The sequence below is a fragment of the Dickeya dadantii NCPPB 898 genome, from assembly GCF_000406145.1.
GTDB classification, from domain to species: domain Bacteria; phylum Pseudomonadota; class Gammaproteobacteria; order Enterobacterales; family Enterobacteriaceae; genus Dickeya; species Dickeya dadantii.
Genome location: NZ_CM001976.1, coordinates 184596 through 240024, shown reverse-complemented (window position 1 = coordinate 240024; position 55429 = coordinate 184596). Strand labels below are relative to the sequence as shown.

Below are 55429 nucleotides of genomic sequence, written 5' to 3'. Positions count from 1 at the left end.
TCGCCTCCGGCGCGTTCCAGGTCGCCAGCCCGTCGGACCTGATCCCCGAGCTGCAGGGCCGTCTGCCGATTCGCGTGGAGTTGCAGGCGCTGACCACCGAAGATTTCGAGCGTATTCTGACCGAACCCAGCGCGTCGCTGACCCGTCAGTATCAGGCGTTGATGGAAACCGAAGGCGTCAACATCACGTTCCTGCCGGACGGCATCCGCCGCATCGCGGAGGCGGCCTGGCAGGTCAACGAGCGTACGGAGAACATCGGCGCCCGTCGTCTGCACACGGTGCTGGAACGACTGATCGAAGACGTTTCCTACGGCGCCAGCGAAATGCACGGCCAAACCGTGACGATCGATGCAGATTACGTACGCAGTCACCTTGATGAGTTGGTAGCAGATGAAGATCTGAGCCGATTTATCTTATAATCCGTGTTCACGGATCGCACTGATGACTGACCAGTGGGAGGCCGATGCCTCCCACTGTTGTTTTTATCACCGTCACCAGGCTTTATTTTTTCAGAACTGAACGCGCCACAATCTGGCTGATACCATGGCCCATTAACACCATGACCCAATTGACACCATGACCCAATTGACACATAGCAGCAAAACCCAAGCCTGGCTGGACAGCCTGCGTCCCAAGACGCTGCCGCTGGCTTTTGCCTCCATCGTTACCGGCACCGTCATCGCCTGCTGGCACAGCAACTTCAAGCCCGGCGTGGCGCTGCTGACGCTGATTACCGCCGGCCTGTTGCAAATCCTCTCCAATCTGGCTAATGACTATGGCGATGCCGTGAAAGGCAGCGACAAGGAAGACCGCATCGGCCCGCTACGCGGCATCCAGACCGGTGCCATCAGCCTGCCGGAGCTGCGTAAGGCGCTGCTCATTACCGTGACGCTGACGGCAATCTCCGGCAGCGCGTTGGTAGCGCTGGCCTGCGAAAAGCCGGTGGATATCGTGGTGTTTCTGGCGCTCGGCCTGTTGGCGATTCTGGCCGCCATTACCTATACCGTCGGCAATAAACCGTATGGCTATATCGGGCTTGGCGACATCTCGGTGCTGATCTTTTTCGGCTGGCTAAGCGTGGCCGGCTCGTACTACCTGCAAACCGGTCACTTCGACAGCAGCGTGATTCTGCCCGCGACCGCCTGCGGCCTGCTGGCCGTCGCGGTGCTCAACATCAACAACCTGCGCGATATCGACAGCGACCGGGAAAACGGCAAGAACACGCTGGCGGTGCGGCTCGGCGCTCACAAAGCCCGGCGCTACCACATGGTGTTGCTGATGACGGCGCCGGTCTGTCTGGCGCTGTTCGCCATGCTTTATCTGCATACGCTGGCCGGCTGGTTGTTTATTCTGGCGCTGCCGCTATTGGTGAAACAAGGGCGCTACGTGATGCGGGAAACCACCGCGTTCAGTATGCGTCCGATGCTGGAAAAAACCGTGAAGGGCGCGTTGCTCACCAATCTGCTGTTCGCGGTGGGCGTGCTGCTGAGCTAGGCGATCGCCCGCCAGAGCTGAGTAACAGGTTGTCCGGGCTGGCAAAATCACTACCGATTACTGATGCGGGTCAAAGCCGCGGTTGATGATTTTGCCAACAACAAACAGAAAGGGATATACTCAGTCTCACACTTCCAGCGGCAACAGACATTACTCCTATGAAATACGATACTTCCGAACTGTGTGATATCTATCATGAAGAGGTCAATGTGGTTGAGCCTCTTTTCTCCAACTTTGGCGGGCGTAGTTCATTCGGCGGCAAAATCATCACGGTGAAATGCTTTGAGGATAATGGCCTGCTGTTCGACGTGCTGGAAGAAAACGGCAGCGGACGCGTGCTGCTGGTCGACGGCGGCGGCTCCGTTCGCCGGGCGCTGGTTAATGCTGAACTGGCGCGTCTGGCTACGCAGAACGAGTGGGAAGGCATCGTGGTGTACGGTGCGGTGCGTCAGGTCGACGACCTGTCGGAACTGGACATCGGCATTCAGGCGATGGCGGCGACCCCAGCGGGGGCGGCCAGTGAAGGCATCGGCGAAACCGATATCCGGGTGAATTTCGGCGGCGTGACCTTCTTCTCTGGTGACCATCTGTACGCCGACAATACCGGCATCATCCTGTCCGAAGATCCGCTCGATCTGGAATAACGGGCTAAATACCCAAGGGCGTCAACGGACGCCCTGTGCGCCTCCCGTCAGTCTGACTTCGGCGATTACTGAACGTCTTCCATTTTACCCAGCAGCGCACGCAGGCGCTCTTGCCATACCAGCTGTTCCTGCTTTAGCTGCTCGTTCTCGCGCATCAGCGCATCACGGTTGCCCGCCATACTCTCCACTTCCTGCGACAACGTATTGTTCTTCTCTTTCAGCTCTTCGATTTCCATCTGCAACAGCGTGATCGTGTCAATCGCCTGCTGAACTTTCGCTTCCAGCTTCTCAAACACTTCAAATGACATAACTTCTAACCCCTTTTGATCGCACGGCATAAGCCGGTTAACGCAGATGTACCACGAACGGGCGTGTCACGGACGGCATCTCGCAAACAGATGTCTCGCGGCCCTTCACACCCCGGCGCTGGCGCGCCCGACGTAAACGCCAGCCAAATTGTATGTAGCCGGATCAGGCGTGTCCAGCACACCGCCGGTAAAACAGCGACTCTGCCTGCTTTTTCGCTCATGCGCTATCAGCACAGACTGAAAATCACCCGGATCATTATTAAACAGCACTAATGTTAATGCATTTAACACCCCTGTTAACACCGGCCCGGAAGGGCAGAGGGGCATTTTTTCGCTAATTACGCGAATGCGCGCATTTTCTTGACGTGTCACACACATTTTGATTTCGATATTTCTCGTTTTCGAACATTAACGATAAATTCACATCCGAAATACAAAAAAGAGTCTGGCCGTGAATCTTCTCAGGAGTGACGAGACAGACCAAAAACGCGCAGGTTATTCCATCGACCTGCGTCAACCATCCATGCTGTAGCCTATAAGCAGGAACAAGCATTATGAGTCAATCTGAACTTTCTACCCTTAAAGGCCAGTGCATTGCCGAGTTTCTCGGTACTGGCCTGTTGATTTTCTTTGGCGTTGGCTGTGTCGCGGCTCTGAAACTGGCAGGCGCCAGTCTGGGGCTATGGGAAATCAGCATTATTTGGGGGTTGGGTGTCGCGATGGCGATCTACCTGACCGCCGCGATTTCCGGCGCCCACCTCAATCCGGCGGTGACCATTGCCCTGTGGCTGTTTGCCTGCTTCGATGGCCGCAAGGTGCTACCTTACATCGTCTCACAGGTGGCCGGCGCGTTCTGCTCGGCCGCGCTGGTCTACGGCCTCTACCACAACCTGTTCGACAACATCGAGCAGACGCACAACATGGTGCGCGGCAGTGTGGAAAGCCTCGATCTGGCAGGCATCTTCTCCACCTACCCCAACCCGCACATTTCGGTGCTGCAGGCGTTTCTGGTGGAAACGGTCATCACCGCCATTCTGATGTGCCTGATTCTGGCGTTGACCGACGACGGCAACGGCATCCCGCGCGGGCCGCTGGCACCGCTGTTGATCGGTATTTTGATCGCGGTCATTGGCGCCTCCATGGGGCCGTTGACCGGATTTGCCATGAACCCGGCGCGTGATGCCGGTCCGAAGCTGTTTGCCTATTTCGCCGGCTGGGGCAAGATCGCGCTGACCGGCGGACGCGATATCCCTTATATACTGATACCGATTTTCGGCCCGATTGTCGGCGCCTGTCTGGGCGCATTTGGCTATCGCTCCCTGATTGGCCGCAACCTGCCCTGCGATGTCTGCGCCACAGACACAGATACCGACACGGCAGCGTCAGCTCAAACCCGTAAGGTCTAACCCTACTCCGCTAACAGGATTACGTTTATGAACCAGGAAAAAAAATACATCGTCGCGCTCGACCAGGGAACCACCAGCTCACGGGCTGTCGTGCTGGACCATGACGCCAACATCGTCAGCGTATCCCAGCGGGAATTTACCCAGATCTACCCCAAAGCGGGCTGGGTAGAACACGACCCAATGGAAATCTGGGCCTCGCAAAGCTCTACGCTGGTGGAAGCGCTGGCGAAAGCCGGCATCAGCAGCGACGAAGTCGCAGGCATCGGCATCACCAACCAGCGTGAAACCGCCGTAGTATGGGAAAAAGACACCGGCAAACCCATCTACAACGCGATTGTGTGGCAATGCCGCCGCTCCGCCGACATCTGCGAAAAGCTGAAAAAAGACGGGCTGGAAGAGTACATCCGCGCTAACACCGGTCTGGTGGTCGACCCGTATTTCTCCGGTACCAAGGTCAAATGGATCCTCGACCATGTCGAAGGGTCGCGTGAACGCGCCCGCCGCGGCGAGCTGCTGTTCGGCACGATCGACACCTGGCTTATCTGGAAAATGACTCAGGGCCGCGTCCACGTCACTGATTACACCAACGCCTCCCGCACCATGCTGTTCAACATCCATAAGCTCGACTGGGACGAACGCATGCTGGAAGTGCTGGATATCCCGCGCGCCATGCTGCCGCAGGTGCGCCCGTCTTCCGAGATTTACGGCCAGACCAACATCGGCGGCAAAGGCGGCACCCGCATTCCCATCGCCGGTATCGCCGGCGACCAGCAGGCGGCGCTGTACGGCCAACTGTGCGTCCATCCCGGCATGGCGAAAAACACCTACGGCACCGGCTGTTTCCTGCTGATGAACACCGGCACCGAAGCGGTACGCTCCAGACACGGCCTGCTGACCACCATCGCCTGCGGCCCGCGCGGCGAAGTGAACTATGCGCTGGAAGGCGCGGTGTTTATCGGCGGCGCGTCGATCCAGTGGCTGCGTGACGAACTGAAACTGATTGGCGACGCGATGGACTCCGAATACTTCGCCACCAAGGTGAAAGACAGCAACGGCGTCTATGTGGTACCGGCGTTCACCGGCCTGGGCGCACCGTACTGGGACCCGTACGCCCGCGGCGCGATTTTCGGCCTGACCCGCGGCGTTAACGCCAACCACATCATCCGCGCCACGCTGGAGTCCATCGCCTACCAGACCCGCGACGTACTGGACGCGATGCAGGCCGACGCCGATACGCGTCTGCAATCGCTGCGGGTGGACGGCGGCGCGGTCGCCAACAACTTCCTGATGCAGTTCCAGTCCGACATTCTGGGTACTCGCGTCGAGCGTCCGCAGGTGCGTGAATCCACCGCGCTGGGCGCGGCATTCCTGGCTGGCCTGGCGACCGGTTTCTGGAATGATCTGGATGAAGTGAAGAGCAAGACCGCCATCGAACGGGAGTTCCGTCCCAGCATCGAAACCGTGGAGCGCAACTTCCGTTACCGTGGCTGGCAAAAAGCGGTGGAACGCGCCCGCGCGTGGGAAGAACACGACGAGTAAAATCATCGCTATCCTTGATCGGGCGCGGCTATCGCGCCCTTTTTCCTTTCCCTCTCCCCCCCGTCCGCCATTACGCCTGTGCTACCATAATGCCCCGACTACTCCTTTACTCCCCGTTCAAGACAGGTATCCATGAAACGTGAATTAGCCATCGAATTCTCCCGCGTTACCGAAGCGGCCGCGCTGGCCGGCTACAAATGGCTGGGCCGTGGCGATAAGAACGCCGCCGACAACGCCGCGGTGCAGGCGATGCGCATCATGCTCAATCAGGTCGACATCAACGGTCAAATCGTCATCGGCGAAGGTGAAATCGATGAAGCGCCGATGCTCTACATCGGCGAGCAGGTAGGCACTGGGCGCGGCGACGCGGTGGACATCGCCGTCGATCCGATCGAAGGCACTCGCATGACGGCGATGGGGCAGGCGAACGCGCTGGCGGTGCTGGCGGTAGGCGAACAGGGAACTTTCCTGCACGCGCCCGACATGTACATGGAAAAGCTGATTGTCGGCCCGCAGGCCAAAGGCGCTATCGACCTTGACCGCCCGCTGGAAGACAACCTGAAACGGGTAGCGGAACGATTGGGCAAGCCGCTCAGCGAACTGACCGTGATCACGCTGGCCAAACCGCGCCACGATCGGGTGATCGCCGACATGCAGCGACTGGGCGTAAAAGTGTTCGCCATTCCTGATGGAGACGTGGCCGCCTCAATTCTGACCTGCATGCCGGAAAGCGAGGTCGATGTGCTCTACGGCATCGGCGGCGCGCCGGAAGGTGTGATCTCGGCGGCGGTGATCCGCGCGCTGGATGGCGACATGCAGGGGCGTTTGCTGGCCCGTCATCAGGTGAAGGAAGACAATGCGGAAAACCGCCGGCTGGGCGAACAAGAGCTGGCGCGCTGCCGTGAAATGGGCATCGAAGCCGGCAAGGTGCTGATGCTGGACGACATGGCGCGCAACGACAACGTGATCTTTTCCGCCACCGGCATCACCAAGGGCGACCTGCTCAACGGCATTTCCCGCCGCGGCAACATCGCCACCACCGAAACGCTGCTGATCCGCGGCAAGTCGCGCACCATCCGCCGCATCAGTTCCACTCATTATCTGGACCGTAAAGATCAGGCGCTGCACGCCTTTCTGCTGTAGCCGCGGCAAGGCACGAATTGTTTCACTGTTGTTAACAGATCGCGTATCGTAAGGTCTGGCTGCGTGCAGCCCTGCGACACCCGAGAGATCAAAACAGGAGCATAGAACCATGGCAGAGTGGGTGACCGGCAAGGTTATTCAGGTTGAACACTGGACGGAAAACTTATTCAGTCTGCGGCTGGAAGCGCCGGTGGCGCCGTTTACCGCCGGGCAGTTCGCCAAGCTGGCGCTGGAACTGGGCGGCGAGCGGGTACAGCGTGCCTATTCATACGTCAACGCCCCCAGCGACACGCTGCTGGAGTTTTATCTGGTCAACGTACCGGACGGCAAGCTCAGCCCGCATCTGCACCGTTGCCAGCCGGGCGATGAGGTCTTGGTGACGCAGGAGGCCGCCGGCTTCTTCGTGCTCGACGAAATCCCGGATTGCGACACCCTGTGGATGCTGGCGACCGGCACCGCCATCGGCCCGTATCTGTCGATTCTGCAGGAAGGACGCGGTCTGGAACGCTTTAAACATATCGTGCTGGTGCACGCCGCCCGCTTCGCCCGTGACCTGAGTTTTCTGCCGCTGATGCAACAGTTGGAACAACGCTATGACGGCAAGCTGCGCATCCAGACCGTGGTCAGCCGCGAGGAGCAGCCCGGTTCGCTCACCGGCCGTGTGCCGGCGTTGATTGAAAGCGGTGCGCTGGAAGCGGCGGTCGGCCTGCCGATGGACGCGGCGACCAGCCACGTGATGCTGTGCGGCAACCCGCAGATGGTGCGGGACACCCAGCAGTTGCTCAAAGACACGCGGCAGATGAGCAAACACCTGCGCCGTCGTCCCGGCCATATGACCAGCGAGCACTACTGGTAACCACGGACGAGATTCAGGAAGCGCGGAGCCGCAACGGCTCCGCTGCCGGTCCGAAACGGTTCGCGCCACTCGTACCGACAAACGCGCCGCAATCCAGCAGCATCATCACGGCAATCAACGTCGGCAGAAAACGCCCCAGCCCCCACTGACCGAGCGGCGGCAGCATCGCCCAGTTGCCGTTGCCCAGCATCCAGGCCACCACCAGCAGTAATGCCCACCAGCCGCTTTTGTTGCGGTCATGCAGCCGTTTGACCAGTATCGCCGCCAGCGGCCACATCAACACCACCAGCACGAACGCCGCGTTCTGGGTTTCCAGCCAGCCGGTCCCGGCCAACATGAACAACCCCACCATCAGCGCCAGCACGATCGCCATTCCTAACCAGAAATCCCGGCGGCCAACGCGGCCGCGAAACGAAAAACACCATTGTTGTATCGTCATCACCTTCCATCCCCGAATGCGGTTCTACGGCATGAGTTTACCTTAAGTCAGGCGGCCTTTTTTACCGCACGTTTTGACAATCGATCCCGAATCCCGTTTTAATCACACAGCATGCCAACGATAAGTGACGATACTAATGAATTGATGATGAAAAATGCCCTGTTGATTGTTTGTTGCCTGTCTGCCGGCCTACTCTGTACCCCGTTTGCCCGGAGTGACGGCCTGTTCCAGCAAAAACCCCCGACCGCCGCGCCCTATCTGCTGTCAGGCTCTCCCACGTTCGATATGAACATCATACAGTTTCGCACCCGCTATAACCTGAGCAACCCATCGTTGCCGATTAACGAATACCGGGTGATCGATACCGGCGATGACTCGCCCAACCTGACGCGCGCCGCCAGCCGCATCAACGATCACCTGTATTCTTCCACCGCGCTGGAAAAAGGCACCGGCAAGATAAAAACCATGCAGATTACCTGGCTGCCCAAACCGAAAGACACCGACCAAAGCGGGCGACGCAAGCAGGCTATCGGCTACATGGCGGCGCTGGTGCGCACTTTTATGCCGTCGTTAACCAACGAGCAAAGCCTGAAAAAGATCGAAATGCTGCTGGAAAAAGGCAAAGGTCAGCGCTTTTACCAGCAAACGGAGGGAGCGCTGCGCTACGTCGTGGCGGATCACGGCGAAAAGGGGCTAACTTTCGCTGTTGAACCGATTAAGCTAGCGCTATCTGATTCGTGATCACATCGAGAATTAGGCACGAAAAACAGAGCCACCGTGCCATTTCGACTCTATACTATCGTCAGTTCTGTATCATCGTCAGATTGGCTGCCTGACGCAGCCATGTATTGATTAACTGGCAATTCGCCTGGAGGAAACAAGATGCGACATCCCTTAGTCATGGGCAACTGGAAGCTGAACGGCAGCACCAGCATGGTTCACGAACTGATTGCCGGCCTGCGCAACGAATTGAGCGCCGTCACCGGTTGCGGCGTGGCCATCGCGCCGCCGGCTATTTATCTGGATCAAGCTAAACACCTGCTGGCAGGCAGCCGCATTGCTCTGGGTGCCCAGAACGTGGACGTCAACCTTGCCGGCGCCTTCACCGGTGAAACCTCCGCCGCCATGCTGAAAGACATCGGCGCCCAATACATCATCATCGGCCACTCCGAACGCCGCACTTATCATCACGAAAGCGACGAGTTCATCGCTAAAAAATTCGCCGTGCTGAAAGAAACCGGCCTGATTCCGGTACTGTGCATCGGTGAAACCGAAGCCGAAAACGAAGCCGGCCAGACCGAAGCCGTCTGCGCGCGTCAACTGGATGCCGTGCTGAACACGCTGGGCGCGAAAGCGTTCGAAAACACCGTGATTGCCTACGAGCCGGTCTGGGCCATCGGCACCGGCAAATCCGCTACCCCGGCGCAGGCGCAGGCGGTGCACAAATTTATCCGTAACCACATCGCTAAGCAGGATGCCGCGGTAGCCGAGCAGGTAATCATTCAGTACGGCGGGTCGGTCAATGCCGCCAACGCCGCTGAACTCTTCACCCAGCCGGACATCGACGGCGCGCTGGTTGGCGGCGCGTCGCTGAAAGCCGACGCCTTCGCCGTCATCGTCAAAGCGGCCGCCGAAGCCAAAAGCCAGGCCTGATCAGCCCCGCTGATACCGCACAACGGCTCCCGTCTGGAGCCGTTTTTTTATGTCTTTTTTCACCCATTCCCGCCACGTTCATCATTCTGTCATTTTCTCTGTCTAGGTTTTACCGCACATGTTTATTTGTTACTTAATTTAACCGCGAGTGAATGACCATGACCCGTAAGGCTTTGATCCGCAAGACTCTGATCTGCAAACCCCTGCTCTCTTCTCTGATGATGACGCTTATCGCCGGCAGCGCACTGGCCGCCAGCGCCGATTACCACCGTCAGGCTCAGGGCGACATCACTCAGCCCGGCGGCGCGCGTCGCCTGAGCGCCGATCAGACCGAGATGCTGAAAGCCTCGCTCAACGCGAAAACCGCCAAAAACGTGATTCTGCTGATTGGCGACGGCATGGGCGACTCGGAAATCACCGCCGCACGTAACTACGCGCTGGGCGCGGGCGGCTTCTTCAAAGGCATCGACGCCTTGCCGCTGACCGGTCAGTACACCCATTACTCGCTGGACAAAAAAACCCGCAAACCGGACTACGTCACCGACTCCGCCGCATCGGCCACCGCCTGGTCCAGCGGCGTCAAAACCTACAACGGCGCGCTGGGCGTGGACGTGGACGGCAAAGACCATAAGACGCTGATTGAAATCGCCAAAGCGGCGGGCAAAGCCACCGGTAACGTCTCCACCGCCGAACTGGAAGACGCCACGCCGGCGGCGATGGTGTCTCACGTGACATCGCGCAAATGCTACGGCCCGGAAAAAACCAGCCAGCAGTGCCCGACCAACGCGCTGGAAAACGGCGGTCGCGGCTCCATCGCCGAACAGTTGCTGGTTACCCGCGCCGATGTCACGCTGGGCGGCGGCGCAGCCACCTTCAAAGAAATCGCCAAAGCCGGTAAATATCAGGGTAAGAGCCTGAAAGAACAGGCGGACGCGCTGGGCTACCACCTCGTAACCGATCTGGACGGCATGAATGCCGTTACCGCCGCCAGCCAGAGCAAGCCAGTGCTGGGCCTGTTCGCCGACGGCAACATGCCGGTGCGCTGGCAGGGGCCGAAAGCCAGCTACCACGGCAACCTCGATAAACCAGTAGTAACCTGTGAACCCAACGCCCAACGCGGCGCCAGCGTACCGACACTGGCGCAGATGACCGATAAAGCCATCCAGCTGTTGAGCAAGAACAAAAACGGTTTCTTCCTGCAGGTGGAAGGCGCGTCTATCGACAAGCAGGACCACGCCGCCAACCCGTGCGGTCAGTTCGGTGAAACGGTGGATCTGGACGAAGCGGTGCAGAAAGCATTGGAATTCGCCCGCCGCGACGGTAACACGCTGGTGATCGTCACCGCCGACCACGCCCACTCCAGCCAGATCGTCGAAAACGGCTCCAAAGCACCGGGCCTGACGCAGGCGCTGAACACCAAAGATGACGCAGTGATGACCATCAGCTACGGCAACTCGGAAGAAGAGTCGCAGGGCCATACCGGCACCCAGCTGCGCATCGCCGCCTACGGTCCGCACGCCGCCAACGTGGTGGGTCTGACCGACCAGACCGACCTGTTCTACACCATGAAAAACGCGATGGGACTGAAATAATCCCGACATTCGACAGCGTATCCGTCGATCCGCAATCATAAAAAAGGCAGGTACGAAACCTGCCTTTTTATCTGATAAATAACAACGTGTTACATTACACCGATTTCGCCGCCGGAATTTGCTGCGTGATGCAGTGGATGTTGCCGCCGCCCAGCAGGATCTCGCGGGCTGGCACGCCGCTTACCAGATAGCCTGGGAACATCTGTTGCAACAGCGCATGGGCCTCGGCGTCGGTGCGTTCATCCAGCAGCGGGTAAATGATCTGCTGGTTGCTGATCAGGAAATTGACGTACGACCCCGCCAGCCGCGACCCGGCGTTACGTTCAATGGCGTTACCGTCGGTCACCCCTGCCGCCTCTTCCGGCGTGGCGTACAGCGGGCCAGGCGCCGGCAGTTTCCAGATTTTCAGCGACCGGCCTTGCGCATCTTTCGCCTGCGACAGCACCTGATACGCCGCCTGAGAGCGGGCGTACTGCGGGTCGGTTTCATCGTCGGTCCAATGCAGCGCCACTTCGCCGGGGCGCACAAAACAGCACATGTTGTCGATGTGACCGTCGGTTTCGTCGTTATACACGCCCTCTTCCAGCCAGATAAAGGCGGAGACGCCGAGATAATCCCGCAGCAGCTGTTCAATCTGCGCCTTGTTCAGGTGCGGATTGCGGTTCGGGTTCAGCAGGCATTCGGCGGTGGTCAGCAACGTGCCTTCGCCATCGGTGTGGATGGAGCCGCCTTCCAGAATCAGCGGGGCGGCGTAACGCGCATCGCCGTGATACGCCAGCACCTGCGCCGCGACCTTTTCGTCACGACGCCAGTCTTCGTACAGCCCGCCCAAGGCGCCGCCCCAGGCGTTGAACTGCCAGTCGACGCCACGGCGCTCGCCGGCGTCGTTCAGCACCACGGTTGGCCCGGTGTCGCGCATCCAGGCGTCGTCGCTTTCCATCTCCACCAGCGTGACGCCGGCCGGCATGACGCTTTTGGCCAGCGCCATCTGGTCGCGCGGCACGCCCATGATAACCGGCGTGGTCTGCGCAATAGCGGCGGCGACGGCGGCAAAGGTTCGCTGAGCCGGAATGGCATCCCCTTGCGAACGCCAGTTGTCGCGGCGATACGGCCACAACATCCACACGGCGTCGTGCGGCGCCCATTCCGCCGGCATGGAGAAACCGTCCTGCAACGGCGTGGTCAGTTCAGACATCACTTATCTCCAGGTCTTGCCGTCAGACGTGCCGATTACGCCGTACATGTCCGGACGGCGATCGCGGAACAGTCCCCAGGAAGCGCGCTGCGCGGCAATGGCATCCAGATCGAACTCGTGCACCAGCACCGCTTCATCCGTCTTGTTGGCCTGCGCCACCAGCGCACCGGTTTGATCGGCGATGAACGACGAGCCGTAGAAGGTCATTTCCAGACCGTCGATGTATTTGCTGGCTTCGGTACCGATACGGTTGGAGGCGATCACCGGAACCAGGTTGGCGGCGGCATGGCCCTGCTGTACGCGGGTCCAGTGCGGCTGGCTGTCGATGTCCGGGTACGCCGGTTCGGAACCGATGGCGGTCGGGTAGAAAATCAGCTCAGCGCCTTTGAGCGCCAGGCAACGGGCGGTTTCCGGGAACCATTGATCCCAGCAGATGCCCACGCCTATTTTGGCGTAGCGGGTCTGCCACACTTTGAAACCGGTGTCGCCCGGAATAAAGAACTGTTTTTCCTGATAGGCCGGGCCGTTCGGAATATGGGTTTTGCGATACACATCCAGCACGCTGCCGTCGGCGTCGATCATCACCAGCGAATTGTAGTAGGCGTTATTGGCGCGCTCGAAGAGGCTCAGCGGCAGCACCACTTCCAGCTCGGCCGCCAGCGCGGAGAAGTGTTTGATTAACGGGCTGGTTGCCAGCTCCTGCGCCAGCGCATAATGCTCCGGGCTCTGGTCGATGCAGAAATAAGGCGCGGCAAACAGTTCCTGAATCAGAATGATTTGTGCCCCCTGAGCATGCGCCTGACGCACCAGCCTTTCGGCGTTTTCGATATTTTTTGGCAAATCCCAGGTGCAGGCCATCTGCGTGGCGGCAACGGTAACTTTTGTCATGCGAAAACCTCAATAATTTCTGTATGGGTGCTCATGCCTGCGCCACCAGCGGTGTGGGTAATAGCAAGAGTCTGGTAAAAAGTTTAGGTCAACAACTCACCCGGCGCCCGGCGAACGCCGTTATGCGTGACGCGGCACTGCGGCGGCGCCATTATGCCAGCGAATCATGACGGTGAGGATGCACGGTTCAGCCCGTCACCGACCGCCGGCACGCGTATCGTTCGCCAATGGTTTGGCCGTTTGCTGTTTCCCAATAAGAAATCCCGCCCTGAAGAGCGGGATTTGCTTTTTCGTCCCGGCCGTCGCCGGGCACACATCAGAACAGCTTCTTGGCGGTGTTGAGCCAATCGCCTTTGAACGGGCGCTTCATGTTCTCGATGGCGTCGATAATATCATGATGGACCAGTTTTTCATTCTGGATCCCGACGCAGCGGCCACCGTAGCCCTGTTGCAGCAGTTCGATGGAGTACGCGCCCATGCGGGAGGCGAGGATACGGTCGTACGCCACCGGCGATCCGCCGCGCTGGATGTGGCCCAGTACGGTGGCGCGGGTTTCGCGTTCGGTTTCCTGTTCAATGTAGCGCGCCAGTTCGTCCACATCGCACACCAGTTCGGTAATCGCCACGATGGCGTGCTTTTTACCTTTGGCGATGCCGGCTTTGATCTCTTCAACCAAATCTTCCGGTTTGAAATCCACTTCCGGCAAGACGATGAATTCACAGCCGCCGGCAATCGCCGCCGCCAGCGTCAGATCGCCGCAATGGCGGCCCATCACTTCCACGATGGAAATGCGCTGGTGCGAAGACGAGGTGTCACGCAGGCGGTCAATCGCTTCCACCACGGTTTCCAGCGCGGTGAAATAACCGATGGTGTAGTCGGTGCCGGCAACGTCGTTATCAATGGTGCCCGGCAGGCCGATGCAGGGGAAACCCATTTCCGTCAGGCGTTTGGCCCCCATGTAGGAACCGTCGCCGCCGATCACCACCAGCGCGTCCAGGCCACGTTTTTTCATGTTTTCCACGCACACCTGACGCACCGCTTCTTCGCGGAACGCCGGAAAACGGGCGGACCCGAGGAACGTGCCGCCGCGGTTGATCACGTCCGACACGCTATAGCGGTCCAACTGCACCATGCGATCTTCGTACAAACCCAGATAGCCATCATAGATGCCGTATACGTCCAGGTTTTCCGCTAACCCTGCTCGCACCACGCCACGAATGGCCGCATTCATTCCCGGCGCATCGCCACCGCTCGTCAGTACTCCGATTTTTTTAATCATGACAACCTCTGGATTTGTAGATGTAAATTCGCAGATTCTTCTATCTCAAGGCTCACAGGACAAAGCCTAACCGTTTATCAGCATATTATAACAAATACCCACAGCTGAATTGATTCAGGTCAGGCCTGATACCCCATAAAGATCTATCGCATATCACATTTTTACAACACTTTCGGATATCGGCGGTGTTCTCCCGCCTGTTCGCTCACCCTGAAAGGCGCAACCTCACAGTCATGCGCCGTGGACTTAAAGCACCCAACGACCACGCTGTTCCTGTGGCACCACCGAGACGGGATCCTGATGAATGATAACGTCTGAACCGGGAAAACGCTTGAGCAACGCCTGCTCCAGTTCGTCCGCAATCTGATGTGATTCCACCAGCGGCAGGTTATCCGCCATTTCGAGATGCAGTTGGATAAAGCGGGTCGGGCCTGAACGGCGAGTCCGCAGCTGATGCGCGCCGCTTACGCCCGGCCATGAGGACACAATATTGATGATTTCCTGCCGCTCCTCGTCCGGCAAGGCTCGATCCAACAGCGCCTGAATAGCCTCATACGCCATTCGCAACGCGCTGCCTAAAATATAGACGCCGATCCCCAGCGCGAACACCGCATCGGCCCAATTAATTCCCTTCCAGCTCAACGCCAGCGACAGCAAAATCGCGCCATTCATCAGGACGTCCGACTGGTAATGCAGCATATCCGCCCGCACCGCCTGACTATGAGTCTTACGGATCACCCAACGCTGGAAACTGACCAGCAGCCCTGTCGCCACCAGCGCAATGATCGTAATCCACATCCCCAGTTCAGGCCCTTGCAACGGCTGCGGGGTAATCAGATGCTGGGCGCCGGTCAATAACAAAAATAGCGCCGAACCAGAAATGAACATGCTCTGCGCCAGCGCGGCCAGCGACTCGGCTTTGCCATGCCCGAACGTATGTTCCGTATCGGCGGGTTGCAACGAATACCGCACCACCAGCAGATTGACCAGCGACGCCGCGATATCCACCAGCGAATCAACCAGCGACGCCAGCAAACTGACTGAACCGGTGTACCACCAGGCGTACACCTTCAGACCAAATAACGATAACGCCGTGGCGGTAGCCAAAAAAGCGGCTGTCGTCACCAGACGTGCGTAATGAGAATTCATACACTATTCCATCCAAACGAGGGGGCCAGTATACCGAATTCTGACGCGGGAAAACCGTGACACTTTACTTCCGGTTTCCCGATAAATTCCGGTTTCCCAACATAAGCACAGCGTTCAATGATGACAGGTTTATGGCTTGCGTAGAATTTTCTGCAACCGCTCCTGTTCCCAGCGCGACCAGCGATCGCGCAGCCAGAAAACCCGCGCCGCCCGAATCGCCAGCACACCGCCCCAAATCAACAACGGCCATAAGAACCAGTGCGTTTGCGGGTTGACCAACAGATTGACGGCAAACAACAGCGCATTCACCAGCACAAACAGCAGCAGGCTGCGCCAGAAACGGCTCTCCTGCCCGACCTGCGTTCTGGCCAGCTCAATACGCTGCGCCAGCGATTCGCCGCTCACCGCCTGCTCGCTGTCTTCCTCCATCAGCGCCGTCACGTTAACGCCAAACGCGGCGGCAATGGCGCTGAGCGTTTCCAGACTGGCGCGTTCCCCATTTTCGATCCGCTGGATGGTTCTGACGCTCAATGCAGACAGTTCAGCCAGTTGTTCCTGAGACCAGGCGCGGGCAAGACGCTGTGATTTGATCGTATTCATGATGTACTCCTGTTGTATTAAACCCTGCTAACAGCCTGCGCCAGCCCCCGCCAATACACCACGACAGTAACCGGACAGCAACCCGACAGTTGCCCGACATACACCGGCAACCGCGCCATCATGCGGATTTCGCCTGCCGGCATGGACATCACTTCAGATGACGGGGAAAATACTGACGACCAGATATACGCCAGGAAACCTTATGAAACGCCGACCTGCCTCACGCCTGCTGATCCTCAATCCTGAACAACGGGTGTTGCTATTCCTGTTTCACCATACTCGTGATGCCCTTGCCGGGAAACGTTATTGGGCCACGCCGGGCGGCGCAGTGGAAAGCGGAGAAAGCTTTGAGCAAGCGGCGCTGCGGGAGCTGTGGGAAGAAACCGGCATCCGCCGCCAGGACCCCGGCCCCTGCCTCGCTGCCCAAACCTTTAACATGGCGATGCCCAACGGGGACACCGTGATTGCCGATGAACGGTTTTTTGTCATCCACGTTGCAGACAGCGCCATCCACACTGACGCATGGACAGCACATGAACGGGAAGTGATGCGGGACCACCACTGGTGGAGCCGCGATGAACTGCTGGCCACGCAGGACCAAGTCTATCCAGAGCAGTTGGTTGAGATGCTGTGGCCGGCTGCGGGCAAGGCATCTACATCCAGTTAGGAGACTGGGGGAATTGGCCAGTTGATAGCTGGGGCGGTCTGCACATCAATAGCGTCAATTTGTTTCATGTACTCGCGCCAACGGGCCAACCGGTTTTTATCATCGTCAGAAATAATTCCCAGCAGTAGGTCGGTCTGCCAGTTTGCTATCGCTTTTTGCGCTTCTGACAATAGCTGCGTTTTTTGTAGCGTGGCGTCCGCAATATATTCATCGCGGCGTTTCTCGGGTGGAGTAAACACGCCGTCAGAATACAAATAACCGACACCGACACGCTCTGATGAAATATCGATTAACGCGCCATTCTGCGGCTTCCAGTCAGCCTCAACATCGCTATCCCAGACCACGGTATTAATCACCACGCCGTTCTCGATTACCGCGTATATTTTACTCATGCTGAATACTCCACAATCATGATAACGCCATTACCGCCATTGCCGCCTTTAGCACTGGCTCCTGCGGGTACCGTATATCCGCCACTACCGCCAGCACCATCTACGCCATCAAATCCGCCTATAGGCGCATTTGATGCAATCGGCGGTACACCAAATGAAAAAACAGAATCACCGCCCGCACCGGATTCATAGCCACTATTGAAAAACATCGCAGGCGTACCTGAGCCGCCAAAACCCGCGACAAGATTCCCACCAGACGCATTACCCCCACCGCCGTTACCAATCAAGACGGACATACCGATTGCAATCGCAATACCGTTAGCACCTCTTGACCCCCCGTTCGCCGTCATTAACGTTCCAAATTTCGTCGCGCCACCCAACCCCGGTTCATATGTCGCGTCTACACCGCCTATACCGCCTGCTCCGACCTCCAGATAGATCAACGCAGGAATGTCACCTTTACGATAAAAAGATCGTGCACAGCCACCCGCGCCACCGCCAGACCCAGCCGAGTGATAATTCTGTGCGGATGCCGCCGCCGCACCACCACCACCGCCCGCACCGCAAATGGTGACATCGATAGCAGACACATCATCAGGCCATTGATAGTTCTGGCTTGAGGTGATTTTTTTTATGCGCAGGATGCGGCCTGCAAAGCGACTTTCTAAACCAAGGTTTTTGACAAACTGGGCAGGATCCTGGATATCAGCACCGTTCTGATTTTTATCCATTTTCCCTGATAGCCCGACAGCGACGAATTCCGTTGTTGCCAGCTTTTTACTGTTATCGCCTGCCGTTGGTGTCGGTGCCGTAGGACTACCGGTAAAAACCGGGCTTTCAATCGGTGCATACTGCTTGTGCGGATTCATTGCTGCCACATGATCGGCCAGCAACGTATCCGCATAACGCCGTGTCGCCAGCGCCACCGTCGGGTCAAACTTCAGCGTCACCGCATCGGTGCGACTGACAATCAGAATCATGCGTACCGTCTGTACCCGACCGGAACCTTCCTTCAATTCTGGCTTATAGGTTTCCGGGCAGTTGCCGACCGCGATCAGATCGCCATCCACATCGTACAGACCGATTTCACGCAGCCAGAACCCGCCTTCATTTTCCGGGATCACCTGTTCGGCAATCATTTGGCTGGCATTATCCGGATCGACCGTTAGTGAATTGATGGCCCCACGCCGTCTTTCATTAACCAGTCTGGTCTGTACCGAATCCGGGGCGGGGAGTACACCGTTGCCATCCCCCACCCCCATTTGTACCAGCTCCAGCGGTTTTCCTGCGGCTATCGCAGCCGCCAGTTTTTTCTCACCCATCTGGGTGAGCAAGGTGAAATATTTGGTCCCCATCGATTCTCTCATCAGCATGATTTTAAAGAAAAAGGTCAGGCAGCTGCAGGGGAGGATCAAAGCACGGCAAGTGCTGATTGTCCTGTCTGCCTTCTGACAACCATTATGCTGATAGCCAGTAAAATCACCCGTTCACAAGGGTGTGACGACGATGGCACAACAAAGCTATTGATGCCTGCCAGCAAGATGAAGATCTCATTAAGAAGCAAGGGGATAAACAGCCGGTCAGAGAGGCCAATAAAAAACAACCCGTTCGGAATAACAGAGCGTTGTTATTCCGAACGGGTATCACGACAGATTCAAATCAGTTTGTTGGTATGGTCGGCCAGTCAATATCCGGCGCATGGGTCGGGTCGATGTGGCTTAACTGCACCAGATAGATTTTCCAGTCCTTAAGCGCCCGGATTTCCTGTTCGGTGGCCATCTCCAGTTCCTGCGCATAGGTCAGTTCCCGGATACGGTCATGCGCAACCTGACGCCGGGTATCGCGCTCCTGCCGCGCCGACTGCGCCAGACTTGCCTGATGAGCGGCGATATCGGTCACCCATTGCACACCATTCCAGCAGTCAAACTCGCTGGCAGGCAGCAGCAGGGTCAGACTGATGGGCAACGGCCCCAGCTCACTCACCACCTGCGGCTGGCGCGTCTGTGTATCGTAGACAGTCCGCCCGCGAAGATCTGGTATCAGTTCCCACCGTAGACCATCGGACGAACGGCGCAGCGTTTGCCCTTCCGCCACAGATTGCGGCGGCCCATCAGCATAACTGTGCGCCGGAATCCCTGTTCCCAACATCAGATATTCCTCGCTGTAGCCATCATATTCACGGGTTACCGTATCCGCATGATACACCCGTAACCAGCCTGCACGGGACGCCAGCCCCTCGGCCGTCAGCATAGCGCATGCTTCCTGTGTCGGGACCGTCATCACGCCGCCCTCACGATGTAGTTAAAGGCGAGGTTGCGGGGGCGGGCGACACCACAATATGGATAGGGATCAGTCGCCGTTTGACCAGACACAACGTTAACCCGGATGGACGGATATTTGGCTGAGGTCAATTCAGCGGTATCCCAGCCTACATTGGCTTTTGTCGCTGCTTCGCCAACATTATTCAGCGTCGCCATGTTAATATTGTTGGCAATATCGCCAACGATGAGTGATCCCGTTTGTGCTGACAAAATAGCGCGCCCGGTATCTACTCCTCGCCCATCATCCCAACCACGAATAAATTCGCCGCGTAAATCCGGCAATACACCTGACGGATAAACCTGCGCCAGCCGCGGGTAGCGATTTTTATCAAACGCTTGACCGTTACATTTAAGCCAGCCCGCCGGGGCGGTAGCCTGCGGCCACGGCAATGGAATACCAACGATGTCGTTAATATCCAGTTTTAGTTTGACGTTGTTGTCTGTTTTACCTGATAGCAAATCAATAGCGCCAGCAACAAACGCAGTGGTTGCCAGTTGTGTCGTATTGGTTCCTGCCACCGCTGTCGGCGCGGTGGGAATACCGGTTAACGCCGGGCTGACAATCGGCGCATATTGCTTGTGCGGATTGGTCGCAGCAATATGCTCCGCCAACAAGTTGTCAGCATACGATTTAACTTCGATCACGTTCGTGTCGGTATACGCCAGCGCGGATAATGTCTTGTCATCGACATATTGCCGGCTTGCCAGCGCCACCGCTGGGTCAAACTTCAACGCCACCGCATCGGTATGGCTAACAATCAGAATCATGCGCACCGTCTGTACCCGGCCAGACCCTTCCTTCAGTTCCGGCTTATAGGTTTCCGGGCAGTTGGCCACCGCAATCAGATCGCCATCCGCGTCATACAAACCGATCTCACGCAGCCAGAATCCGCCTTCATTTTCCGGAATCACCTGTTCGGCAATAATCTGGTTGGGATTAGCCGGATCCACACTCAGATAATTTAGTGGAGCACGACGTTTTTCATTAACCAATGCCGTTTGAGCAGGATCTGGCGTTGTCGGATTTCCACCTCCATCACCTACCCCCATATGTGTAATATCCAGCGTTTTTCCCAACGCAGTGGCATTCGCCAATTTCGTCGTTCCCACATGAGTAAGCAATGCCATATATTTCACTGCCATAATCAGTATCCCCTTATGTCGCCTAAAAGTGTCACTGACGTTGCAATAATTGCCTGAAAAAATAGCCACCAGTATTTGCAACGCATTCCATTCTATTGCTGTTTCAGACAACATTATCCAAAGGGGATAGCATCGTGTCGTATGGCTGGCGTTGTGTCGGCCATGACACAACATGTAATTAAAAATAAACCCGCCGTAAAGGCGGGAAAAAATGAAACAAAGCGGAGAGCGTGAATAAAGTGCGCTTTTATTTATTTTCCAGGCGACACCGGCCACTCTACATTGTGAGGAAAACCTGTTTGTTCCGGCACCTGACGCAATACTGCACGATAAGAACGCCAGGCTTGCTGATCAACCGGCGCATCCGGCACCTGGGTCCAATCGCTGGCGATCAATAAATTGTCACGCTGCCGCCGTGCTGCTTCAGCCAACTGAGTTTCTGATACGGGGGCCGGGGTAACGGCGATAGGTTTTTTCGCCAATTCATCAAAAATAATCGTGTTGCCAAGCGCCTGCTCATTCAATAAATGTTGATAATAATCATCACTAATTTCAACAGCATCATCGGGAATGTTAGCGCCATTAACGTCTTTACTATAAAAACCACTATTTGACTTGGAATAAAACATATTACACCTCAGTTCCCTATCGCAATAAATTGATAAGAGATATCAGAAGAAAATTCGACAGAACCACCATTACGGACAAAAGCACCATACCCTTTTAACATTTCCTTGGTACTATTGCTTTGCCCATAGACAGTCACACCAGTGTAATTCCACCCAACGGAATTATTTTCTGTAATGACTACTGAGAAAAAATTATTGGGATATACAATAGGGAATGTTTGATTAATAACACCTGCTGCTAACGTTTTTCCAACACCCCATTGAATAATAATACCAGATGGCAACACCTGATAACCATTCAATCCTGCACCAGCAATCCCTACTCCACCTATCGCTCTCCATTGCGGCCCAGTGGAAAGAAATTTTACATTTACGCCACTTTGAATTTTCAACATCTTCGAACCAGATGGATTATTCGGTCCGAGAATATCTACACTCGCGCCAGAAACAGTAACTGCGCCATTGGAAATATTATTAAACTCAATGACTCCGCCAGGACAAAGTGATGCATCAGGCAACGTAATCGTGATACCGGCTATTTGCGACTCGATGAAACAGCCAAAGGCATCACTGGTAAGTACCTTATTTTCCCTGACGCCAAACGCTGATTTCATATTTCCCAACGCACGTTGTACAAACGCGGTGGTGGCGATACTGGTGTCGGCATCAAAGAAAGGCGGTGTCGGCGCAGTGGGGTTACCAACAAATACCGGGCTATCAATCGGCGCATATTGTTTGTGCGGATCGGCCGCAGCAATATGCTCCGCTAACAAGTTGTCAGTATACGATTTAACTTCGATCACGTTCGTGTCGGTATACGCTAGCGAGGATAATGTCTTGTCATCGACATATTGCCGGCTTGCCAGCGCCACCGTTGGGTCAAACGTCATCATCACCGCATCAGTATGGCTCACAATCAGAATCATGCGTACCGTCTGTACCCGACCGGAGCCTTCCTTCAATTCCGGCTTATAGGTTTCCGGGCAATTACCGACTGCAATCAGATCACCATCCACATCATACAGGCCGATTTCGCGTAACCAAAACCCACCTTCATTTTCCGGGATCACCTGTTCGGCAATAATCTGGTTGGTGTTGTTGGGATCAATCGTCAGTGAATTGATGGCACCACGCCGTTTCTCATTAACCAGTTTGGTCTGTGTCGCATCCGGCGTCGGCAGAGTACCGCCGCCATCTCCCACCCCCATTTGGGCAATTTGCAGTGGTTTTCCGGTCAAGATCGATGCTGCCAGTTTGACCTCGCCGACCCGGGTAAGCAATGTAACGTATTTAATACCCATATTTGCTCTCTGCAGGATTATTTATAAAGGAAAAGGTCATATAACACCGGTATGAAATGCTTATGAAAGAAAATGGATCGTCATAATTTTCAAGTAATTCATGCCCATTGTTATCGTTAAAAACATTATGCTGCTCGCTTAATGAAATAATTCGATATGGGAGGTGTGATATTTATGGCACAACAGATAAAACACTTAGAATTAACAATATTTTCTCTTACAAAAAAATGGCCTCGATTATTAATGAGATCAATGAATAAAAACCAAAAAAAATAATATTAAAAAACAGGATAATACAGTAAAAATCTCATAAACTCATCATCAACCAGAATTTCATATAGCATATTTAGATATGCCAATAATAACCGTCGCATTTCCTGATGTTGCGTTACTCGCAGCAGCCACAATATGTCCCTCATCAACAATCAGAATATCAGCATAATTATTTGACACCTCCATATTTGCAAACACATAATTTGTCATCTGCTGACCAGAAACAGGACTCAGATTACTAGATACTGTTATGGATACAAGGCCATCTCCCGTACTACTCTGCCGTAATACCCCACTAATAGTTCTTGTATTCAATGGAATGAATTTACTAACGGGAATATCAACACCTGATGTATTTGGTAATCCAGAATAGACTCGTACTCCAGGAATATGCACTTGCCTTCCAAAGACAGATAATACGGTAAACTTACCCGCCTTGACCGGCACAACCGTCAATAATGCCGATGCTGTATATCCATCCGGCATATTGGTTCCGTTATAGATTTCCGGCAATTTAACTGAGGTGGCGTTAACCGTGAGCAAGCCTGACGCCATCGTCGCCGGATTATAAATGGCATAAATCCCGACAAACCCCTCATCAGGGACCGTTCCGGTATCCATTCCCCCAACGCCATTTTTTGTCAGATCGATCGTCTTCTTGAATAAACCAATCCGATATTGGTTTCCCCCCAGAGCAGTTCCAACAATTATCTCATCGGCAGTAAATGTGGCGCTGGAAGAAGCGGAGGGAATATTCATCGTGGCATTTCGCGTCATGCCAATTACACCGGAGAATGAGTTCCTCACACCCAAATTCTCTATAAACTGAGCTTTATTCGTAATATCCGCACCATTTTGAGCTTTAGCCAGTTTTCCGTCAGCCATGTTATCTACATACTGCCGGCTAGCCAGCACCACCGCCGGGTCGATTTTCAGCGATACCGCATCAGTCTGGCCGACCGCCAGAATCATGCGTACCGTCTGCACGCGGCTGGAGCCTTCCTGCATCTGCGGTTTATAGGTTTCGGGGCAGTTGGCCACCGCCACCAGATTGTCATCGGCGTCATACAAACCGATTTCACGCAGCCAGAATCCACCTTCGTGATCCGGAATCACCTGCTCGGCAATAATCTGATTGGCGTTGGCCGGGTCGACGTTCAGTGAATTGAGCGGCGCGCGTCGTTTTTCGTTAATCAGTTTGGTCTGTGTCGCATCCGGCGTCGGCAGCGTGCCACCAGCGTCTCCCACCCCCATTTGGGTAATTTCCAGCTGTTTTCCCAGCGCAATCGCATTCGCCAGCCTGGCTGCACCCACCTGGGTAAGCAGAGCGGTATATTTTGTGCTCATAACGTGTCTCATCAGAATTAGCGACAAAGGGACCCATGCAAGGGTATGGAACAGATACCGCCACGCCTGTCGATACACGCTTTTCCAAGCGATTTCAGCCCGTTGTGGCAGTGGAGGACATTATGCTGACGGGCCAGCAAAAACGCGCGTCGTGGGGGTTCGCACAGTCATGGCACAACAGTACTAAGAAAAGGCGGCACAGAGTATGGACAAAAAAACCCGCCATCAAAGATGGGCGAAAGATGGGGATGGTGTCTATGGCAAGGAAAACAGGTTACTGATCCTACCCACCTAATGTGGACACGGCCCTAAGCGGGGTCAGTCCAGATTTTATCTCTGTATGCCAAAGGCATGACCACGCGGGAAATCGTTGCCACCTTCAAAGAGATGTATGATGCAGATGTTTCCCCACGCTGATATCCAAAGTAACTGATGCGGTTAAAGAACAGGTGACAGAATGGCAAAATCGGCCACTGAACTCGCTGTATCCGATTGTTTATCTTGATTGTATCGTGGTAAAAGTTCGTTACAGCGGCAGCGTAATCAACAAAGCCGTGCTCCTCGCATTGGGCATCAGTACAGAAGGCCAGAAAGAGTTATTGGGTATGTGGCTGGCCGAAATTGGGTATGTGGCTGGCCGAAAATGAAGGCGCGAAGTTCTGGCTCAATGTACTGACGGAGCTGAAAAACCGGGGGCTTCAGGACATCCTGATTGCCTGCGTGGACGGTCTGAAGGGCTTCCCGGATGCGATAAACAGCGTTTATCCTCAAACACATACCCAGCTCTGCATCATCCACATGGTGCGTAGCAGCCTGAAATACGTGTCGTGGAAGGATTACAAAGAGGTCACCAGCGGGTTGAAGGCGGTGTATCAGGCCCCCACAGAGGAGGCGGCGCTGATGGCACTGGACACGCTCTTTGGCTACCCGCCCGACATCCGTAAGGCGATATATACCACCAACGCAATAGAATCATTGAACAGCGTTATCCGCTAGGCAATAAAGAAACGCAGCGTGTTCCCAACGGACGACTCGGTGCGCAAGGTTGTTTATCTGGCGATACGGGCGGCGTCGAAAAAATGGAGTATGCCGATCCAAAACTGGCGGCTGGCGATGAGCCGTTTTATTATCTAGTTCGGTGACCGCCTGAGCGATCACCTTTAATACCGTGGCAGTTACACAGAATTACGGACAAGCTCTTAAAAAATGGACAATGTCCGTCCAGAACTGGAATTTGACATTACCCCAGCTAGCCATTCATTTTGACGAGCGGCTGAATAATATGATGGCGCTGTCGTCTTTTTAACGTGACACAGAATTCTGAACGCTTTCTCAATTAGAGAAATAGAATTTTTTGAGGCGGCATACGCCGCCAACTTTACTATTTATGAAGTATACGCTTAAGAAAATAGAGTGGCCCTTTTTGCAAATTCTCTATTTCCTTTTTAAGTTTTTCCTGTACTTCAACGGCTTGATTAAATGCCATCCTTGCATGCTGAAGGTCTTTAGTAAGACAGGCGATCTGGTGATCTGCGGACTCCATTGAACTATAAGGAGAAAAGCGTTGGGGTAGCAATAGCGAAGGGGGCCCCATTTTTTGTAGTTTCACATAAAACTCCTGACCTGCCGGACAAAGCTCAACAACTTTAACATTCATTATGCCAAGTGACGTTAACTCTTCAATGAGCTCAACAAAGCTTTCCGGACTGAACACAGAGCAATGTGCGTCAAGGTATTCGCCAGTTGTCCATGAGTGGATTACAAAGTCAATTGCTTGTTTTTTCGTATAGTGCCTGCCGTCACCTGAAGCGACAGACGTACTTCCTTGAGATATTGTGTTTCTAAGAAAGTCGTATAGTTGAGATGGTCCGGGTAATTCCCTACCATAAAGCCATGACTCTATCAAATCCGAAACTTCTGTTTTTTTTCTTAAATGATCTCCAATTAAATCTGCATTAGGAAGTACGAGAGAAATAATTCCTCGATCATTCAGTGTGTCTAAAATCTCATTCATCCATCCAACAGGGTCAGGGACATGCTCTAAGACATGTGACGCAATTGCCCATTCAAATTTATTCCCAGCAGGAACACACTCAGAAAGTGTTAATTTCTGATCCCATATGAAATCGAGATCTACGATTTCATCGTGTTCATAGTCAGCATGCTTTTTACGTGATTCTTCAGCAGATGTATAATCGGTATAATATACGTTATGTTTTGATTTATCCGTTATTGGATTATAAAGAGGAGAAATCTCAATACCTGGAGTGCTCATATCCATACCAAGTACTATTCTCTCAATTCTCAGCTCTTTAGTCATCTTGAGAATTCTTTGCCTTACAGCCTCTTCAATACAAATATCCATATCATCTACTCTATTAGTTCAACAGCACAGCTTGCAATTTATTACTCTGAATATAACATTAATAAAGACTCAGAAATAGAGAAAAAATGTGCCATAGTGACACTGAACTGATCTGTAAGCATCCCGCCAAACCGGACCATTCACTTTTAGAGATCTCCCGACATACTGATTATGTCCCTGAGACGAGCTCGTCATGCGTAAAGCCCGATTCACCGAACACCAGATCATCGCCGTTCTCAAGTCCGTCGAAGCCGGACGCACAGTCAAAGATGTCTGCCGGGAAGCGGGGATATCCGAGGCCTCGTACTATAACTGGAAAGCAAAGTTTGGCGGTATGGAAACCTCTGATATCAAAAAGATGAAGGATCTTGAGGACGAAAATCGTCGCCTCAAACAAATGTTTGCCGATCTGAGTCTGGAGAACCGGGCGTTAAAAGACGTTATCGAAAAAAAGCTTTAAAACCAGCGATAAAGCGTGAGCTCGTCGGTTACCTGACAACACAATTTTCGATGAGCATCCACCAGGCATGCAGGACATTGTCGCTGAGCAGGACGGTCTATTTTTATCAGCCGGATACGGGCAGGGATGAACCGGTGATCCAGGTACTGACTGAAATGGCGGAACGCTATCCGCGATACGGTTTTAAGAAACTGTTTCAGGTGCTTCGCAGGCAGGGCAGCGCCTGGAATCACAAGCGTGTTCACCGGATTTATTGCCTGCTGAAACTGAATTTTCGTCGTAAGGGAAAGCAGCGTCTGCCGGTGCGTAGCCCGGCACCACTGGCTACGTCGGAAGCGCTCAACCAGAGCTGGTCCATCGATTTCATGCACGATGCGCTGATGTGTGGCAGACGATTCCGGACTTTCAATGTGGTGGATGACTTTAACCGCGAAGCACTGGCCATTGAAATCGACCCGAATATCCCGGCACAACGGGTTATCCGTATACTGGACAAGGTCGTGGCAAATCGCGGCTATCAGCTGAAGATGCGGATGGATAACGGACTACCTTCTTAATCAATCTGATTTACAAAAAAAGGTCTGCCAGAGCACATGCCGGTTTCTGATTGTGATATTGCTGTCCGCCGCTGGCCAGGCGTGCTTACCATGATATACAAGGGTCCATATGGCCCGACAGGACTTAACAAAGCATCAGGAAAAGCCATGGGCATTGAGCATTATCTGGTGGTCGCGATGCGCCTTACGACCCGTTTGAATCACGTCCCATGGCTTATATCGAAATACCTCTGATAATCTACATTTCTTTTCACTACAGAATGCGCTATTCGTGCAAGTTTTGCTGCAACAGCCGTTATGGCCTTACGACGCTGATCAGGTGTATCACCATGTTAAGATAGCGCTCATATTTGTTCCTGAGGGTGTTTTCCTGCATTCTGATGGCGACTGTAGCAGCGAGCCAGAATGCATATCTCAGCCGTGCATTTCCACGTTTTGACAGGCTATAACCACTACACCTTTGTCCACTCTGACTGGCTGAAAGGTTAAATCCGCAGTAATTAATATACTGACGGTAATGAGCAAAACGGTTCAGATCGCCGCTTTCAGCAATGATCATCATTGCAATCACCGGGCCTACGCCGGGTAGCGAGCGCAGATGGCGGTAATCAGCGCGATCCTGCAGATAGCTTTCAGCCATTTTTTCTAACTGGAGTCGTTGAAGAGTCAGTTCAACGTACCGCCGGATTTGTAGCTTAAACGTGGTAACAGCCAGGCAATTTTCCGTCAGCGGCAGGGCTACAGAATTCCCGGCAATGTTATATAACTGTTCAAGAAACTGTTGTTTGTATGTTTGCGGCCAATAATGTCCCAGGCTTCCTCAAAAAACTGGTGTTTTTCCATTGAGGTGATTGTCAGTGGTGTGGGGAATCTCAGCAGAAACTGACAAAACCATTCTGTCCGGGACTGGTGTAAAACTGTTCAGCTTCAGGAAAATATAACGTCAGATAATGATTTACCAGGCTGTTGAGGCTGCGGGTTCTTGCAAGGGAAATCTGATAATAGGTATTTGATACCTCCTGAATATCCATCATTTCATTAGCCAGGGGATCATAAAAAGGTGATGAAACCCCTTGCCCCATAAGATAGAGAATGACACAGGTATCTTTCCGGTCATTTTTATCCCAGGTTTTGAAAAGTATTTCGCGCGCCCTGGCGCAGGCCAGCGAGGAAACAAGATGGCACTCGACGCCCTGCTCCTGAAGCCACTAGGCAATATTACGGTGATAATCGGCGGTCGGTTCGAAACCGGCAACCCTCTTTTCCCCGGCTCCACGGGCAAGATTGATTAACCGGGTATACCCGGAGAGTGAGTTTTCGACGCGCAGATAAACAACCTGACCGTTTGAGCGTTTAATCTTTGCATCGTGATATTTTTTAGCAATATCAATAGTAGCCCATGTTACCGGGGTATCGCAGCAGGTAATGTCAATCATGATATTTCTCCAGACGTTGCACTCATTCCTGGTGTAGAAAATTTATGACATGCTGACCAGTAGCTCATCAGTCAGGTATTACACAGGTACCACGACCCCGAGCTGGTGTCTCTGACGCTGGCGCAGTGGGCGGAGGAGCATGGTGTGATGCTGGACTTTATTAAGTCTGGCAGGCCGACACAAAATGCCTTCATCGAGCGGTTCAACCGGACATACCGGACAGAAATCCTGGATTTTTATCTGTTCAGAACACTGAATGAAGTCAGGGAAATCACAGAGCGCTGGCTGCACGAATACAACAGCGAACGGCCTCATGAATCCCTGAATAACCTGACGCCGGAAGAATACCGGCTGATAGCTGAAAACCCGGAAATCTCAAAAAATGTGTGGAACTAAAACGGGTGAGCTTACAGCATGAGTGCCAAAAGATGTTGTTGTGATAATGCCTGCGTGGAAAGATTTTTCCATTCGCTGAAATTGAATGTATCCACGGCAAGCACATTGCCAGTCGGGAAAAGATGAAAACAACGGTGTTTAATTATATCGAGTGCGATTATAACCGCTGGCATCGACATAGTGCTTGCGGCGGCCTCAACCCGGAACAATTTGAAAACCAGAACCTCGCTTAGGGCTGTATCCACTTTACGTGGGTAAAATCACGGGTATATTCTCTAAAAAATGGTCTCAGTTATTAATGAGACCAATATGTAATTTAAAAATCAAGTGGATTTTTATGAAAAATCGTTCCAATCATATATTATATCGAGTATCTAGAAACATAAACGTCAAATGTTGCATTTCCTAACGTTGCATTACTTGTGGCGATAGAAATATAGCCATCATTAACGATTACAATATCAGCATAATTCTGCGAGATAAGTCCATTTTCCATAATATAGGCTGTCATCTGCTGCCCAGATAAACCATTTTCACTACCAGAAATTGTCATCGATAATGACCCAGAAGCAGTGCTACCTTGTCGAGCATGTCCACTTAAATATTTAGTATTTAATGGAACAATAGCACTAATAGGAATATTAAAATCTACTGAGCCTTTTAAAGTAGAATATATTTTCCTTGATGGTGTAGATACGATCCGCTCTCGAACAGATAATGGAATAAACTTACCCGCCTTGACCGGCACAACCGTCAATAATGCCGATGCTGTATATCCATCCGGCATATTGGTTCCGTTATAGATCTCCGCCAACTTGACCGAAGTGGCGTTAACCGCGAGCAAGCCTGACGCCATCGTCGCCGGATTATAAATGACATAAATCCCGACAAAACCCTCATCAGGGACCGTTCCGGTATCCATCCCCCCAACGCCAGTTTTTGTCAGATCGATCGTCTTTTCGAATAAACCAATTCGATACTGGCGTCCTCCCAAAGACGTTCCAACAATGATTTCATCGGCAAAAAATCTGGCATTAGAAGAAACGGAGGGAATATTCATCGTGGCATTTCGCGTCATGCCAATTACACCGGAGAATGAGCTCCTCACGCCCAAATTCTCTATAAACTGCGCTTTATCCGCAATATCCTCGCCATTTTTAGCTTTAGCCAGGGCCATGTTATCCACATACTGCCGGCTAGCCAGCACCACCGCCGGGTCGATTTTCAGCGACACCGCATCAGTCTGACCGACCGCCAGAATCATGCGTACCGTCTGCACGCGGCCGGAGCCTTCCTGCATCTGCGGTTTATAGGTTTCGGGGCAGTTGGCCACCGCCACCAGATTGTCATCGGCGTCATACAAACCGATTTCACGCAGCCAGAATCCACCTTCGTGATCCGGAATCACCTGCTCGGCAATAATCTGATTGGCGTTGGTCGGGTCGATGTTCAGTGAATTGAGCGGCGCGCGTCGTTTTTCGTTAATCAGTTTGGTCTGTGCCGCATCCGGCGTCGGCAGCGTGCCACCAGCGTCTCCCACCCCCATTTGGGTAATTTCCAGCTGTTTTCCCAGCGCAATCGCATTCGCCAGCCTGGCTGCCCCCACCTGGGTAAGCAGAGCGGTATATTTTGTGCTCATAACGTGTCTCATCAGAATTAGCGATAAAGGGACCCATGCAAGGGTATGGAACAGATACCGCCACGCCTGTCGATACACGCTTTTCCAAGCGATTTCAGCCCGTTGTGGCAGTGGAGGACATTATGCTGACGGGCCAGCAAAAACGCGCGCAGCGAGGGTTGGAACAGCGATAGCACAACAAACCCCGTTCAGTTTTTTATAACTATGGAGATCTGGAAAGTGAATGATGATTAGTAACATCATTGGTATGACAGAAATATCACTCCCCCAGAAAATAACCGGGCTGAAAATAGCAACTAAGCCAGCGATTATTATTATTTTTCAGACACAACATGAAGAAAGGTGAAGGAGATAAGACATGAAAATGAATTTTCCATTTCTCTTCCTGGGGCTTATGGCAATAATCCCCAGTCAGGCAAGCTCATTAACAACGGATAATAATGAAAAAAAACTTGAGGTTGGCTTTGGTAAACCGACCTACAGGCAAACACTGCACTACCGTAAACTCTATGAGAAAAAACCGTTCCCCGATGCAGAAATATTCTATTACGACAACGGTATTTATAAAATAATATCGCAAGGTGAAGAGCATTATGGCGTTTACGTCATGCAGGGAAATTTTCAGGATCAAACCTATACCATCAGATATATCTCATTGCCTTCAGAAGACTGGGGGAAAAAGACTGCATTTCATCAACTCACATTCATTAATGGCGACAAAGAAAAGTATTTTATACAAAATGCGATCGTTGAAACGGGAGAGGCAATAGCGCAACAGAATGGGACCTTTTCCCTGGAAGAGAACAAAATCAGTAATCCCATCACACAAAAATGGCATAAAAATTAGGATATCCGCCATCCTGCAGAAAACGGATGGCTTACGATCAGGGCAGGATAGTCACACAATCCTATAGCTCGCCCCAAAAAAAAGCCCTCCATCAAGGAGGGCGAAAGACAGGGATGGTGTACAAATAATTACACCATCCACATGAAATAAAAGGATTTATTTCTTACAATGTCCACATATCGACCACATCGATACGATGCCCACCATTGGTGGGCATAACATATTCACTTCCTAAATTTGCTCATAATTAAATCAATAAAATTTTCTATCAATTTACTGAGAGGTGATGCAACATCTGAAAGTGGATTTGTTTTTTCTGCTTGATCTTCGCGAAATAATGCTCTCAGTAAAGCGATAGCAAGTGTTAGGCCAACACCTAAAATAAATGCCACCAGTGTTATCATCGGGCTAATAGAAGTCCAGTTAGTCGATTCCAAGAATTTACCCAATAGATCTTGTTGTTGTGTCCTTGTTTGTATCAACACCTCTTTCGCAGCATCATGCGCATGAACAAGGCTTTCAGGTGGATTAGGAGCCAATTGGAGAATAATTTCTTTTGTTTTTTCTGGTGATGTATTAGTAATTATTGTATTAACTCCTTCCCTAATAAATTCATTAGTTGAAAGCATATTTGAAATGATTAGGTAAGACATTATCGCACCAGTCACCAAAAAACCAATGCTCGCTAACAAGCCGACACTGAACAATCCCCAGCGCATTTTTCGTCTGTCTTTATGATTATCAGAAGAGTGCTTGAGATGTTGATCAGAGATCGGTCCATCGTAGTCATTTAGAGGCAATTTTGGATTCGTTGCACCACCAGAAGAATCTGGAGCTACTACACCAGGGTTTATATTAAAAGAATTGGGCTGTACTGCTTGAGACTGTTCTTGTGTTCGGCTCTGTAGATTTTCACTTCTGGAAGATAATGACTGATCATTTTCAATTACAGACTGATGTGCAGATGTGTTTTGACGTGTAGCAGAGGAACCATTAGTATGGGAATTATTGTTTGACATAATAAGCCACCCAAAGATTAGAAGTGGCTTTATATTAATGAATCAGTATTGATACTTACAATTCAAACTTAAACATAATTTAAGTTTTTTAGCCGCCAATACATTGCGTCTCTAGATACGTCAAACGTGCTAGCAAGCGCGTCAATTGAATGAATACCTTCATTATTAATCATAGTATCAATAGCTTCTTCTGGCATTAGCAGTTCAGCAGCAAAACGATTAGCCTCTCGCTCGTCAAGAGAATTACCGGTGTTGTTCAACGTTCCAGGATAATCGCGGAATTTAGCCTGATATTTTGTATGGCCCAGTATGTGATGCCCTAATTCATGAGCAAGCGTGAACCTTATTCGAGAATGAGAATCACTCTTGTTATAGTAGACTGCCATCCTACCATCCCATGTTATCTCAGCCATACCACATGGCTCCGAGCCTGAGTAGCTTACAGGCAAAGGATTTACATCTATTCCCATACGATGGGCAATGATATCGGGTCTGACAGGCAGACGACCATCCCAATGGGAACTAAGTACAGACTTAACTGCCTTCATTTCCATTTTTCAAGTCTCCAAGCTGAAACACCGTTGATCCGAGTCAATGAAATCTGTTCTCATAGTTAAATCTACTACAAAAAATTTATCCAGTAACTGGGATAAATCAAAAAAACATTTTGTTGGTTTACAACCACGCACGATCACTAAAGTACATCCAAAACAGCAGTATCAATCCACCAAAAACCTGCAAAAATGCGGGCTTTTCTCCAAAAAATAAAAAGCCGCCTTGAATATCACATTTAAAATGCTAAATCCAGTCGATTTTAGAGAAGATAAGTATGAGATAAGGGATTGAATGGGGCACATACTCCAACGAGTAGTTTGGCACTACGCAATGTCAGGAAAAATTAAAGAAAAAACAAATCATTACATTAAATGGTGTATGAGGCTAATTCTCTGTGCCACTTTTACCAGTTTCCTGTTGTTTCAAAGCCCCGCACTCATCCTGCGGGGCTTTGGTTTTACAACGCCAGATTCAACTGATCTCGCCCGTAATGCGAAGCCGGAAAGGCGTCTTGCGGGATAAAGTCAGGCGGTAACGGGTCTTCCCGCGTACGCTTTGACACGCGCCGTTCTACCGTGTTGAGGGTGGTAAACGTCTCGCTGCATTCCAGGTTCTGACACTGGTGATACTGCCGGATGGTGATATCGCTCAGGCGGCGACTGGTACGGGTGCGGGCCATTGCTCCGCAGAAAGGACATCTGAACATAATGGCTCCCCTGTGGGAGTTGAACTCGCTGCCATTTTATTCACTTTCCGCTATCCAGTCAGGGATTTTTGCTTCCAGTTCCAGACGGGTGGTAAAGCCGTTGCCATCAATAACGTGTTCCGCCCGGGCGATAATCCAGTCCTGATTGTCGATATCCGGTTTAAAGCCGCTTACTGTCAGGTGCATTTCGGGATACAGCTCAGCACGGCCACGCGCCAGGGTGATCGAGAACTCGGCGGCGCCGCGTTGCAACTGGCGCCATTTAGCCGCGGCGGCCCGTTTGGCGACCTCTTCATTCTGATAGGTTTTGCGCAGCACGAACACGTTACCTTCCGCGCCGGTGATGTAATCGCCTTCACGGCTGCTGCTCTTTTCCTTTTTCGGTTTGGGCTTTGTCCGGCGGCGCTTTACGCTGACCTTCTTCTTTTTACCGAATTTCAGATCCAGCCAGTAGGCGCGCACACCGGTGTAGGCATCCCGATCCGCGATGCGAAAACGGTGACCATCACCACTACTACGGGTGAGGCTGGCCGACGGCAGCGCCTTGCCGGATGCCGTCACACCACCGCCGGGCAGGATAAACAGCAAGGTGCCGTTTTTAATGGTGGCAATCGCCCCCAATTGCTCGGCCATACGGGTCAGGAATGACATATCACTCTCTTCGGTCTGGTCGGCGTGGTCGATTTCGATATTCATCAGCATGTCGCTGATTTGCGCCTTCATCCCGTAACGGTGCGCGATTGCCGACACCACGCGCTCTACAGTCACGTCATGCCAGGAGACTTCCCGTTTCACGTTGAACTCTTCGCGGAAATCCGCACTTCTGGCCGTCACGCCCAGTACATCGGGCGGGCCTTCGTGGGAAATCTCATCCACGGTATACAGCCCTTTGTAAGTCAGCGCCTCACCCTGCCAGCCGATGGATAGCGCAATCTGGGCGCCGCGGGGTGGCAGTTCCACCCGTCCGTCACTGTCGTCTATCGACAGCGTGAGCTGGTCGGCCTCAAAGCCCCGGTTGTCGGTCAGCGACAGCGAGATCAGCCGGTCGCTCAGCTCCTTCAGTGATTTCCCACCCAGCGTAATGCTGAAAGCCGGGCTTTTTACCGCCTCGGTCAGCGCGTCATCGTAGCGTTTCGCAGCATTGATAAGTGTGTCAGTCAGTTCGGTGATAGCCATCGTTTCCCCCTGTTTTCGCCGCATGATTTCACGCGCACGCGTGGGGAAAAATGGCTTTTTGTTGTCGCCGGACGGCCAGACCCGTCAGCGCGTGAGTGCGCGACGGATATCGGGGATTATCGCCATGAACTCAATAACGTAATGGTGGCGAACATGTCCGAGACACGTTTCCACGGTGTGCGTGTTCGTGAAAATACCGACCTGGTAACCGCAATCAATGACATTGATTCCAGTGTGATTGGCGTGGTGGCCGTGGCGGATGATGCGAATGCAGACACCTTTCCCCTGAATACGCCGGTGCTCATCACACGGGTGAATAGCGTGCTGGGCAAGGCGGGTAAAACCGGCTCGCTCTACAAGACGCTGAAAGCGATTGCTGACCAGACCAGCCCAAAAGTGATCGTAGTGCGGGTAGCGGCAGCAGTCGAAGGCGGCGAAAAAACCCAGTCCCAACTGATCATCGGCGGGACGGCGGCAGACGGCAGTTATACCGGCATGTATGCCTTGCTGACGGCAGAGGCGAAGGTCAATTACCGGCCGCGCATTCTGGCGGTACCGGACTATGACACCGCCGAAGTGACGTCAGCGCTGTGTGTTATTGCGCAAAATCTGCGGGCGTTTGTCTACGCCGGTTGTCACGGCTGCACCACGATGGCGGAGGCCATCACCTACCGTGCGCAATTTGCTTATCGTGAGCTGATGGTGATCTGGCCGGATTTCATCGCCTATAACCCACTCTCCGGCAGCAATGAAACCTTCCCGGCGCCGGCGTATGCCTGCGGCCTTCGTGCGGCGATTGATAACGCTCAGGGCTGGCATAAGTCGCTGTCGAACGTGGCGGTAAATAACGTACTGGGCATCTCGCGTGATGTGTTCTGGTCGCTTCAGGCCGAAGACAGCGACGCCAATGAACTCAACAATAAAGAGATCACCACGCTGATTAAGCGCAACGGGTTCCGGTTCTGGGGCAACCGCACCACCGACACCCATGATTACCTGTTTGAGGTGTACACCCGTACCGCGCAAATCCTCGCCGACAGTATCGCGGAAGCGCAGTTTGAAGCCGTTGACGAACCGCTTACCCCGGCCAACGTGAAAGACGTGGTGAACGGCATCAACGGCAAGCTGAGCGCGCTGGTGACCGCAGGCAGGCTGATCGGCGGGGAATGCTGGTTCGATATTCAGGACAACCCCACAACCGGCCTACGACAGGGACAGGTGCGCGTGCGTTACAAGTACACGCCGGTACCGCCGCTGGAAGACCTGACCTTATACCAGACCTTCACCGATGACTATTTTGATTCCGCGTTCTCGTCGCTGGGAGGTGTGTAAATGGCCGTACCGCATAAATTGCGCCTGTTCACCTGCTTTGTGAACGGCAACAACCAGATCGGCAAGGTCACCTCCGTCACGCTGCCAAAGTTGACCCGCAAAACGGAAGACTTTCAGGGCGCCGGCATGATTGGCTCGGTGGCGGTCGATCTCGGCATGGACTCCGGCGCGCTGGAAGCGCAGATGGTCGTCGGCGGCATGGAGAAAAAGCTGTTGCTGGAATACGGCGGCGATATCGATGACGTTCGCCTGCGCTTTGCGGGGGAATACTACACCGACGGCGACAGCCAGCTTGTTGAGGTGGAAATGCGCGGACGTATTACCGAGATTGACGGCGGCGAGTCTAAGCAGGGCGAAGACACATCCGTCACCTATGCGCTGAAAAACACCTATTACAAGCTGTCGATTGACGATCAATCGGTGCTGGAAATTGACCTGCTGAATTTCATCTACAAGAAAAACGGCAAAAACATCTACCCGGATCGCATCACCTCCGCGCTCGGACTCGGTAACTGAACAATCTTAACAATGGCGGCCACACCAGCCGCCCGGAGCCTGTGACCATGAACACACCGAACGACAACACCGTTACCCTGGCAACACCCATCGCGCGTGGCGACAGCACCATCAGCCAGGTGGCAATCACCGACGACATCAAACAGGCTGGCTCGCTGCGCGGCCTGCGGCTGGTCAACGTCCTGAATATGGACGTGGATTCCATCACCACCCTGTTAACGCGCGTCACCTCGCCAAAATTGAAGCTGGCCGAGATCAACGCGATGGATACCCGCGATTTCATGCGGCTGGCGGAGGCCATCACGCCTTTTTTAGTACATGCGGAGCCTGGCGAGCCGAACGCGGAGGCGACGGAGGAAGCATAACCGTCTTGCAGTTCGACCAGATAGACGATCTGGTCGCCGATATCGCCGTTGTTTTTAACTGGCCGCCCTCTGAACTGTTCAGCATGGATCTGGGCGACGTGATAGCCTGGCGCGCGCGGGCGGCTATCCGAAGTGGAGCCAGTGAAGCCGATGAAAAGCCTTGATATCCGCGTAGCCTTCAGCGCTATCGACCGCCTGACCCGCCCGGTCAACACCGCCCGCCAGAGTGCGGGCGGTTTATCTGAATCCCTCAAACGTACCCAGGCCGCCATCAAGGATCTGGATCAACAGTCCAAGTCCTTCAATCGCCTGCGCGACAGCGTACAAAAGACCTCTCGCAAGATTGATGAAGCCAGCCGTAGCCTGGACGGGCTGAAAAAGGCCCAGCAAAGCGGCACGGTGCTGACTGACAAGCAACGGGAGCACATGGCCTCACTGGCCGCCAAACTGGAGCGGTTGAACATCACCCGCGATCAGGAAGTGGTCAAGCTGCGCGCTGCCTCGCAGGCGGTACGCGGTCATGGCGTGTCGCTGGTCGGCAGTAATGCCACCATCCAGAGCGCCATCCGGCGCACCGAACAATATAACCAGACACTGGAGCGAGAGCGGCGGCAACTGGCTGCCGTCACGCAGGCCCGCGCCCGCTATGAGCGGATGCAGCAGACGGCGGGCAAGCTGCGCGGCAGCGGCACAATGGCGGTGGCGGGCGGGGCGGCAGTCGGATACGCGGGTGGGCAATTTCTGGCCCCGGCGGTCGGGTTTGATGAAGAGATGTCGCGCGTTCAGGCGCTGACTCGACTGGATAAAGGCGATCAGCAACTGGCGGCCCTGCGGGCGCAGGCCAAAAAGCTCGGCGCGGAAACCGCATTCACCACCCGCGATGCGGCCAGCGGGCAGGCGTTTCTGGCGATGGCCGGCTTTACGCCTCAAGCTATTCAGGCGGCACTGCCGGGCGTGCTGAATATGGCGCTGGCCGGTGGCATGGAGCTGGGCGAAACCGCCGATATCGGCTCAAATATCCTGTCGCAGTTCAATCTGGATGCGAGCCAGATGGATAGGGTCAGCGATGTGCTGACCGGTGCGTTTACCCGCACCAACACCGACCTGTTCAGCCTCGGCGAAACCATGAAATACGCCGGGCCGGTGGCGGCCAAGCTGGGGATCAGTCTGGAAGATGCGGCCGCGATGGCCGGCATGCTGGCGAATAACGGTATTCGCGGCAGTGATGCCGGTACCGCCATGCGTGCCAGCCTTTCGCGGCTGGCCTCGCCGCCGAAAGCCGCAGCGGCGGCGTTAAAAGAGCTGGGCGTGTCGGTGGCCGATGCCAAAGGCAAGATGCGGCCAATGCAGGACGTGTTACGCGATCTGTACAAGGCGACCCAAAAATACGGCCAGGTCGATCAGGTGTCCTTCTTCAAGGATATCGCCGGGGAGGAAGCCTTTGTCGGCCTGCAAACACTGGTACAGGCGGCCGGTAGCGGCGCGCTGGGAAAACTGTCTGGGGAGTTGAAAAAAGCCAAGGGTGAAGCGGACGCCGTTGCTAAAAAGATGGCGGACAACCTGGGCGGCGACCTGAAAAACCTCGACAGCGCCTGGGAAGGCTTCCGTATTCAGGTTGAAGAGACGACAGATAAGCCGCTGCGTAGCCTGACGCAGGGATTAAGTGATGTGATCACCAACGTGAGCGGTTGGGTGAAAGAAAACCCCAAACTGACGCAGACGCTGTTACTGGCCGGCGGCGGTGCGCTGGCACTCACGGTGGCAATCGGCGGCACCTCGCTGGCAATTGGCCTGTTGATGGGGCCGCTGGCTAAGCTCCAGCTCGGCTTTTCACTGCTGCTGGGTTCGCGGGGCGTCGGTGGCGCGCTGTCGCTGTTTTCGGGGTTAAGTAGCCTGCTCGGCGGGCCGATGGCACGCATGGGCGGCTGGCTACAGCTTTTTTCCGGCAGCGCGGGCCGACTGACGACGACACTGACCCCGCTGCGCGGCATGTTGCTGGCCGTGTTCACCTCGCCGGCGGCGGCGTTAGGTTCACTGGTCAGGGGCGTTGGCGGATTGTTGTTGCGGCTAAGCGGCTTGCCTGCGCTATGGAGCCTGATCACCGGCGCCGTCTCGATGTTAGGCGGCGTGCTGTCATTGCTGTTAAGCCCGATCGGGTTGATTGGTGCGGCGTTTGTGGCGGCAGGGCTGCTTATCTGGCGCTTCTGGGAGCCTATCAAAACGTTTTTCAGCGGGATGTTTACCGGCATTGTTATCAGTCTTGGCCCGATTCGTCAGACATTTACCGGCCTGGCCCCCGTCTTTGATGTGATTGTGTCGGCCGTGTCGCGCCTGTGGGATCGGTTTAAGCAACTCTTTGACCCGATCCAGACCACAAAGAAGACGCTGGATGACTGCGCGATCGCGGGCTATGGATTCGGTAAGGTGCTGGGGTCAGCATTGGAAATGCTGTTATGGCCGCTGCAAAAGCTGATGGAGGGGATTGGCTGGGTTCTGGAAAAGCTCGGCCTGATCCCGTCGGGACTGGATGCGGCTCAGAAAAAAGCCGACCAGTTGAAGGGCGAACTGACGCCGGAAGGAAAAAACCGGCTTCAGGGTCTGGTCACCAGCCTGACTGGCGATTTGAAGGGGGCCACCACTGCGCCTCCACCCGCGCCCAAGCCGCCCCTGACCGGGGACAGCGGCACCCAGCGCCGTTTGCAGAAGATTGCCGACAACACCGGCGGCGTGCTGGAAGAAACCAAAAAGCGCATCGGCCCCGGCGATATCGTATTCAAAAATCTGCCGAAAGCGCTGGCCGTGCGTGGCGAGTGGCAGGAATCCCGGCTCACTGGCGGCACACCTTCTGCCCCCTCACAGCCTGCGCAGACCATGCAGGCGCTCAGCGACCGCCCCGCCGTGGTCGCGGCAACGCTGCCCGTCAAACAGGCCGATGCGTCCCCGGTCAGTCGCCCGGCGGCCAGAACACCGGCGGCGAGTGGTTTCAACGGGGAAATCCATATACACCTGCACGGTGTTGAACGGCAGGACGCCCGAGAGCTGGGCCGTATTGTGGCCGATGCGGTCAGTGCCGAACTGGCCCGCCGCGACAGACTTCAGCGTGGCAGTTTCAGAGACAGAGAGTAAGGAGAAAAACCGATGATGATGGTGTATGGGCTGTTTGTGTTTGAGCTGCGTACCTTGCCTTATCAACAGCTTCAGCAGTCGCGTGCCTGGCGGCATGTAAAGAATGAGCGGATTAACCGTTCCGCAAAATGGCAATACATTGGCGCCGGGGAAGATCAGATCACGCTGAGCGGCGTGCTGTACCCTGAAATTACCGGTGGTGAAGTGTCGTTAACCGCGCTAACCACGCAAGCCTACAGCGGCCGCCCCTGGCCGTTGATTGACGGCACCGGGCAGATTTACGGCATGTACGTGTTGACAGGTATGCAGACCACGCGCACAGAACTGAATCGCTACGGGAAGGCAAAGAAGATTGAGTTTTCGCTGAGCTTTCAGCGCTGTGATGAAGACCTGCGGGAGAAGCTGCAATCATCATCCTTTAGCGACCTGATGGACACTGCGCGCAGTGCGGCAACCAACGCGATGAAGAGTGTTAAGGATGCAGCGACGGGCGCTATCGATACGGTGAAAGGGCTGTTTTAACGGCCCGACAGGGCCGTGTTATCTGTTACTCGACCTGCTCCAGCTTAGAGATAAATGTCAGATAGCGTGCGTCATTGTCTGGTACCTGCCCCTGATGTTGGTAAGCCGCTTCATCCTGCGGGCAACTGAATACAGCAACAACGTCAGTTTGCGATGAATCAGAAAATTGAACGTAAATCATATCTCGTACCCACTCACGTTTATGGCCATCGTCAACGCCCCGGAAACGATGGTTGCGGTGTAATAAACCGTTTGGGCGTCAATAATGGCGACGGATGAAAAAGGCATCGACAGTGAACCAAATTGCGTCGCCGAATACCGGTTAATACCTGTTGCCGATGATGCGATCGCGAAATTCACGGCTACCGTCGAGCCATCGCTCGTTGTCGTGTAGCCGTCGCCATTCACCGAATGGGCATTTGGCGGCACCAACCCGGCCAGAGAGAGGGGGATCAAGTCAGCATGCTGCGTTGTGCTGCTGAGCGCGGCGCTGCGCATAATATTGATATGGCGCCCTGACTGATAGCCCACCACAAATCGTGATGATGATACTCGCCAGACACTGACCAGTGCTGATGCGCTATAGCCGGCCGGCATGTTGCCGCCAGTGTAAATTTCAGGTGATACCGCGCTGGTGGTATTCACTGCCAGCAGTGCCGGTGCCTTGCTGGTTGGGTTGTAGATGGCGTAAAGCGCCACAAAGCCCGCCGCCGGTGCCGCTCCTGTGTCCATACCGCCAGCGCCGGTCATTGCCAGATTGACGCTGGCGTTAAACAAACTGAGGCGATATTGCCGCCCGCCCAGCGACTCGGCCACAATGATTTCATCTGCGGTAAAGGTCGCTGTCGCGGATGCCGTTGTAATGCTCATTTTGGCGTTACGGGTTGTGCCAACCACACCGCTAAACCGTGGCGCTGTCAGGCCGATGTTTTCCAGAAATTTTGCCACGTCGGCAATATCCGCGCCGTTCTGCGTTTTATCCATTTTTTCGGTCAGCGTTGCCGTCATCGTCGTCGCGAGCTGATCCAGCAGGTTATCGGCGTAAGCTTTCACTTCAATTTTGGCGTTGTTCGTCTGAACATCGGTGTAGGTTTTCGCTTCGGTGGCCTTACCGTCGGTATATGCACGCGTCGCCAGCACTACCGACGGATCGATTTTCAGCGTTACCGCTTCGGTACTACTGACAATCAAAATCATGCGCACCGTCTGCACCCGGCCAGAGCCTTCCTGTAATTGCGGCTTGTAGGTTTCCGGGCAGTTGGCGACGGCAATCAGGTTACCCGCCGCATCATACAGACCGATTTCACGTATCCACCAGCCGCCCTCGTCCTCTGGGATCACCTGTTCGGCAATAATCTGACTCGGGTTCGCCGGGTCAACGCCCAGGGAATTGAGCGGCGCCCGGCGCCGTTCGTTCACCAGTTTCGTTTGTGCCGAGTCTGGGGTCGGCAGTGTGCCGCCGCCATCGCCCAGCGCCATTTGTGTAATCGACAGTTGCCGCCCCAGCGCAGTAGCGTTCGCCAGCAGCGCCGCGCCGGTATTTGTCAGCAAGGCAAAATATTTTGTTGTCATGCGTTCACGCTCACATTGTCAGACAGATGTATCGCCGCTGCGTGTATATCCGCACCGCCGGTGGTAATCGTTTCGGGAAAATAGGGGTAAACGGTCAGCGCATCGCCGCTGTATTGCCCGGCGGCCAGCGGGATATTACCCGCGCAGTCCATGACGATATTTAGCCCCAGCAAGTGGCGACTTACCGGTTTGGCGTCAGCGATCAGCCGCTCAAGCTCCAGATAGGTTTCTTCGGTGATGCCAGCATCCTGCACGCCGATATCCAGCCGGAAGGTGCCGGGCGTGCCGCCAGTCTGCCACCACTCGGTAATGCGAATCAGATAGCCGAACGGCTCCACCACCCGGCGCAATGCCGCGATAGTGCCCTTCTGACGGTGTACCAGCCAGGCCGCCTTGATCACCTGGCGTTTGGTCTGTTCTGACCAGCGCTTATCCCAGCGGTCAACCGACAGCGCCCAGGCAAGGTACGGCAATAACCCGACGGGGCAGCGCTCAGCGTCCCATAACGTATCCAGATCGACCGCTATCCCACTCAGGAGCTGGGTGGAGCTGGCGACGTTGCGCATAAAGTCGCTGGCTGACGGGGGCAGCAGGCTGTTACTCATCGCTGCCGCCCTCGGTGATCGTGAACCCGGTGCAGTACGCCGCCTGCGTGTCGCTGATCACGATGTCTTGCGCCGGTTCCAGCAGTTCAACGCGTTGCACCCCTTGCACATGCAGCGCCGCCATAATGGCCGAGCGAGCCACATCGCGCCCGATGCGCCCCTGTGCGCTGAGCCATGATGTTAATGCCTGCTGTGCGGCCTGCTGGATCGGCTCCGATTCCGGCCCCGGATAGCGGTACAACACCGCCGTAATGGCATAACGCACTATCTCGGCGCTTTGTACCGTCAGGCGGTCGCCAACCGGGCGTTTATCATCGGCAGACAGCGCGGCATCGACCGCCGCCAGCAGGTCAGCCGAGGCGCTGCCGTCTCCCTCGGTGGATAACACCGACACCACCACTACCGCCGGGGACGGGCTGATCGCTTTGGCATCCGCTGCCTTGCCGCTGGCACTTTTGGCAAAATACTCATACGCGCCGGTCGGCCCGGCCACGCTCAGTCCCTCAAAAGCCGCCTGCGCCCGCAAGCGTAGCGCGCTGTCGCTTTCCATCACGGCATCGGCGGTGTCGGTCGCTTCGGTGATAGTCAATCGTTTGGTGTTCAGGTTGGCGGCCAGATTATCCAGATCGGATGACACGGCGTAGCTGAGCAGGCAGGCTTCCGCGCCTTCGTTAATCCGCTGGCGTAACATCATTTCCCGGTAGGCGATCACCTGCGCGATCGCGGTGAGTGGCTCGGACTCCAGCGCTAGCGCGGCGGTCACGGACGCCTGCTGAGCGGCCGGAAAGGCGGCAATCATCACCGCTTTCACGTCCTGAAGGATGACTTCGAAGTCCAGCACTTCAATGATCTGCGGCTGGGGTAACTGCGATAAATCAACCGTTGCCATCACTGTCACCCCTGAGCGTGATGGCAGCGTTGGCCGCCTGCATCGTTTCGGTAATCAACCCCGATAACGCCACGTCTACCGCTCCCGATGCTGAATAACGAATATCGACGGCATTCAGCGAGATACGCGGCTCCCAGCGCGTCAGGGCGATAACGGCCGCACTCATCAACTGAAGCCGCGTAACGGCATTCTGCGGCGCATCCAGCAAGTCGGGGATCAGGCTGCCGTAATCCCGGCGCATCACCCGCGAGGCCAGCGGCGTAGTCAGAATGTCACGCACCGACTGCCAGAGCTGATCGGCATCGGTCAGGGTGCCGGTGCCATACGGATTCATGCCGGTATAGGTCGCGGTCATTGTGTACCACTCGTCCAGCTACCGCCGGGCTGAATGCCGCCGTGGCGATGGTTATCCACCTGGACGCCGTTAGAGGTCATCGCGCCGCCAGAATGTGCCACATTACCGGCCAGGGTGCCGCCGTGGGTGATCTCCACGGTGCGGGCCTTCAGGTGCTGAGTGCATTCCACCACCGGCGTATTCAGTGTGACGCTGACCGAGGCCACCACGTTGACGGTTTTCATGCCGGTTGCTTCCAGCGAACCCGCTACGGCGTCATACCGAAACCGGGCACCGTCCGGCGCGGTGATCACAATTTCCTTCAGGCTGTTGCCGGGTGCCGGGTGGGCTTCACTGAACAGGCTACCGATAATCACGGCGGTTTCCGGATTACCGCCAAGGCAACCCAGCAACACCTGTTCTCCGACGGCAGGCGGGAACCAGACGTTAAACGCCCCGGCGCGCGTGGTGTTCCAGCGTAGCCAGTCGGTGAGCAATTCACCGCTCTTAACACGTACCCGCCAGGTTGCCGGGTCAACCGCCGTGACGACGCCGACGCGCAACAGGTTTTCCAGTAATCGCATCAGTTCAGCGCTCATGTGGCGGCACTCCCCAGACTGTTGATCACCGCGTCCTGGATCAGACGCTCATCAGCCAGGGAGATCCCCAGCAGTTCACGCACCGGGTAGCGGGCAAAGGCGCCCGACCCGACCTTGTCACGCTCGCCGTACTGATGCACGCGGGCGATACGACCGGCGATGCCGTCAAATCCTACGCTGGCACCGTCGGTATCGGCCCGCATTTTGAGAAAACGATAACCGCGCAGGCGCTGAAACATCGGGGTTGTCTTGCTGGTCGTGCGGCGCACCGCCTGCGTGTTGATCTCGATATAACGCTCAATATCGCTGCGGTAAAACGTGCGGATGGCGTTGCGGTCTTCATCAAAGCCGGTGATCGTGCGGCCGTATTTTCCCCGGCCGCCGTGCCAGTTCTTCAGGTGGCGCACCTGGCCTTCCCAGACAAAGACCATTCCTTTTTGCGAACGCAGCACCTTGCGGCGGCGGGTCGCATAAGCCGAGCCGTCCGGGTTTTTCTGCGCCCGGATGCGCTGCTGCTGACTGCGGCGCAGCGCCTGTCCGACCTGACGGGCCGTTTTCAGCCGTCCGGCAGGTGACAGGCCGGAAAGGATGTCATCAAACACCTTATCCAGCGCGTGAAATAATTTATCCGTCATGCCGCTGCCTCCCCGGTGGCATCGTCAAGCACCGCATCCCATACCCCGCCGGTGAGACGCGGACGAGGTTCAGGCAAATGTTCGGCACGCAGGATGCCGTTATCGTCCCGCGTGACCTTAACCCGCTCACGCACCGGAATTTCAAACAGAATGTCGGCGCTGTCGTCGTTATTGATCAGCGTGGTGAATTTCACCTCGCGGTTCTTTTGCGGGTTCAGCAGCAGGTCGGGCTGGTTCTGCCACAACCAGGCCATCAGCGGTAAGGTGAAATCGTCGATATCGCCGGTGAAGTTCATCACGAACAGCACCAGCGAGTAGCGGTACAGAAACGACGGCGTTTCCCCGGTGGTTTCAATGCCGCCTTCTTCCACAAACACCGTGAAGGCTTCCGGGTTGGCCCGGCACCAGGTATTGGATGCCGTCAGCGCGGTGCGTAGCGAGTTGGTTTTCAGCATGAGCATTCCCCTATGGTGTGGCCGCGTCCTTCAGGCGCTGAAGGCGACGCAGGTATAAATCGTTGATGGCGGCCTTGTCTGCGTTGCAGGTGTCCAGCGCATCCAAAAGCTGATCACTCCAGAGCGCGACCGCGCCCCAGGTCACCGGCGTTTTCAGTGCGGGCGTCGGTGTCGGCGCCGTCAGGCTGGGCGGCGCCGGGTCGTGCAGTATCTGCACGCTGAGCGACGGCGGCGCGTTTTTGCAGGCTGTCGCTGACAGCAGCAGGCACCACAGTGTTAGCGCACGTATCGGACTGCATAACTTCGCGCAGATTTTCACGGCGTTCTTCCCCTTCGGCATAACGCTGTTGCTCACGCTCGCGCACCTGCGCCAGCACGTTTCTGGCATCGTCGGCCAGTGCCCGTACTTCGGTTAACAGTTCGCGCTGTTGCCGGGCGCTGTCTGTCAGTGCCTCGGTATGTGCCCGGTCGATACCGCGCTGGTAGGTTTGCCAGAGCACGCCGCTGACGGCCAGCACCAGCAGCACGGCAAGGGTGACGGTCAGCTTCATGGCACACCCGCCAGATCACGCAGGCACCAGGCTTTAAAGTCGCTGCGGCGGTTAACCAGCCCGGTGGAGCGCTGGCCGCCGCTGTTGACAAAATCGGTCAGCCGCTCACACATCGCGGGCCATTCGTGCGCCTGCGCATGTTTCCAGATGGTGGTGCGCTGCTTGCTGCCCTGCCGGTTGGTAAACCACATCAGGCCGCTGCAACCGAGGTTAAACGCCGTGTCGGTCATGGCGTCAAACGCCGATTGCGGCATGGCAGCGCCGTTAAAATTGCCGTTGACGCAGTTCTCTGCCCGCTGCATATCGTTGACCCAGCGGCGGGCGATCTCGTCATTGCTGTACGCCCGGTTTTGCACGTTGCCGGTAGAGCCAATGCCAACCGTCAGCACCCCGGCGGGGCAGTAATAAGGCGACTGGCGACAGTCTTCCCAACTGGCCGTTTTCTGCTGTGCTTCCGGCGACGTGCGCAGTGTGCCGGGGGACAGCGTGACGCCGAGCGCCACAATCAGCGCAATCGAACAGCGTTTAATCGCGGTTTTCATCGTCAACGTCACCCTGATGCAAAATAGCCACCGCGCGGCGTTCCGACGCATTCAGCGTGCGGCGTTCGGACTGCTGTAAAATCTGTTCGATCAGTTCATTGCGGCGTCGTTGTGCGCGCTCGATACGACGCCGGAACAGCCAGGCGCGCCACGCGGTGACAACACCGATAACCAGGCCCGCCAGCGCAACTTTTTCACTGACGGTCATCACCCCGATGCCGGTCACCATCACGGACAGGCCATAGGTCACCCCATCATTGAGGCGCTGAAGATCGTTTAATCCCATAACTGCACCGTTTCCTGTTCTGTCTGACGGGGAATATCAGGCAGCGTGATAGCCTGCCCGGCCGTCAGAAACATCTGGCGGCTTAACCCCGGATTGGCGGCGATCACCTGCTCGGTGACACCGGCGGATGTGCCGTAATGGCGATAACAGAGCAAGTCCACCGTATCGCCCTGAAGCGCCCGGACTACCATCAGCACAACTCCGCAAAAAGGCGCTGGGCGCCGCGTATATCGGCGATGCTCCAGCGCGCATCACGCCATAAATCGTCACGCTGGCTGTCAAAGGTGTCCGTTGCCTTGTCGCCTTTGGCCGTGGTATCCACATCGCGGTATCCCTCCAGCAGCAGGGCGCGGGCGATGGCATAAACCGCACGCTTGAAGCGGTACACCTTGATGCTTTCGCCGTTGACCTGTCCGGCCGGGACGTCCGCCAGTGCGGCATATCCGGCGGCCTGTTGTGTCTGCTGCCAGCTCGCCAACTGGTCAGTCACATGCACCACCGCTTCAGTAGTGACGTGCATCAGGCGGGTGGTGGTGATACCGCCGGTGATGCGGGCGGCCAGGCGCAGATCGCGCAGGACGATCACCGGCCAGAACTCCCCGGCGCTGACTGCCGCCGCGCCGTCGTCAATCTCCGGCACGTCGCCGCCGTCACTAACACGTTTCGAAGCCACCAGGCTCATGCTCAACTCTCCCAAAAGTCAGGCGGTGGGCGCCGGGCAAAAAGACCGTATACGGGCAGATCACCCGGCGCGCCGCCTGTCGGACGGGGCCGAAGTCGTTAACGTTTGGCAGACTGACGGGCGGCTTTGCTTTTGCCCGTCGTCCGTGTGGTTTTCCGCGCCGTGGTGTTACGCACGGCGGCTTTTTTTACCGCTGGCTGCGCGGCGTCGGCTGAAGCCGCAGGCGGTGTCTCCCCGGCGGGTGTTTCCGTGGTCGTCTCATCGTCGCCGGGCGCGCCGTCTTCCGGCTCGTTACTGCTGCCCGGCATGAGCTTTTTCAGCTCCCGCGTCAGGGTTGCGATCTCCCGTTTCACTCCCGCGTTCGGATTGCGGGCCATCGCTTCCCGGAACAGTTTCAGTGCCTCGGCTTTGGTTTGCGCATCCACCGCTGCGCGGCGCGAGAAGGCGCGGGCTTTGCACAGCTTGGCGCGCACTTCATCCGGCATGTCTTTGCCGTCCACAATCGCGGCCACTTCATCCAGCACGGCGGTATACCCGCTCAGGTCGGCATCGGCATCGGTGGTTGCCAGCGTCAACACCGGGTTGCTCACTTCCTCAGCCAGTACCGTTACCGCATCGCGGCGGAACTTGTCGGCAGGCAAAGACAGGCCATGCTTAACGACGTAACGCCCCAGCCTCAGTGTCAGTGCGTTATCCTGGCAGTCGATCGCCCACACCATCAGGGTGACGATCACCTCATCCTGTCGGCCGCTGTCGCCTTCCAGCGTGCCATCAATCCAGCCGTCGTATTCCGGCAGCATGGCTTTTTTCATCTCCGCTTTGGTCGCATCAGATTGCACCTGTTTCAGCGCGGCCTGATGCAGGCGCAGGCGGTGAAGGATTTGCTCATGGGCAGTGCGTGACACCGCCGTTTCGGTGTCCGCCTGGCCCCGGCGCTCGGCCATAACCCGCTGAAAATGTCGTTGTGCCGGTGTCAGCATGGTGTGTTCTCCGGTTGGGGCGGAGTGTTACCCCGCCTGGCTGTTACTGGCCGTCGCCTGCTGCCTGCGCAAACTGAATGCCGTCGATCAGGGCCACCTTGCCGTAGTCCTCCACCACAAAGTCGTCGTTGGACGACTGGTAGGTGGCGATCCGGTTGTACTGCGGCTCTTCAGCGATGCTGCGGCGCAGTGCCCCCAGTTGGTAGTAAACCGACAGGTTTTTGAACGAGGTGATCAGCACCGCGTTGGACGGGAAGTAAGGTGCCAGAAAGGTCGGCAGGCCGCCCACACGCTCCTGACTGACAATCAACTGACCGGCCAGTAACTCGGTATTGGGGTTGCTCTGGCTCAGCGCATTGAGGCGCGGAAAATTGCTGGACGTCAGCAGGTCGGACGCCATAATCACCACCAGATCCGGCGCCTTGCGGTGCCACGGATCCAGCAGGCTGTTTTTGGCATCAAACACAGCGGTGTCGAGGTTGCCGTAGGTGCCTTTGGCAATAATCTTGTTGTCTTCGTCGCGGGCGGTCAGCGTGACATTTTTGATAATGCGGTGCGCCGCATCGTTGCGGGTTTTTTGCAACCAGCCGACACCGCAATCCTGCAACAGCGGATTGGCGCTGCGGTTGGACGTCTCGGCATAGGTGGTGCCGTTGAAACCAATCATGATGCGATCGAGGCCGATTTGCTGTGCATTCGCCTGACTGATCAGCGCCTGAAAGTTCGGCTGCGTCGCCCAGGCATCCAACTGCGGGTAACTGATCGCTGAGTCATAATTCACCTTGCGGCAGTGGTAGGTGTTCGACTCTTTGGAATGGTTGTCGGTCGGGTTACGGCGGGACGTGCCGTCGCTGCTGTTGTTGGTACTGGCGATCGGTCCCTTGCTGCCGATCAGGATCTTCTGGCCTTCCTGGGCTTTCACGCCAAACACGTTAATTTGTTTCAGGAATTCATCGCTTTCCTGCGCGGCTTGCTCCATGCGCTGCTGGGCAGCCGGTTCGACGCTGAAGGTCATCGCCACGTCATTCGGCTGCACCCCGTTAAGCTGCGCCTGACGGGAAATGTATTGGTTATAAAGATTACGGGTAGAGTTTTCCATGTTCGCTTGTCTCGCTTAACGGTACTTAAAAGTCAGCCAGTTGCGCGCCGCTGTTGCCGCCACTGGCCGGCGGACGCTGGCTGTAGCTGTTATCCTGCGTCGCCAGCTTCTGCGTGAGCGCGGCCAGCTCGCTGGTCAGCGTCTGGATGGTGCGGCTGTCCTGCTGCTGTTGGTTTTTCAGCGCGTTGAAATTGTCCAGCAGGTCAGCATGGGACTGGGCGACGTTCTCCACCGCTTCGCGTACCTGGGAAAATTGTTCACCGTCTGACTTGCGGCCTTTGCCGATAATCCCCATCACGCGGGAAAACCACTGCTTACCCTCGTCGCTGCGCTGTTCGGACAGTTCGACCAGCTCCGCCTCCATCGCTTCGGTAAACATGACCGGCTCACCGGGCAGATTGTTGAATGCCTGCACCTGCGCCCGTTGCTGCGCGGCGAACTTCAGGCGCTCGGTGCCCAGGCTGGCCGGGGTATCCGTCATCGCCAGACCACGCAGATACGGCCTGCCGGTCGCGGCAAACTGCGGATCGATTTCGATACTGGAATAAATCTTCTTCCCTTCCCCGGTGAGCTGCTTCATCCGCTCGGTGGGTTCGATTTCCGCATACAACGCGGCGCGGCCTTTTAGCGGGCCGTCGGTAATGTCTTCCGCGCTCAGCGCGACAACATCGCCCATCGCACTGAAATCACTGCCCGGATAGGGCGAAAGAATGTGCTCAACGTTAACGCGGGCGCCGTATACCTGCGGGTTGTAGCTTTCCGCCATTGCATAGAGGTGGTCGCGTCCGATTTCGCGCCCGTCAACGGTGGAACCGGAGACGGCAACCCGGAATTTTTTGCGGGTCGGTTTGGCTGTACCGCTCATGCCTGTAGTCCTGTCCTGTGGTGTCTGTGACGCCATGATTGCAGAGCCTAACTCCCTGTCTCAACGCGGTTTTGTTGTCGGCGGAGGGCCAGAGCCGAAAGTGAGCGAAAGGCGGATCGCGCGCGGGGTAATCTTCCCGGCAAAGGGGGAAACCGCGCATGATTCAGGACGCATTTGTACGGCAGCGAGCAAAACAGCTTTACTGGCAGGGTTACCCGCCAGCGGAAATTTCGCGCCTGATGGGGATTAATCAAAACACGGTGTATGCCTGGAAAAAGCGCGACGAATGGGACGAAACGCCGCCTATCCAGCGCGTGACGCATTCTATTGATGCGCGGTTGTGCCAGTTGGCCCAGAAGCCGACTAAAACCGGTGGCGACCTGAAGGAAATGGACGCGCTGACCCGGCAGTTGAAAACGCTGAATGACGGCCAGCCGGGCAATGCCGCAGGCGGCAAGAAACCCCGCCAGCGCAAGGTTAAAAATCACTTCACTGACGAACAGATCGCCGCGCTACGGGAAAAAATACTGGATTCCCTTTCGTGGCATCAACGTGGCTGGTATGAGCAACGTCACCACCGAAACCGCATGATCCTGAAGTCACGCCAGATTGGTGCCACCTGGTATTTTGCGCGTGAAGCGCTGCTTGATGCACTGCGCGACGATGTGAAATACCCCTATCAGCGCAACCAGATTTTTCTGTCGGCATCACGTCGGCAGGCGCACCAGTTCCGGGGCTTTATCCAGAAGGTAGCGGAGGAGGTGGACGTTGAGCTGAAAGGCGGTGACAAAATCGTCCTGAGCAACGGGGCTGAGCTGCATTTCCTCGGCACGTCTGCGGCAACGGCACAGTCCTATACCGGGAATCTGAAGTTTGACGAGTTTTTTTGGGTCAGCAACTTCACCAATTTGCGCAAAGTGGCGGGCGCTATGGCGACGCTGAAGGGGCTGACGCGCACTTACTTTTCCACCCCATCGAGTGAAACCCATGAAGCGTACCCATTCTGGACGGGCGCACGCTGGAATGAGAAACGCAGCAAGGCGCAAAAGGTCGCGTTTGATGTGTCATGGAAAGCACTCAATAGCGGCCTGCTGTGCCCGGACAAAACCTGGCGTCAGATTGTGACGCTACAGGATGTCATCGATCACGGCTGGGAATACACCGACCTGGAAGAAATTCAGGATGAAAACAGCGGGGATGATTTTCTCAACCTGTATATGTGTGAGTTCGTCCGTGATGGTGAGTCGGCGTTCAATCTGAATGCACTTATCGCCTGCGGTGCCGACGGTTACGACGAATGGCCGGACTGGAAGCCCTTCGCGTCACGCCCAATGGCCGATCGCGGCGTCTGGATTGGTTATGACGCCAACGGCAGCAGCGGCAACGGCGACAGCGGGGCGATCTCGGTGGTGGTGCCGCCACTGGTGGCAGGCGGCAAGTTCCGCACCATCGAAACCCAGCAAATACGCGGTCTGGAGTTCGAAGAACAGGCGAAAGTGATCGAAGCGCTGACCTTCAAATACAACGTGCAGCATATCGCCATTGATGGCACCGGCATTGGCGAAGCGGTCTACCAGATTGTGAAGAAATTCTTCCCGGCGGCGGTGTGCTTCCTGATGTCGGTGTCATCCAAACGCGCCCTAGTGCTGAAAATGCTTCAGGTCATTCGTGCCGGCCGCTGGGAATACGACCGCAGCGAACGGGCGCTAATCAATGCGTTCAACGCCGTGCGGCGCGTCAAGACGCCGGGCGGCATCATGACTTACGACACCGACCGCGCACGCGGCTCTAATCATGGCGATCTGGCCTGGGCAACCATGCTGGCCGTCATCAATGAACCACTCGGCCAGGAGCAGGGCGGCGGTGGCTTTGCGATGGAGTTCTGATGAAAAGAAAAGATAAAACCGGCACACACCGGGCGGTTACCGCCAGTCAGCCGGATATGGCGGCGGCCCTGAAAAGCGATCCGGGGCTGAGCGCGTTTACCTTTGACGGCCCCTATCCGGTCAGGGATGGCCATGACCTGCTGGATAACATGTATTGCGCCGACAATGGCCGTTATTACGACACCCCGGTGGATTGGTACGGGCTGGCTCGCGCGTTTGGTAGTGCGTCATGGCACCAGTCCGCGCTGTACTTCAAACGCAATGCGCTGACCGGGTGCTTTATCCCGCACCCGCTATTGTCGCGTCAGGCGTTCTCCGCCTTCGTGCTCGACTGGTTTGTTTTCGGCAACGGTTACCTTGAACGCCGGGTCAACCGGCTGGGCGGCGTGTTGTCCCTGCGCCACGTTCCGGCCAAGTACACCCGGCGCGGCAGCGATCTGAATACCTATTGGTTTATCCGGCAGTGGAAAGATGAACACACGTTTGATACCGACAGCGTGTGCCACGTCATCAACCCGGATATTCACCAGGAGATCTACGGTATGCCCGAGTACATGGGCGCGCTGCTGTCGGCCAGCCTGTCGCACTCTGCCGATATGTTCCGCAAGCTCTACTATGACAACGGTTCGCACGCCGGGTGCATTATCTACATCGGCGCATCCCAGGTGGATACCGAAAGCATGGATAACGTGAAGAAAACGCTGAAGGAAGCGCGCGGTAAAGGCGCGTTTAAAAACCTGCTGTTACACGCGCCGGGCGGCGGTGAAAAAGGGGTACAGATTATTCCCTTCAGCCAGATATCGGCCAAAGATGAATTCCTGAATATCAAATCGGTGACGCGTGACGATATCCTCGCGGCGCACCGCGTGCCGCCGCAACTGATGGGCGCCATGCCGGAGGGTAACGGCTCCTTTGGCGATGTGGAGAAAGCCGCGCGGGTGTTCGCCATCAACGAACTGATGCCGGTGATGGAAGCGCTTAAGCATGTGAATGATTGGCTGGGGATGGAGGTGATCCGCTTCAACCCTTACGCCCTGTTGAAAGCCGAGTGATATCCCACCGCCGCCGCCGCACTCACGCGGCGGTTTTCATTCAAAAACTTTCACGCCATCTGCGAACAATCTCTTTTCAGATCAACGGCTAACACCACCATTTCCCACACACATAAAACCGCCTCAGCGCCGCGCTGTCGGGCTCTCTCACCGGATGACGCGCCGCATCTCCCGGAGGGAAATACGCACGCAGCAGGGCGGGAAATGGGCCGGATTCGGCACAGCAAAGGGGAACCCTACCTACCCCCCATCGCGGGGGCTGTTCCCCCGTCACCTGCGCGCGACTCTCGCTTCATTTTTTGTGCAAGTGCAGAAACCGGCCCAGCACGCGTGCGTACCGGGCGGAAAGGGGAAAAATAGCATCAAAAAAATTGTGCAAAATTGTGCGGGTTTGTGCATACAAAACGTATAGATATAAAGCAGCTATTTTAGAGATATGTATTGATTTATTATAACCACCAAGTGACTTATTATAAGTTTGCTATTATTTACTGCAGACCCCACTCCCTATCTGGTAACCTATCTTTAAAAGCAAGGTATTCATAAAAATCACGAGTGTAAGAAAATAAACATTCACACATGGCACTACCAGAATTAGCAAGGGCCATCCTAAGTACAACATCCGGTTTCGGATTACCCATCAGCTGACTATGAACATGAGCAACCGTTGAGCCATGAACACATAATAGTAGTGATGATTCAAATGTAACGACGGCATCAATTAGACGCTGATGAATAGTAGCCAGAGTGGCTTTATTCGAAATAATTGCAGATAGGCATCTACGATCACCCGTCATAAATATCGCATCTGGATTCTCAATACAGGAAGCAAGCAAAAATTGCTCACCCACGTCTATATTAGGCACATCACCCAATAATTCCAAAAGGGAAAGATTCATAATTTCAGGAACATCATTTACCGATTCAATGAAAGCCCCCAGCTGTTCATATATTTGCTGACTTCCACACTTTCGAATTGCTTTATCTGGATTATCAGGAAGCAGCTGGTACCTAGCTGCTGGGTTAATGAAAATTTGATCAGGTTGCTCATTTAATATCGTAGATAATTGTGATAGTAGATTACATTGAGCTAACTTCAATATGACATCATTGTCAGAAAGA

General features: G+C 55.0%; 59 protein-coding genes and 5 pseudogenes (2 of these 64 only partly in view). 24 read left to right on the top strand and 40 right to left on the bottom strand.

Translation table 11 applies throughout. The annotated features are described in order from the left end of the window. From hslU to rraA, 3 genes are all read left to right on the top strand, one after another. Positions 1-419 carry the end of an ATP-dependent protease ATPase subunit HslU gene (hslU, locus tag DDA898_RS01550; protein WP_013315896.1) on the top strand. 913 nt of this gene lie to the left of the window's left edge, so only the last 419 of its 1332 coding nucleotides appear in the window; its start codon lies off the left edge, out of view; its stop codon occupies positions 417-419. A gap of 157 nt (positions 420-576) precedes the next feature. Continuing rightward, complete coding sequence (locus DDA898_RS01545) at positions 577-1494, top strand: 1,4-dihydroxy-2-naphthoate polyprenyltransferase (RefSeq protein ID WP_033111519.1); 918 nt, start codon at positions 577-579, stop codon at positions 1492-1494. A 158-nt stretch (positions 1495-1652) separates the two neighbouring features. Then, a complete protein-coding gene (gene rraA / locus DDA898_RS01540) occupies positions 1653-2138 on the top strand; it encodes a ribonuclease E activity regulator RraA (protein WP_013315894.1) in 486 nt (161 codons plus the stop codon). A gap of 65 nt (positions 2139-2203) precedes the next feature. Here the strand turns inward: rraA and zapB are convergent, their stop codons facing one another. Both zapB and DDA898_RS23335 read right to left on the bottom strand, forming a co-directional pair. Further along, positions 2204-2446 carry a cell division protein ZapB gene (gene zapB, locus DDA898_RS01535; RefSeq protein ID WP_013315893.1) on the bottom strand — a complete coding sequence of 81 codons (243 nt, stop codon included), beginning with the start codon at positions 2444-2446 and terminating at the stop codon, positions 2204-2206. 105 nt (positions 2447-2551) lie between these two features. Beyond that, a complete protein-coding gene (locus tag DDA898_RS23335; RefSeq protein WP_161624721.1) occupies positions 2552-2818 on the bottom strand; it encodes a hypothetical protein in 267 nt (88 codons plus the stop codon). A gap of 182 nt (positions 2819-3000) precedes the next feature. On the opposite strand from DDA898_RS23335, the gene DDA898_RS01530 reads away from it, so the two are divergent. The 4 genes from DDA898_RS01530 (at position 3001) to fpr (ending at position 7390) form a co-directional block, all read left to right on the top strand. After that, positions 3001-3852, top strand: coding sequence for an MIP/aquaporin family protein (locus DDA898_RS01530; RefSeq protein ID WP_038909997.1), 852 nt, complete (start codon positions 3001-3003; stop codon positions 3850-3852). A gap of 27 nt (positions 3853-3879) precedes the next feature. After that, positions 3880-5391 carry a glycerol kinase GlpK gene (glpK, locus tag DDA898_RS01525; RefSeq protein WP_013315890.1) on the top strand — a complete coding sequence of 504 codons (1512 nt, stop codon included), beginning with the start codon at positions 3880-3882 and terminating at the stop codon, positions 5389-5391. Between the two features lie 132 nt (positions 5392-5523). After that, positions 5524-6534 carry a class II fructose-bisphosphatase gene (gene glpX, locus DDA898_RS01520; RefSeq protein ID WP_038909996.1) on the top strand — a complete coding sequence of 337 codons (1011 nt, stop codon included), beginning with the start codon at positions 5524-5526 and terminating at the stop codon, positions 6532-6534. A 109-nt stretch (positions 6535-6643) separates the two neighbouring features. Further along, complete coding sequence (fpr, locus tag DDA898_RS01515; protein ID WP_038909995.1) at positions 6644-7390, top strand: ferredoxin--NADP(+) reductase; 747 nt, start codon at positions 6644-6646, stop codon at positions 7388-7390. A gap of 13 nt (positions 7391-7403) precedes the next feature. Here fpr and DDA898_RS01510 read toward each other — a convergent pair whose 3' ends face one another. After that, the gene (locus DDA898_RS01510) at positions 7404-7829 is read right to left on the bottom strand and encodes a DUF805 domain-containing protein (RefSeq protein ID WP_013315887.1); all 426 of its coding nucleotides are present in this window, start codon (positions 7827-7829) and stop codon (positions 7404-7406) included. 144 nt (positions 7830-7973) lie between these two features. On the opposite strand from DDA898_RS01510, the gene DDA898_RS01505 reads away from it, so the two are divergent. From DDA898_RS01505 to phoA, 3 genes are all read left to right on the top strand, one after another. Next, positions 7974-8570 carry a DUF1454 family protein gene (locus DDA898_RS01505; protein ID WP_033111518.1) on the top strand — a complete coding sequence of 199 codons (597 nt, stop codon included), beginning with the start codon at positions 7974-7976 and terminating at the stop codon, positions 8568-8570. Between the two features lie 141 nt (positions 8571-8711). Next, positions 8712-9482, top strand: a complete 771-nt coding sequence (tpiA, locus tag DDA898_RS01500; RefSeq protein WP_038909994.1) for a triose-phosphate isomerase — start codon at positions 8712-8714, stop codon at positions 9480-9482. Positions 9483-9634: 152 nt separating this feature from the next. After that, positions 9635-11074, top strand: coding sequence for an alkaline phosphatase (phoA, locus tag DDA898_RS01495; RefSeq protein ID WP_038909993.1), 1440 nt, complete (start codon positions 9635-9637; stop codon positions 11072-11074). Positions 11075-11168: 94 nt separating this feature from the next. On the opposite strand, the gene aguA is transcribed toward phoA, so the two are convergent. From aguA to DDA898_RS01470, 5 genes are all read right to left on the bottom strand, one after another. Continuing rightward, positions 11169-12269: an agmatine deiminase gene (gene aguA, locus DDA898_RS01490; RefSeq protein ID WP_038909992.1), complete on the bottom strand. Its 1101-nt coding sequence runs from the start codon at positions 12267-12269 to the stop codon at positions 11169-11171. 3 nt (positions 12270-12272) lie between these two features. Beyond that, positions 12273-13157, bottom strand: a complete 885-nt coding sequence (gene aguB, locus DDA898_RS01485) for an N-carbamoylputrescine amidase (RefSeq protein ID WP_038909991.1) — start codon at positions 13155-13157, stop codon at positions 12273-12275. A gap of 316 nt (positions 13158-13473) precedes the next feature. Then, positions 13474-14436, bottom strand: coding sequence for a 6-phosphofructokinase (pfkA, locus tag DDA898_RS01480; RefSeq protein WP_013315881.1), 963 nt, complete (start codon positions 14434-14436; stop codon positions 13474-13476). Between the two features lie 246 nt (positions 14437-14682). Beyond that, a complete protein-coding gene (gene fieF, locus DDA898_RS01475; RefSeq protein ID WP_038900009.1) occupies positions 14683-15585 on the bottom strand; it encodes a CDF family cation-efflux transporter FieF in 903 nt (300 codons plus the stop codon). Between the two features lie 129 nt (positions 15586-15714). Beyond that, entirely contained in the window at positions 15715-16185 is a 471-nt protein-coding gene (locus DDA898_RS01470; RefSeq protein ID WP_038909990.1) for a 2TM domain-containing protein, read from the bottom strand. 202 nt (positions 16186-16387) lie between these two features. On the opposite strand from DDA898_RS01470, the gene DDA898_RS01465 reads away from it, so the two are divergent. Next, positions 16388-16852, top strand: a complete 465-nt coding sequence (locus DDA898_RS01465; RefSeq protein ID WP_038909988.1) for an NUDIX hydrolase — start codon at positions 16388-16390, stop codon at positions 16850-16852. Here DDA898_RS01465 and DDA898_RS01460 read toward each other — a convergent pair. The 7 genes from DDA898_RS01460 to DDA898_RS23540 form a co-directional block, all read right to left on the bottom strand. Continuing rightward, on the bottom strand, positions 16849-17244 hold the full coding sequence (locus tag DDA898_RS01460) for a tail fiber assembly protein (RefSeq protein ID WP_038909987.1): 396 nt from the start codon (positions 17242-17244) through the stop codon (positions 16849-16851). The two genes, DDA898_RS01465 and DDA898_RS01460, sit on opposite strands and share 4 nt — an antisense overlap. Further along, positions 17241-18599 carry a phage tail protein gene (locus DDA898_RS01455; RefSeq protein ID WP_038909986.1) on the bottom strand — a complete coding sequence of 453 codons (1359 nt, stop codon included), beginning with the start codon at positions 18597-18599 and terminating at the stop codon, positions 17241-17243. Before DDA898_RS01455 ends, DDA898_RS01460 begins: the two co-directional genes overlap by 4 nt. A gap of 304 nt (positions 18600-18903) precedes the next feature. Then, entirely contained in the window at positions 18904-19494 is a 591-nt protein-coding gene (locus DDA898_RS01450; RefSeq protein ID WP_438830409.1) for a tail fiber assembly protein, read from the bottom strand. A gap of 29 nt (positions 19495-19523) precedes the next feature. Continuing rightward, the gene (locus DDA898_RS01445; protein ID WP_038909984.1) at positions 19524-20708 is read right to left on the bottom strand and encodes a phage tail-collar fiber domain-containing protein; all 1185 of its coding nucleotides are present in this window, start codon (positions 20706-20708) and stop codon (positions 19524-19526) included. A 251-nt stretch (positions 20709-20959) separates the two neighbouring features. Beyond that, positions 20960-21337, bottom strand: coding sequence for a tail fiber assembly protein (locus DDA898_RS01440; protein ID WP_038909983.1), 378 nt, complete (start codon positions 21335-21337; stop codon positions 20960-20962). Between the two features lie 8 nt (positions 21338-21345). Then, on the bottom strand, positions 21346-22638 hold the full coding sequence (locus DDA898_RS01435; protein ID WP_038909981.1) for a phage tail protein: 1293 nt from the start codon (positions 22636-22638) through the stop codon (positions 21346-21348). Between the two features lie 333 nt (positions 22639-22971). Then, positions 22972-24258, bottom strand: coding sequence for a phage tail protein (locus DDA898_RS23540; protein WP_236616698.1), 1287 nt, complete (start codon positions 24256-24258; stop codon positions 22972-22974). A gap of 324 nt (positions 24259-24582) precedes the next feature. Here DDA898_RS23540 and DDA898_RS01420 point away from each other — a divergent pair. Next, positions 24583-25392 (top strand): annotated as a pseudogene (locus DDA898_RS01420) (IS256 family transposase); the annotation flags it as partial. A gap of 247 nt (positions 25393-25639) precedes the next feature. Here the strand turns inward: DDA898_RS01420 and DDA898_RS01415 are convergent. Beyond that, on the bottom strand, positions 25640-26623 hold the full coding sequence (locus DDA898_RS01415) for a class I SAM-dependent methyltransferase (RefSeq protein ID WP_038909979.1): 984 nt from the start codon (positions 26621-26623) through the stop codon (positions 25640-25642). A 193-nt stretch (positions 26624-26816) separates the two neighbouring features. Here DDA898_RS01415 and DDA898_RS22685 point away from each other — a divergent pair. Beyond that, positions 26817-27628 (top strand): annotated as a pseudogene (locus DDA898_RS22685) (IS3 family transposase); the annotation flags it as partial. Between the two features lie 212 nt (positions 27629-27840). Here the strand turns inward: DDA898_RS22685 and DDA898_RS01400 are convergent. Next, positions 27841-29076 (bottom strand): annotated as a pseudogene (locus DDA898_RS01400) (IS110 family RNA-guided transposase). A gap of 96 nt (positions 29077-29172) precedes the next feature. Here DDA898_RS01400 and DDA898_RS01395 point away from each other — a divergent pair. Both DDA898_RS01395 and DDA898_RS21875 read left to right on the top strand, forming a co-directional pair. Beyond that, a pseudogene (locus tag DDA898_RS01395) lies at positions 29173-29472 on the top strand (integrase core domain-containing protein); the annotation flags it as partial. A gap of 15 nt (positions 29473-29487) precedes the next feature. Beyond that, positions 29488-29705 (top strand): annotated as a pseudogene (locus tag DDA898_RS21875) (IS3 family transposase); the annotation flags it as partial. 128 nt (positions 29706-29833) lie between these two features. Here DDA898_RS21875 and DDA898_RS23535 read toward each other — a convergent pair. Continuing rightward, positions 29834-31111: a phage tail protein gene (locus DDA898_RS23535; RefSeq protein WP_236616697.1), complete on the bottom strand. Its 1278-nt coding sequence runs from the start codon at positions 31109-31111 to the stop codon at positions 29834-29836. Positions 31112-31469: 358 nt separating this feature from the next. Here DDA898_RS23535 and DDA898_RS01385 point away from each other — a divergent pair, with 358 nt between their 5' ends. After that, positions 31470-31958 (top strand): hypothetical protein, encoded by a 489-nt coding sequence (locus DDA898_RS01385; protein ID WP_033111512.1) that lies wholly within the window; start codon positions 31470-31472, stop codon positions 31956-31958. A 224-nt stretch (positions 31959-32182) separates the two neighbouring features. Here DDA898_RS01385 and DDA898_RS22970 read toward each other — a convergent pair whose 3' ends face one another. From DDA898_RS22970 to DDA898_RS01365, 4 genes are all read right to left on the bottom strand, one after another. Further along, positions 32183-32977 (bottom strand): hypothetical protein, encoded by a 795-nt coding sequence (locus tag DDA898_RS22970; protein WP_152490661.1) that lies wholly within the window; start codon positions 32975-32977, stop codon positions 32183-32185. 68 nt (positions 32978-33045) lie between these two features. Further along, positions 33046-33531, bottom strand: a complete 486-nt coding sequence (locus DDA898_RS01375) for an ImmA/IrrE family metallo-endopeptidase (RefSeq protein WP_038909977.1) — start codon at positions 33529-33531, stop codon at positions 33046-33048. A 458-nt stretch (positions 33532-33989) separates the two neighbouring features. Then, a complete protein-coding gene (locus DDA898_RS01370) occupies positions 33990-34238 on the bottom strand; it encodes an ogr/Delta-like zinc finger family protein (protein WP_026357823.1) in 249 nt (82 codons plus the stop codon). A gap of 36 nt (positions 34239-34274) precedes the next feature. Next, the gene (locus tag DDA898_RS01365; protein WP_038909975.1) at positions 34275-35414 is read right to left on the bottom strand and encodes a phage late control D family protein; all 1140 of its coding nucleotides are present in this window, start codon (positions 35412-35414) and stop codon (positions 34275-34277) included. 153 nt (positions 35415-35567) lie between these two features. Here DDA898_RS01365 and DDA898_RS01360 point away from each other — a divergent pair, with 153 nt between their 5' ends. From DDA898_RS01360 to DDA898_RS01335, 6 genes are read left to right on the top strand one after another with little or no spacing between them, the layout of a single operon-like run. After that, positions 35568-36746: a phage tail sheath subtilisin-like domain-containing protein gene (locus DDA898_RS01360; protein WP_038912378.1), complete on the top strand. Its 1179-nt coding sequence runs from the start codon at positions 35568-35570 to the stop codon at positions 36744-36746. Then, the gene (locus DDA898_RS01355; protein WP_016940978.1) at positions 36747-37262 is read left to right on the top strand and encodes a phage major tail tube protein; all 516 of its coding nucleotides are present in this window, start codon (positions 36747-36749) and stop codon (positions 37260-37262) included. It begins immediately after the preceding gene. 47 nt (positions 37263-37309) lie between these two features. Continuing rightward, on the top strand, positions 37310-37627 hold the full coding sequence (locus tag DDA898_RS01350; RefSeq protein WP_038909974.1) for a phage tail assembly protein: 318 nt from the start codon (positions 37310-37312) through the stop codon (positions 37625-37627). Positions 37628-37632: 5 nt separating this feature from the next. Beyond that, positions 37633-37791, top strand: a complete 159-nt coding sequence (locus DDA898_RS01345) for a GpE family phage tail protein (protein ID WP_016940976.1) — start codon at positions 37633-37635, stop codon at positions 37789-37791. Then, on the top strand, positions 37778-40753 hold the full coding sequence (locus tag DDA898_RS01340) for a phage tail tape measure protein (protein WP_038909973.1): 2976 nt from the start codon (positions 37778-37780) through the stop codon (positions 40751-40753). The genes DDA898_RS01345 and DDA898_RS01340 overlap by 14 nt, the downstream gene beginning before the upstream one ends. Before the next feature lie 12 nt (positions 40754-40765). Further along, a complete protein-coding gene (locus DDA898_RS01335; protein ID WP_038909972.1) occupies positions 40766-41275 on the top strand; it encodes a phage tail protein in 510 nt (169 codons plus the stop codon). Positions 41276-41300: 25 nt separating this feature from the next. Here DDA898_RS01335 and DDA898_RS23330 read toward each other — a convergent pair whose 3' ends face one another. The 17 genes from DDA898_RS23330 to DDA898_RS01260 all read right to left on the bottom strand — a co-directional run bounded on the left by DDA898_RS23330 (position 41301) and on the right by DDA898_RS01260 (position 51369). Beyond that, positions 41301-41456 (bottom strand): hypothetical protein, encoded by a 156-nt coding sequence (locus DDA898_RS23330; RefSeq protein WP_159077871.1) that lies wholly within the window; start codon positions 41454-41456, stop codon positions 41301-41303. Then, positions 41453-42847 carry a phage tail protein gene (locus DDA898_RS21670; RefSeq protein ID WP_050570152.1) on the bottom strand — a complete coding sequence of 465 codons (1395 nt, stop codon included), beginning with the start codon at positions 42845-42847 and terminating at the stop codon, positions 41453-41455. The genes DDA898_RS23330 and DDA898_RS21670 overlap by 4 nt, the downstream gene beginning before the upstream one ends. After that, complete coding sequence (locus DDA898_RS01325) at positions 42844-43452, bottom strand: phage tail protein I (RefSeq protein WP_038909971.1); 609 nt, start codon at positions 43450-43452, stop codon at positions 42844-42846. The genes DDA898_RS21670 and DDA898_RS01325 overlap by 4 nt, the downstream gene beginning before the upstream one ends. Then, complete coding sequence (locus DDA898_RS01320) at positions 43445-44341, bottom strand: baseplate assembly protein (protein WP_038909970.1); 897 nt, start codon at positions 44339-44341, stop codon at positions 43445-43447. The genes DDA898_RS01325 and DDA898_RS01320 overlap by 8 nt, the downstream gene beginning before the upstream one ends. Next, positions 44328-44696, bottom strand: a complete 369-nt coding sequence (locus DDA898_RS01315; RefSeq protein ID WP_038909969.1) for a GPW/gp25 family protein — start codon at positions 44694-44696, stop codon at positions 44328-44330. The genes DDA898_RS01320 and DDA898_RS01315 overlap by 14 nt, the downstream gene beginning before the upstream one ends. Further along, positions 44693-45274, bottom strand: coding sequence for a phage baseplate assembly protein V (locus tag DDA898_RS01310; protein ID WP_038909967.1), 582 nt, complete (start codon positions 45272-45274; stop codon positions 44693-44695). Before DDA898_RS01310 ends, DDA898_RS01315 begins: the two co-directional genes overlap by 4 nt. Further along, positions 45271-45909: a phage virion morphogenesis protein gene (locus DDA898_RS01305; protein ID WP_038909966.1), complete on the bottom strand. Its 639-nt coding sequence runs from the start codon at positions 45907-45909 to the stop codon at positions 45271-45273. Before DDA898_RS01305 ends, DDA898_RS01310 begins: the two co-directional genes overlap by 4 nt. Next, entirely contained in the window at positions 45906-46364 is a 459-nt protein-coding gene (locus tag DDA898_RS01300) for a phage tail protein (protein ID WP_038912376.1), read from the bottom strand. The genes DDA898_RS01305 and DDA898_RS01300 overlap by 4 nt, the downstream gene beginning before the upstream one ends. 10 nt (positions 46365-46374) lie before the next feature. After that, the gene (lysC, locus tag DDA898_RS23935; RefSeq protein WP_081639282.1) at positions 46375-46572 is read right to left on the bottom strand and encodes an Rz1-like lysis system protein LysC; all 198 of its coding nucleotides are present in this window, start codon (positions 46570-46572) and stop codon (positions 46375-46377) included. After that, positions 46478-46915, bottom strand: a complete 438-nt coding sequence (locus tag DDA898_RS01295) for a DUF2570 family protein (RefSeq protein WP_038909964.1) — start codon at positions 46913-46915, stop codon at positions 46478-46480. Before DDA898_RS01295 ends, lysC begins: the two co-directional genes overlap by 95 nt. Next, on the bottom strand, positions 46912-47457 hold the full coding sequence (locus DDA898_RS01290) for a lysozyme (RefSeq protein WP_038909962.1): 546 nt from the start codon (positions 47455-47457) through the stop codon (positions 46912-46914). Before DDA898_RS01290 ends, DDA898_RS01295 begins: the two co-directional genes overlap by 4 nt. Further along, positions 47441-47743: an HP1 family phage holin gene (locus DDA898_RS01285; RefSeq protein WP_038909960.1), complete on the bottom strand. Its 303-nt coding sequence runs from the start codon at positions 47741-47743 to the stop codon at positions 47441-47443. Before DDA898_RS01285 ends, DDA898_RS01290 begins: the two co-directional genes overlap by 17 nt. Continuing rightward, positions 47734-47934 carry a tail protein X gene (locus tag DDA898_RS01280; protein ID WP_019843877.1) on the bottom strand — a complete coding sequence of 67 codons (201 nt, stop codon included), beginning with the start codon at positions 47932-47934 and terminating at the stop codon, positions 47734-47736. Before DDA898_RS01280 ends, DDA898_RS01285 begins: the two co-directional genes overlap by 10 nt. Then, on the bottom strand, positions 47934-48425 hold the full coding sequence (locus DDA898_RS01275) for a head completion/stabilization protein (protein ID WP_038909957.1): 492 nt from the start codon (positions 48423-48425) through the stop codon (positions 47934-47936). Before DDA898_RS01275 ends, DDA898_RS01280 begins: the two co-directional genes overlap by 1 nt. 98 nt (positions 48426-48523) lie before the next feature. Then, positions 48524-49405 (bottom strand): phage terminase small subunit, encoded by an 882-nt coding sequence (gene gpM, locus DDA898_RS01270; protein WP_038909956.1) that lies wholly within the window; start codon positions 49403-49405, stop codon positions 48524-48526. Between the two features lie 43 nt (positions 49406-49448). Then, positions 49449-50504, bottom strand: a complete 1056-nt coding sequence (locus tag DDA898_RS01265) for a phage major capsid protein, P2 family (protein WP_038909955.1) — start codon at positions 50502-50504, stop codon at positions 49449-49451. A 25-nt stretch (positions 50505-50529) separates the two neighbouring features. Then, complete coding sequence (locus tag DDA898_RS01260) at positions 50530-51369, bottom strand: GPO family capsid scaffolding protein (RefSeq protein ID WP_038909954.1); 840 nt, start codon at positions 51367-51369, stop codon at positions 50530-50532. A 158-nt stretch (positions 51370-51527) separates the two neighbouring features. Between DDA898_RS01260 and DDA898_RS01255 the strand changes: the two genes are divergently transcribed. Beyond that, on the top strand, positions 51528-53255 hold the full coding sequence (locus tag DDA898_RS01255) for a terminase large subunit domain-containing protein (protein ID WP_038909953.1): 1728 nt from the start codon (positions 51528-51530) through the stop codon (positions 53253-53255). Then, on the top strand, positions 53255-54307 hold the full coding sequence (locus DDA898_RS01250; protein ID WP_038909952.1) for a phage portal protein: 1053 nt from the start codon (positions 53255-53257) through the stop codon (positions 54305-54307). Before DDA898_RS01255 ends, DDA898_RS01250 begins: the two co-directional genes overlap by 1 nt. Positions 54308-54795: 488 nt before the next feature. On the opposite strand, the gene DDA898_RS21855 is transcribed toward DDA898_RS01250, so the two are convergent. Further along, positions 54796-55429, bottom strand: the 3' portion of a protein-coding gene (locus DDA898_RS21855) for a hypothetical protein (RefSeq protein WP_071604486.1). 8 nt of this gene lie beyond the right edge of the window; only the last 634 of its 642 coding nucleotides appear in the window; the start codon falls outside the window, past its right edge; it ends in the stop codon at positions 54796-54798.

Excerpts from the sequence above, each read along its gene's own strand:
- DDA898_RS01435 (WP_038909981.1), bottom strand. The coding sequence starts at position 22,638 with ATGGGTATTAAATACGTTACATTGCTTACCCGGGTCGGCGAGGTCAAA.
- DDA898_RS01275 (WP_038909957.1), bottom strand. The coding sequence starts at position 48,425 with ATGAGCCTGGTGGCTTCGAAACGTGTTAGTGACGGCGGCGACGTGCCG.
- DDA898_RS01355 (WP_016940978.1), top strand. The coding sequence starts at position 36,747 with ATGGCCGTACCGCATAAATTGCGCCTGTTCACCTGCTTTGTGAACGGC.
- DDA898_RS01510 (WP_013315887.1), bottom strand. The coding sequence starts at position 7,829 with ATGACGATACAACAATGGTGTTTTTCGTTTCGCGGCCGCGTTGGCCGC.
- DDA898_RS01415 (WP_038909979.1), bottom strand. The coding sequence starts at position 26,623 with ATGGATATTTGTATTGAAGAGGCTGTAAGGCAAAGAATTCTCAAGATG.
- DDA898_RS01365 (WP_038909975.1), bottom strand. The coding sequence starts at position 35,414 with ATGGCTATCACCGAACTGACTGACACACTTATCAATGCTGCGAAACGC.
- DDA898_RS01335 (WP_038909972.1), top strand. The coding sequence starts at position 40,766 with ATGATGATGGTGTATGGGCTGTTTGTGTTTGAGCTGCGTACCTTGCCT.
- DDA898_RS01375 (WP_038909977.1), bottom strand. The coding sequence starts at position 33,531 with ATGGAAATGAAGGCAGTTAAGTCTGTACTTAGTTCCCATTGGGATGGT.
- phoA (WP_038909993.1), top strand. The coding sequence starts at position 9,635 with ATGACCATGACCCGTAAGGCTTTGATCCGCAAGACTCTGATCTGCAAA.
- aguB (WP_038909991.1), bottom strand. The coding sequence starts at position 13,157 with ATGACAAAAGTTACCGTTGCCGCCACGCAGATGGCCTGCACCTGGGAT.
- DDA898_RS01260 (WP_038909954.1), bottom strand. The coding sequence starts at position 51,369 with ATGAGCGGTACAGCCAAACCGACCCGCAAAAAATTCCGGGTTGCCGTC.
- DDA898_RS01530 (WP_038909997.1), top strand. The coding sequence starts at position 3,001 with ATGAGTCAATCTGAACTTTCTACCCTTAAAGGCCAGTGCATTGCCGAG.
- DDA898_RS01370 (WP_026357823.1), bottom strand. The coding sequence starts at position 34,238 with ATGTTCAGATGTCCTTTCTGCGGAGCAATGGCCCGCACCCGTACCAGT.
- DDA898_RS01265 (WP_038909955.1), bottom strand. The coding sequence starts at position 50,504 with ATGGAAAACTCTACCCGTAATCTTTATAACCAATACATTTCCCGTCAG.
- gpM (WP_038909956.1), bottom strand. The coding sequence starts at position 49,405 with ATGCTGACACCGGCACAACGACATTTTCAGCGGGTTATGGCCGAGCGC.
- DDA898_RS01360 (WP_038912378.1), top strand. The coding sequence starts at position 35,568 with ATGTCCGAGACACGTTTCCACGGTGTGCGTGTTCGTGAAAATACCGAC.
- DDA898_RS01545 (WP_033111519.1), top strand. The coding sequence starts at position 577 with ATGACCCAATTGACACATAGCAGCAAAACCCAAGCCTGGCTGGACAGC.
- DDA898_RS01305 (WP_038909966.1), bottom strand. The coding sequence starts at position 45,909 with ATGACGGATAAATTATTTCACGCGCTGGATAAGGTGTTTGATGACATC.
- DDA898_RS01385 (WP_033111512.1), top strand. The coding sequence starts at position 31,470 with ATGAAAATGAATTTTCCATTTCTCTTCCTGGGGCTTATGGCAATAATC.
- rraA (WP_013315894.1), top strand. The coding sequence starts at position 1,653 with ATGAAATACGATACTTCCGAACTGTGTGATATCTATCATGAAGAGGTC.
- DDA898_RS22970 (WP_152490661.1), bottom strand. The coding sequence starts at position 32,977 with ATGTCAAACAATAATTCCCATACTAATGGTTCCTCTGCTACACGTCAA.
- DDA898_RS01295 (WP_038909964.1), bottom strand. The coding sequence starts at position 46,915 with ATGAAGCTGACCGTCACCCTTGCCGTGCTGCTGGTGCTGGCCGTCAGC.
- zapB (WP_013315893.1), bottom strand. The coding sequence starts at position 2,446 with ATGTCATTTGAAGTGTTTGAGAAGCTGGAAGCGAAAGTTCAGCAGGCG.
- DDA898_RS01310 (WP_038909967.1), bottom strand. The coding sequence starts at position 45,274 with ATGAGCGCTGAACTGATGCGATTACTGGAAAACCTGTTGCGCGTCGGC.
- DDA898_RS01440 (WP_038909983.1), bottom strand. The coding sequence starts at position 21,337 with ATGTTTTATTCCAAGTCAAATAGTGGTTTTTATAGTAAAGACGTTAAT.
- DDA898_RS01300 (WP_038912376.1), bottom strand. The coding sequence starts at position 46,364 with ATGCTGAAAACCAACTCGCTACGCACCGCGCTGACGGCATCCAATACC.
- pfkA (WP_013315881.1), bottom strand. The coding sequence starts at position 14,436 with ATGATTAAAAAAATCGGAGTACTGACGAGCGGTGGCGATGCGCCGGGA.
- DDA898_RS23330 (WP_159077871.1), bottom strand. The coding sequence starts at position 41,456 with ATGATTTACGTTCAATTTTCTGATTCATCGCAAACTGACGTTGTTGCT.
- tpiA (WP_038909994.1), top strand. The coding sequence starts at position 8,712 with ATGCGACATCCCTTAGTCATGGGCAACTGGAAGCTGAACGGCAGCACC.
- DDA898_RS23535 (WP_236616697.1), bottom strand. The coding sequence starts at position 31,111 with ATGAGCACAAAATATACCGCTCTGCTTACCCAGGTGGGGGCAGCCAGG.
- DDA898_RS01320 (WP_038909970.1), bottom strand. The coding sequence starts at position 44,341 with ATGGCAACGGTTGATTTATCGCAGTTACCCCAGCCGCAGATCATTGAA.
- DDA898_RS01505 (WP_033111518.1), top strand. The coding sequence starts at position 7,974 with ATGATGAAAAATGCCCTGTTGATTGTTTGTTGCCTGTCTGCCGGCCTA.
- DDA898_RS01290 (WP_038909962.1), bottom strand. The coding sequence starts at position 47,457 with ATGAAAACCGCGATTAAACGCTGTTCGATTGCGCTGATTGTGGCGCTC.
- fpr (WP_038909995.1), top strand. The coding sequence starts at position 6,644 with ATGGCAGAGTGGGTGACCGGCAAGGTTATTCAGGTTGAACACTGGACG.
- DDA898_RS01450 (WP_438830409.1), bottom strand. The coding sequence starts at position 19,494 with ATGCTGACGGCCGAGGGGCTGGCGTCCCGTGCAGGCTGGTTACGGGTG.
- DDA898_RS01250 (WP_038909952.1), top strand. The coding sequence starts at position 53,255 with ATGAAAAGAAAAGATAAAACCGGCACACACCGGGCGGTTACCGCCAGT.
- DDA898_RS01350 (WP_038909974.1), top strand. The coding sequence starts at position 37,310 with ATGAACACACCGAACGACAACACCGTTACCCTGGCAACACCCATCGCG.
- glpK (WP_013315890.1), top strand. The coding sequence starts at position 3,880 with ATGAACCAGGAAAAAAAATACATCGTCGCGCTCGACCAGGGAACCACC.
- DDA898_RS01255 (WP_038909953.1), top strand. The coding sequence starts at position 51,528 with ATGATTCAGGACGCATTTGTACGGCAGCGAGCAAAACAGCTTTACTGG.
- fieF (WP_038900009.1), bottom strand. The coding sequence starts at position 15,585 with ATGAATTCTCATTACGCACGTCTGGTGACGACAGCCGCTTTTTTGGCT.
- DDA898_RS01285 (WP_038909960.1), bottom strand. The coding sequence starts at position 47,743 with ATGGGATTAAACGATCTTCAGCGCCTCAATGATGGGGTGACCTATGGC.
- DDA898_RS01340 (WP_038909973.1), top strand. The coding sequence starts at position 37,778 with ATGAAAAGCCTTGATATCCGCGTAGCCTTCAGCGCTATCGACCGCCTG.
- DDA898_RS01470 (WP_038909990.1), bottom strand. The coding sequence starts at position 16,185 with ATGAATACGATCAAATCACAGCGTCTTGCCCGCGCCTGGTCTCAGGAA.
- DDA898_RS01460 (WP_038909987.1), bottom strand. The coding sequence starts at position 17,244 with ATGAGTAAAATATACGCGGTAATCGAGAACGGCGTGGTGATTAATACC.
- aguA (WP_038909992.1), bottom strand. The coding sequence starts at position 12,269 with ATGTCTGAACTGACCACGCCGTTGCAGGACGGTTTCTCCATGCCGGCG.
- DDA898_RS01325 (WP_038909971.1), bottom strand. The coding sequence starts at position 43,452 with ATGAGTAACAGCCTGCTGCCCCCGTCAGCCAGCGACTTTATGCGCAAC.
- DDA898_RS01465 (WP_038909988.1), top strand. The coding sequence starts at position 16,388 with ATGAAACGCCGACCTGCCTCACGCCTGCTGATCCTCAATCCTGAACAA.
- DDA898_RS01445 (WP_038909984.1), bottom strand. The coding sequence starts at position 20,708 with ATGGCAGTGAAATATATGGCATTGCTTACTCATGTGGGAACGACGAAA.
- DDA898_RS01455 (WP_038909986.1), bottom strand. The coding sequence starts at position 18,599 with ATGGGGACCAAATATTTCACCTTGCTCACCCAGATGGGTGAGAAAAAA.
- DDA898_RS21670 (WP_050570152.1), bottom strand. The coding sequence starts at position 42,847 with ATGACAACAAAATATTTTGCCTTGCTGACAAATACCGGCGCGGCGCTG.
- DDA898_RS23540 (WP_236616698.1), bottom strand. The coding sequence starts at position 24,258 with ATGAGCACAAAATATACCGCTCTGCTTACCCAGGTGGGTGCAGCCAGG.
- glpX (WP_038909996.1), top strand. The coding sequence starts at position 5,524 with ATGAAACGTGAATTAGCCATCGAATTCTCCCGCGTTACCGAAGCGGCC.
- DDA898_RS01280 (WP_019843877.1), bottom strand. The coding sequence starts at position 47,934 with ATGGTAGTCCGGGCGCTTCAGGGCGATACGGTGGACTTGCTCTGTTAT.
- DDA898_RS01315 (WP_038909969.1), bottom strand. The coding sequence starts at position 44,696 with ATGACCGCGACCTATACCGGCATGAATCCGTATGGCACCGGCACCCTG.